Annotated in this window: 55 protein-coding genes (2 of these 55 running past the window's edge); 31 read left to right on the top strand and 24 right to left on the bottom strand. The window is 61.4% G+C overall.

What is annotated here, in order from left to right; translation table 11 throughout:
* Positions 1-1,823, bottom strand: the 5' portion of a protein-coding gene (locus tag AACQ95_RS00795) for a TonB-dependent copper receptor (protein WP_241280220.1). It extends 145 nt beyond the left edge of the window; 1,823 of the gene's 1,968 nt are visible here — the first part of the coding sequence; its start codon is at positions 1,821-1,823; its stop codon lies off the left edge, out of view.
* Here AACQ95_RS00795 and AACQ95_RS00790 point away from each other — a divergent pair.
* A complete protein-coding gene (locus AACQ95_RS00790) occupies positions 1,822-2,076 on the top strand; it encodes a hypothetical protein (RefSeq protein ID WP_241280218.1) in 255 nt (84 codons plus the stop codon). The two genes, AACQ95_RS00795 and AACQ95_RS00790, sit on opposite strands and share 2 nt — an antisense overlap.
* Here the strand turns inward: AACQ95_RS00790 and AACQ95_RS00785 are convergent.
* Positions 2,069-2,326, bottom strand: a complete 258-nt coding sequence (locus tag AACQ95_RS00785) for a DUF2442 domain-containing protein (protein ID WP_043556947.1) — start codon at positions 2,324-2,326, stop codon at positions 2,069-2,071. The genes AACQ95_RS00790 and AACQ95_RS00785 overlap by 8 nt on opposite strands.
* A gap of 259 nt (positions 2,327-2,585) precedes the next feature.
* On the opposite strand from AACQ95_RS00785, the gene AACQ95_RS00780 reads away from it, so the two are divergent.
* Positions 2,586-4,550, top strand: coding sequence for an LTA synthase family protein (locus AACQ95_RS00780; protein ID WP_241280216.1), 1,965 nt, complete (start codon positions 2,586-2,588; stop codon positions 4,548-4,550).
* Positions 4,551-4,614: 64 nt separating this feature from the next.
* Here AACQ95_RS00780 and AACQ95_RS00775 read toward each other — a convergent pair whose 3' ends face one another.
* A complete protein-coding gene (locus AACQ95_RS00775; RefSeq protein WP_042868783.1) occupies positions 4,615-5,085 on the bottom strand; it encodes an Lrp/AsnC family transcriptional regulator in 471 nt (156 codons plus the stop codon).
* 157 nt (positions 5,086-5,242) lie between these two features.
* Between AACQ95_RS00775 and AACQ95_RS00770 the strand changes: the two genes are divergently transcribed.
* Complete coding sequence (locus AACQ95_RS00770; protein WP_241280214.1) at positions 5,243-5,761, top strand: cyclin-dependent kinase inhibitor 3 family protein; 519 nt, start codon at positions 5,243-5,245, stop codon at positions 5,759-5,761.
* A gap of 17 nt (positions 5,762-5,778) precedes the next feature.
* Here AACQ95_RS00770 and metA read toward each other — a convergent pair whose 3' ends face one another.
* Complete coding sequence (metA, locus tag AACQ95_RS00765) at positions 5,779-6,723, bottom strand: homoserine O-acetyltransferase MetA (RefSeq protein ID WP_241280213.1); 945 nt, start codon at positions 6,721-6,723, stop codon at positions 5,779-5,781.
* A gap of 143 nt (positions 6,724-6,866) precedes the next feature.
* On the opposite strand from metA, the gene AACQ95_RS00760 reads away from it, so the two are divergent.
* Positions 6,867-8,105, top strand: a complete 1,239-nt coding sequence (locus tag AACQ95_RS00760) for an HD-GYP domain-containing protein (protein WP_043134997.1) — start codon at positions 6,867-6,869, stop codon at positions 8,103-8,105.
* 58 nt (positions 8,106-8,163) lie between these two features.
* Complete coding sequence (locus AACQ95_RS00755; protein ID WP_241280212.1) at positions 8,164-9,327, top strand: competence/damage-inducible protein A; 1,164 nt, start codon at positions 8,164-8,166, stop codon at positions 9,325-9,327.
* A gap of 12 nt (positions 9,328-9,339) precedes the next feature.
* On the opposite strand, the gene AACQ95_RS00750 is transcribed toward AACQ95_RS00755, so the two are convergent.
* Genes AACQ95_RS00750 through AACQ95_RS00740 form a run of 3 tightly spaced genes read right to left on the bottom strand, consistent with a single transcriptional unit; the run spans position 9,340 to position 12,321 of the window.
* Positions 9,340-10,434, bottom strand: a complete 1,095-nt coding sequence (locus AACQ95_RS00750) for an ABC transporter permease (RefSeq protein WP_042868772.1) — start codon at positions 10,432-10,434, stop codon at positions 9,340-9,342.
* Positions 10,431-11,360 (bottom strand): ABC transporter ATP-binding protein, encoded by a 930-nt coding sequence (locus AACQ95_RS00745; RefSeq protein WP_241280211.1) that lies wholly within the window; start codon positions 11,358-11,360, stop codon positions 10,431-10,433. The genes AACQ95_RS00750 and AACQ95_RS00745 overlap by 4 nt, the downstream gene beginning before the upstream one ends.
* On the bottom strand, positions 11,353-12,321 hold the full coding sequence (locus AACQ95_RS00740; protein WP_241280210.1) for an HlyD family secretion protein: 969 nt from the start codon (positions 12,319-12,321) through the stop codon (positions 11,353-11,355). Before AACQ95_RS00740 ends, AACQ95_RS00745 begins: the two co-directional genes overlap by 8 nt.
* A 292-nt stretch (positions 12,322-12,613) precedes the next feature.
* On the opposite strand from AACQ95_RS00740, the gene AACQ95_RS00735 reads away from it, so the two are divergent.
* The 3 genes from AACQ95_RS00735 (at position 12,614) to AACQ95_RS00725 (ending at position 16,386) form a co-directional block, all read left to right on the top strand.
* Positions 12,614-14,284: a DUF342 domain-containing protein gene (locus AACQ95_RS00735; protein ID WP_337999330.1), complete on the top strand. Its 1,671-nt coding sequence runs from the start codon at positions 12,614-12,616 to the stop codon at positions 14,282-14,284.
* Positions 14,285-14,440: 156 nt separating this feature from the next.
* A complete protein-coding gene (gene yidA, locus AACQ95_RS00730) occupies positions 14,441-15,250 on the top strand; it encodes a sugar-phosphatase (protein ID WP_098980914.1) in 810 nt (269 codons plus the stop codon).
* Between the two features lie 362 nt (positions 15,251-15,612).
* Entirely contained in the window at positions 15,613-16,386 is a 774-nt protein-coding gene (locus AACQ95_RS00725) for a gamma-glutamyl-gamma-aminobutyrate hydrolase family protein (protein WP_241280209.1), read from the top strand.
* On the opposite strand, the gene AACQ95_RS00720 is transcribed toward AACQ95_RS00725, so the two are convergent.
* On the bottom strand, positions 16,387-16,800 hold the full coding sequence (locus AACQ95_RS00720; protein WP_098980916.1) for a hypothetical protein: 414 nt from the start codon (positions 16,798-16,800) through the stop codon (positions 16,387-16,389).
* A 115-nt stretch (positions 16,801-16,915) separates the two neighbouring features.
* On the opposite strand from AACQ95_RS00720, the gene AACQ95_RS00715 reads away from it, so the two are divergent.
* Both AACQ95_RS00715 and AACQ95_RS00710 read left to right on the top strand, forming a co-directional pair.
* Positions 16,916-18,442 (top strand): mechanosensitive ion channel family protein, encoded by a 1,527-nt coding sequence (locus tag AACQ95_RS00715; protein ID WP_241280207.1) that lies wholly within the window; start codon positions 16,916-16,918, stop codon positions 18,440-18,442.
* Positions 18,443-18,483: 41 nt separating this feature from the next.
* The gene (locus tag AACQ95_RS00710; RefSeq protein ID WP_241280206.1) at positions 18,484-18,882 is read left to right on the top strand and encodes an STY0301 family protein; all 399 of its coding nucleotides are present in this window, start codon (positions 18,484-18,486) and stop codon (positions 18,880-18,882) included.
* A gap of 24 nt (positions 18,883-18,906) precedes the next feature.
* Here AACQ95_RS00710 and AACQ95_RS00705 read toward each other — a convergent pair whose 3' ends face one another.
* From AACQ95_RS00705 to lptM, 6 genes are all read right to left on the bottom strand, one after another.
* Positions 18,907-19,617 (bottom strand): HAD-IA family hydrolase, encoded by a 711-nt coding sequence (locus tag AACQ95_RS00705; protein WP_241280204.1) that lies wholly within the window; start codon positions 19,615-19,617, stop codon positions 18,907-18,909.
* 34 nt (positions 19,618-19,651) lie between these two features.
* Positions 19,652-20,608 (bottom strand): tyrosine recombinase XerC, encoded by a 957-nt coding sequence (gene xerC / locus AACQ95_RS00700; RefSeq protein ID WP_098980920.1) that lies wholly within the window; start codon positions 20,606-20,608, stop codon positions 19,652-19,654.
* Entirely contained in the window at positions 20,601-21,281 is a 681-nt protein-coding gene (locus AACQ95_RS00695) for a DUF484 family protein (RefSeq protein ID WP_241280203.1), read from the bottom strand. The genes xerC and AACQ95_RS00695 overlap by 8 nt, the downstream gene beginning before the upstream one ends.
* A gap of 81 nt (positions 21,282-21,362) precedes the next feature.
* Positions 21,363-22,193, bottom strand: a complete 831-nt coding sequence (gene dapF / locus AACQ95_RS00690; protein WP_042868747.1) for a diaminopimelate epimerase — start codon at positions 22,191-22,193, stop codon at positions 21,363-21,365.
* Between the two features lie 124 nt (positions 22,194-22,317).
* Positions 22,318-23,568 carry a diaminopimelate decarboxylase gene (gene lysA, locus AACQ95_RS00685; protein ID WP_241280201.1) on the bottom strand — a complete coding sequence of 417 codons (1,251 nt, stop codon included), beginning with the start codon at positions 23,566-23,568 and terminating at the stop codon, positions 22,318-22,320.
* Between the two features lie 19 nt (positions 23,569-23,587).
* Positions 23,588-23,764 (bottom strand): LPS translocon maturation chaperone LptM, encoded by a 177-nt coding sequence (gene lptM / locus AACQ95_RS00680; protein ID WP_017408874.1) that lies wholly within the window; start codon positions 23,762-23,764, stop codon positions 23,588-23,590.
* 73 nt (positions 23,765-23,837) lie between these two features.
* Between lptM and cyaY the strand changes: the two genes are divergently transcribed.
* Together cyaY and AACQ95_RS00670 are read left to right on the top strand one after the other, a co-directional pair.
* On the top strand, positions 23,838-24,152 hold the full coding sequence (gene cyaY / locus AACQ95_RS00675) for an iron donor protein CyaY (RefSeq protein ID WP_042868743.1): 315 nt from the start codon (positions 23,838-23,840) through the stop codon (positions 24,150-24,152).
* The gene (locus tag AACQ95_RS00670; protein ID WP_241280199.1) at positions 24,149-24,802 is read left to right on the top strand and encodes an alpha/beta hydrolase; all 654 of its coding nucleotides are present in this window, start codon (positions 24,149-24,151) and stop codon (positions 24,800-24,802) included. The genes cyaY and AACQ95_RS00670 overlap by 4 nt, the downstream gene beginning before the upstream one ends.
* Before the next feature lie 114 nt (positions 24,803-24,916).
* On the opposite strand, the gene AACQ95_RS00665 is transcribed toward AACQ95_RS00670, so the two are convergent.
* Positions 24,917-27,448 (bottom strand): class I adenylate cyclase, encoded by a 2,532-nt coding sequence (locus AACQ95_RS00665; RefSeq protein ID WP_043134973.1) that lies wholly within the window; start codon positions 27,446-27,448, stop codon positions 24,917-24,919.
* Positions 27,449-27,771: 323 nt separating this feature from the next.
* On the opposite strand from AACQ95_RS00665, the gene hemC reads away from it, so the two are divergent.
* Genes hemC through AACQ95_RS00645 form a run of 4 tightly spaced genes read left to right on the top strand, consistent with a single transcriptional unit; the run spans position 27,772 to position 31,702 of the window.
* Positions 27,772-28,701 carry a hydroxymethylbilane synthase gene (hemC, locus tag AACQ95_RS00660; RefSeq protein WP_241280197.1) on the top strand — a complete coding sequence of 310 codons (930 nt, stop codon included), beginning with the start codon at positions 27,772-27,774 and terminating at the stop codon, positions 28,699-28,701.
* Positions 28,702-28,747: 46 nt separating this feature from the next.
* Positions 28,748-29,482: a uroporphyrinogen-III synthase gene (locus tag AACQ95_RS00655; protein ID WP_241280258.1), complete on the top strand. Its 735-nt coding sequence runs from the start codon at positions 28,748-28,750 to the stop codon at positions 29,480-29,482.
* A complete protein-coding gene (locus AACQ95_RS00650; protein ID WP_043556963.1) occupies positions 29,479-30,528 on the top strand; it encodes a uroporphyrinogen-III C-methyltransferase in 1,050 nt (349 codons plus the stop codon). Before AACQ95_RS00655 ends, AACQ95_RS00650 begins: the two co-directional genes overlap by 4 nt.
* A gap of 10 nt (positions 30,529-30,538) precedes the next feature.
* Positions 30,539-31,702 (top strand): heme biosynthesis HemY N-terminal domain-containing protein, encoded by a 1,164-nt coding sequence (locus AACQ95_RS00645; protein ID WP_241280195.1) that lies wholly within the window; start codon positions 30,539-30,541, stop codon positions 31,700-31,702.
* A 92-nt stretch (positions 31,703-31,794) separates the two neighbouring features.
* Here the strand turns inward: AACQ95_RS00645 and AACQ95_RS00640 are convergent, their stop codons facing one another.
* Positions 31,795-32,046, bottom strand: a complete 252-nt coding sequence (locus AACQ95_RS00640) for a YkgJ family cysteine cluster protein (RefSeq protein WP_043556964.1) — start codon at positions 32,044-32,046, stop codon at positions 31,795-31,797.
* A gap of 184 nt (positions 32,047-32,230) precedes the next feature.
* Positions 32,231-33,241 carry a class II fructose-bisphosphatase gene (glpX, locus tag AACQ95_RS00635; protein WP_043134967.1) on the bottom strand — a complete coding sequence of 337 codons (1,011 nt, stop codon included), beginning with the start codon at positions 33,239-33,241 and terminating at the stop codon, positions 32,231-32,233.
* A 218-nt stretch (positions 33,242-33,459) separates the two neighbouring features.
* Here glpX and AACQ95_RS00630 point away from each other — a divergent pair, with 218 nt between their 5' ends.
* From AACQ95_RS00630 to AACQ95_RS00600, 7 genes are all read left to right on the top strand, one after another.
* On the top strand, positions 33,460-34,524 hold the full coding sequence (locus tag AACQ95_RS00630) for a porin (RefSeq protein ID WP_043134966.1): 1,065 nt from the start codon (positions 33,460-33,462) through the stop codon (positions 34,522-34,524).
* A gap of 132 nt (positions 34,525-34,656) precedes the next feature.
* Complete coding sequence (locus AACQ95_RS00625) at positions 34,657-35,571, top strand: ABC transporter substrate-binding protein (RefSeq protein ID WP_043134964.1); 915 nt, start codon at positions 34,657-34,659, stop codon at positions 35,569-35,571.
* A 230-nt stretch (positions 35,572-35,801) separates the two neighbouring features.
* Complete coding sequence (locus tag AACQ95_RS00620) at positions 35,802-37,844, top strand: TonB-dependent receptor (protein ID WP_241280193.1); 2,043 nt, start codon at positions 35,802-35,804, stop codon at positions 37,842-37,844.
* 65 nt (positions 37,845-37,909) lie between these two features.
* Positions 37,910-38,530 carry a PepSY-associated TM helix domain-containing protein gene (locus AACQ95_RS00615; protein WP_241280191.1) on the top strand — a complete coding sequence of 207 codons (621 nt, stop codon included), beginning with the start codon at positions 37,910-37,912 and terminating at the stop codon, positions 38,528-38,530.
* A 177-nt stretch (positions 38,531-38,707) separates the two neighbouring features.
* A complete protein-coding gene (locus AACQ95_RS00610; RefSeq protein ID WP_241280189.1) occupies positions 38,708-39,745 on the top strand; it encodes an acyltransferase family protein in 1,038 nt (345 codons plus the stop codon).
* A gap of 146 nt (positions 39,746-39,891) precedes the next feature.
* Positions 39,892-40,464, top strand: a complete 573-nt coding sequence (locus tag AACQ95_RS00605; protein ID WP_043134959.1) for a hypothetical protein — start codon at positions 39,892-39,894, stop codon at positions 40,462-40,464.
* Positions 40,465-40,590: 126 nt separating this feature from the next.
* Positions 40,591-41,025, top strand: a complete 435-nt coding sequence (locus AACQ95_RS00600) for an N-acetyltransferase (protein WP_241280188.1) — start codon at positions 40,591-40,593, stop codon at positions 41,023-41,025.
* Here the strand turns inward: AACQ95_RS00600 and AACQ95_RS00595 are convergent.
* Entirely contained in the window at positions 41,022-41,390 is a 369-nt protein-coding gene (locus AACQ95_RS00595; RefSeq protein ID WP_241280186.1) for a winged helix-turn-helix transcriptional regulator, read from the bottom strand. The genes AACQ95_RS00600 and AACQ95_RS00595 overlap by 4 nt on opposite strands.
* Before the next feature lie 121 nt (positions 41,391-41,511).
* On the opposite strand from AACQ95_RS00595, the gene AACQ95_RS00590 reads away from it, so the two are divergent.
* Positions 41,512-41,817, top strand: coding sequence for a monooxygenase (locus AACQ95_RS00590; protein ID WP_098980932.1), 306 nt, complete (start codon positions 41,512-41,514; stop codon positions 41,815-41,817).
* Between the two features lie 23 nt (positions 41,818-41,840).
* Here AACQ95_RS00590 and AACQ95_RS00585 read toward each other — a convergent pair whose 3' ends face one another.
* Positions 41,841-42,461, bottom strand: a complete 621-nt coding sequence (locus tag AACQ95_RS00585; RefSeq protein WP_241280184.1) for an outer membrane beta-barrel protein — start codon at positions 42,459-42,461, stop codon at positions 41,841-41,843.
* A 247-nt stretch (positions 42,462-42,708) separates the two neighbouring features.
* Between AACQ95_RS00585 and AACQ95_RS00580 the strand changes: the two genes are divergently transcribed.
* Complete coding sequence (locus AACQ95_RS00580) at positions 42,709-43,347, top strand: exopolysaccharide biosynthesis protein (RefSeq protein WP_042868709.1); 639 nt, start codon at positions 42,709-42,711, stop codon at positions 43,345-43,347.
* 66 nt (positions 43,348-43,413) lie between these two features.
* Here the strand turns inward: AACQ95_RS00580 and AACQ95_RS00575 are convergent, their stop codons facing one another.
* Entirely contained in the window at positions 43,414-44,466 is a 1,053-nt protein-coding gene (locus AACQ95_RS00575; protein ID WP_241280183.1) for an amino acid permease, read from the bottom strand.
* Positions 44,467-45,161: 695 nt separating this feature from the next.
* Positions 45,162-46,052, bottom strand: a complete 891-nt coding sequence (locus AACQ95_RS00570; RefSeq protein ID WP_241280181.1) for a sensor domain-containing diguanylate cyclase — start codon at positions 46,050-46,052, stop codon at positions 45,162-45,164.
* A 371-nt stretch (positions 46,053-46,423) separates the two neighbouring features.
* On the opposite strand from AACQ95_RS00570, the gene AACQ95_RS00565 reads away from it, so the two are divergent.
* From AACQ95_RS00565 to AACQ95_RS00555, 3 genes are all read left to right on the top strand, one after another.
* A complete protein-coding gene (locus AACQ95_RS00565; RefSeq protein WP_103471742.1) occupies positions 46,424-46,741 on the top strand; it encodes a DUF6968 family protein in 318 nt (105 codons plus the stop codon).
* 146 nt (positions 46,742-46,887) lie between these two features.
* Positions 46,888-47,301 (top strand): GNAT family N-acetyltransferase, encoded by a 414-nt coding sequence (locus AACQ95_RS00560; RefSeq protein ID WP_241280180.1) that lies wholly within the window; start codon positions 46,888-46,890, stop codon positions 47,299-47,301.
* A complete protein-coding gene (locus AACQ95_RS00555) occupies positions 47,298-47,807 on the top strand; it encodes a hypothetical protein (protein WP_043134946.1) in 510 nt (169 codons plus the stop codon). The genes AACQ95_RS00560 and AACQ95_RS00555 overlap by 4 nt, the downstream gene beginning before the upstream one ends.
* Before the next feature lie 33 nt (positions 47,808-47,840).
* Here AACQ95_RS00555 and AACQ95_RS00550 read toward each other — a convergent pair whose 3' ends face one another.
* On the bottom strand, positions 47,841-48,422 hold the full coding sequence (locus AACQ95_RS00550) for a penicillin-binding protein activator LpoB (protein WP_241280178.1): 582 nt from the start codon (positions 48,420-48,422) through the stop codon (positions 47,841-47,843).
* A 236-nt stretch (positions 48,423-48,658) separates the two neighbouring features.
* On the opposite strand from AACQ95_RS00550, the gene AACQ95_RS00545 reads away from it, so the two are divergent.
* The 3 genes from AACQ95_RS00545 to AACQ95_RS00535 all read left to right on the top strand — a co-directional run bounded on the left by AACQ95_RS00545 (position 48,659) and on the right by AACQ95_RS00535 (position 50,416).
* On the top strand, positions 48,659-49,294 hold the full coding sequence (locus tag AACQ95_RS00545; RefSeq protein WP_241280175.1) for a Vat family streptogramin A O-acetyltransferase: 636 nt from the start codon (positions 48,659-48,661) through the stop codon (positions 49,292-49,294).
* A 109-nt stretch (positions 49,295-49,403) separates the two neighbouring features.
* Complete coding sequence (locus AACQ95_RS00540; protein WP_241280173.1) at positions 49,404-49,841, top strand: GNAT family N-acetyltransferase; 438 nt, start codon at positions 49,404-49,406, stop codon at positions 49,839-49,841.
* Positions 49,842-49,873: 32 nt separating this feature from the next.
* Positions 49,874-50,416, top strand: a complete 543-nt coding sequence (locus tag AACQ95_RS00535) for a GNAT family N-acetyltransferase (RefSeq protein ID WP_241280171.1) — start codon at positions 49,874-49,876, stop codon at positions 50,414-50,416.
* 176 nt (positions 50,417-50,592) lie between these two features.
* Here the strand turns inward: AACQ95_RS00535 and AACQ95_RS00530 are convergent, their stop codons facing one another.
* Both AACQ95_RS00530 and thiH read right to left on the bottom strand, forming a co-directional pair.
* Positions 50,593-54,606 carry an NACHT domain-containing protein gene (locus AACQ95_RS00530; protein WP_241280169.1) on the bottom strand — a complete coding sequence of 1,338 codons (4,014 nt, stop codon included), beginning with the start codon at positions 54,604-54,606 and terminating at the stop codon, positions 50,593-50,595.
* Positions 54,607-55,240: 634 nt separating this feature from the next.
* Positions 55,241-56,003, bottom strand: partial view of a 2-iminoacetate synthase ThiH gene (thiH, locus tag AACQ95_RS00525; RefSeq protein WP_277604455.1) — the 3' portion only. The gene runs 488 nt beyond the window's last position; the window shows 763 of its 1,251 coding nt (coding positions 489-1,251); its start codon lies beyond the right edge, outside the window; the stop codon is at positions 55,241-55,243.

Below are 56,003 nucleotides of genomic sequence, written 5' to 3'. Positions count from 1 at the left end.
TCGAACAGGTTGTCCACCCCGGCCGACAGCTGCCACCCCTCTGCAAACTGCCAGGCACCGCTCAGGTTCAGGGTGAAGAAGCCGGGGGTCTCCCCCTGATCCTGACCGGCGACTGTGCCGGACCCCACGTCCACCCTGTCCTGCGCGGCAACGGCGCGGCCAAGCAGGGTGAGGTTCCACGCCTCGGCCGGCTGCCAGCCCAGCGCCAGCTTGCCATCGAGCGGCGGCATCTGGGCCAGCGGCTGGTTGTCGCTCTGGTTTTCGCCGTAGACCAGTGCCAGGCCGCCATCGAGGCGCCACTGTTCGGCAAACTGCCAGCGCCCTTCCAGCTCACCGCCCCGGGTCCGGGCATCTATGTTGCGCACCTTGTTCGACTTGTTGTTATAGAGCAGGTAGTCCTGGATGTCGGCGCTAAAGAGGGAGAGGGTCAGATCCAGTTCGCGGCTGCGCAGGGCCAGCCCCGCATCCCACTGACGGCTGCGCTCCGGGTTGAGGGTGAAGGGGACGCTGTCCTTGCTGCGCTCCCAGTAGTCTGGTGCCCGCTTGGCCTGGCCCCAGGCCAGGTAGCTCGACCAGGCCGGCGACCACTGGTATTCGTAGCGGCCAAAGCCGCTGTCCAGGGTCAGGGTATCGCTATAGAGGGTTTGATCCCCAGCGCCATAACGGGTGGTCTCGACCCTGTCCTGCCGGTAACCCCCCTTGTAGCCGTGGGCCCCCTGCTGACGGCCCAGCTCGGCAAAGCCCCCCTGCTGCTCGAAGCGCAGGGTGCGCTGGCGCGGCTGGCTGGCGTAATCCACCCCGCTGCGGGCCCTGTGCTGATCCCGGTTGGCATCGAGTCCGGCGGTCAGCAGCCAGTCGGCCGGCAGGGCGATGTCGTTGGCCCAGCGCCCGCCTGTGTTGCGCCGATCCGGGTTGGAGAGCATCTTCATGCCGCTGTTTTGTCGCAGGCTGAAGTTGTCCATGATGTGGTCTATGTCGTTGTCCCACAGGGTCAGCTCGCTGCGCTGCCAGTGGCTGCTGATCTGCTCCTGCCTGAGCTTGAGGCCGAAGGACTCCCGATCGAACATGGGGCCGTCCATGGTGCGATCCGCATAGGCGGCGCGGGCGTTGCTGCGCTCGGCGGTGAGTTCGAGCCAGGTGTGCTCCCCCGGCGTCCAGCCGAGCTGGGCTGTGCCGTTCTCCCGGCGATAGAAGGAGCGCACCCTGTCGCCGTGGCCATCTCGGTAGTCATCGCTGTCGGAGTGGGTGAACTGGCCGCGCAGATACCCCTCGGGGGCACCGACTGTGGCGTCCAGCATCTGGTCGTCGCGCCCGAAGCTGCCATAGAGCGCCGAGGCCTCGGCCTTGACGCCGGGGGCGGTGAACTCGGGTCTGTCCCGTTCGAACAGCACAGTGCCCGCCAGGGTCGCGCCCTGCTCGAGGGATTGCGGCCCCTTCAGCACCCGGATCCGGTCGAAGGATTGGGGAAACACATAGGCGGTGGGTGGATCCATCCGGCCGCCGCAGCCACCGGCCAGCATGCCGCCATCCATCTGCACGTTGAGGCGGGACATCCCCATACCCCGCAGCACGGGGTCGCCCCCCAGTCCGCCCTTGCGCACCATGCTCATGCCGGTGACGTTCTTCAGATAACCGGCGCCGTCGGCGGCAGGCATGGGAGAGCCCGGTTTCTTGGGATCCAGGGTCACTTCCAGGGTGCTGGCGGGGCGGCTGGCGACCACCACCATGGGTTCCAGCTGCTGGACCTGCTCCTGACCGGCGGCGCCGTGGCAGGCGAGACCGCCCACCAGCAGGGCCAGCGGGGTGCGCATATGACAAGCCATGTTTATTCCTTATCTCTTTGTTTATTTTGTTTTTCTTATCTCACCCAACAAACCTTTCAGCTGGGGAAAGGTTTGCCATCCGGCCACAAAAAAGGCCTGCGGCGGGAGGCGGCAAGCCTTGACGGGCAAAGCTGGAAGAGGGGTTGGCAAAATGTTGCGCAGGTTTTACCCAAATTGGGTAGAGAAGGCAAATGAACAAACATTCCAGTTACAGGAATCTGGGGATGGCTCACAAAAACAGGGGGTTAACTGAAAGCCTCCCGCTCGTTGATGGGTCTGATCAGGTGATAGACCTCGTGGGCCGACAGGGTGCAGCCGGCAGGCCACTCCAGCTGGTGGTGACGATTGATGAAGACCCGGGCGCAACGCCGCTCCGAATCCAGCGCCGCAAACAGGGGCTGCGCGCGCCAGGGGGTCAGGTCCAGCGCCCCCGTGGTGCCGTCGGAGAGCACCACGAACAGGCGCCATCCCTGCAAATATTCCACATCGATAAAGACCGGCATCCCTTCGGCTCCGATTGAGAAAATTCGGCGTCATTATAGGGAAGCGGCCTACATGACTTTGCAGGGGGGATCACAGTTTTTCCAGCCGTTTATGCTGTCTTGGATCCCTGCGCGCCCTCACATAAAAATCATAAATCGTGCCAAAACATCCTTTTAAACGGCACCTACACGCAACCTTTCCCCGGACCCGCTGTCATAACCCTGCAATATAAAAACAATGTGCCCGAGGACGGGTGCAAACAGGCTTGTAGGAACAACAATGACCACTATCAGACAATGGCTGGGACCGTTTTGGCCCATCGCCGTTTTTTCATTGATCGCGCTCGTCTCTCTCTCCGTCAGCCGACTCGGCCTCGGCTTCTGGCAACTGGAACGGGTCGACGCCGTCGCCGGCTGGCAGGAGATGCTGCTGCAAGGGCTGAGGGTCGATTTCGCCACCCTCTGCTGGCTGTGGGGCGTACCCGCCATGCTGACCCTGCTGCTGGCGGGGCCCCACCCAATCGGTCGGGCCTGGCTGCAGATCATCCGGGTCTGGCTGACCCTGGGACTCTGGCTGATGCTCTTCCTGGAGATCTCCACCCCCTCCTTCGTGACCGAATACGGGGTCAGGCCCAACCGCCTCTATGTGGAGTACCTCATCTATCCGAAGGAGGTGCTATCCATGCTGTGGGCCGGCCGCAAGGGAGAACTGCTGGCCGCCGTGCTGTTCAGCCTGCTGACCCTGGGCGGTGGCTGGTGGCTGAGCGGGCGCCTGCTGCGCGATCTCACCTTCCCGCGCTGGTACTGGCGGCCCGCCTTCGCCCTGCTCATTCTGGCCATAGGCTTTCTCGGCGCCCGTTCCAGCCTGGGCCATCGCGCCCTGAACCCGGCCATGGTGGCGTTTGCCAGCGATCCCCTGATCAATGCGCTGACCGTCAACTCCTCCTACTCCCTCTTCTTCGCCATCAAGCAGATGGGGGCCGAAGAGGATGCCAGCCAGTTCTACGGCAAGCTGCCCCAGGCGCGCATCCTGGAGCTCATTCGCCAGGAGAGTGGCCGCGAGCCCCACGAATTCAGCTCGGAAACCTTGCCCAGCCAGACCTTCAACGAAGCCAGCTATATCGGCAAGCCGAAGAACCTGGTGATCCTGCTGCAGGAGAGCCTGGGGGCCCAGTTCGTCGGCTCCCTCGGCGGCCTGCCGCTCACCCCCAATCTGGATGCACTCGCGCAGCAGGGCTGGGCCTTCGAGCAGCTCTACGCCACCGGCACCCGCTCGGTGCGCGGCATAGAAGCCGTGCTGACCGGCTTCACCCCCACCCCGGCCCAGGCCGTGGTCAAGCTTGGCAAGAGCCAGACCAACTTCTTCACCATCGCGGATCTGCTCAAACAGCGGGGCTACGACACCAGCTTCATCTATGGCGGCGAGAGTCACTTCGACAACATGCGCAGCTTCTTCCTCGGCAACGGCTTCACCACCATAGTCGAGCAGAAGGACTTCAAGAATCCGGTGTTCAAGGGATCCTGGGGTGCCTCGGACGAGGATCTGATGGCCAAGGCGGACGAGACCTTCAAGGCGCTGCACAAGGAGGGCAAGCCCTTCTTCAGCCTGGTGTTCAGCTCCAGCAACCACGATCCGTTCGAATTCCCGGACAATCGCATCGCCCTCTATGAGCAGCCCAAGCAGACCCGCAACAACGCGGCCAAGTACGCCGACTACGCCATCGGTGAGTTCTTCAAGAAGGCGAAGCAGTCGGACTACTGGAAGGACACCCTGTTCCTGGTCATCGCCGATCACGACAGCCGGGTCGGCGGTGCCAGCCTGGTGCCCATCCCCCGCTTCCACATTCCCGGCGTCATCGTGGGTGACGGCATAGCGCCGAAGCAGGATCCGCGCATCGTCAGCCAGATCGACATGGCGCCGACCCTGCTCTCCCTGATGGGGATAAGCGCCGACTACCCCATGCTGGGCAAGGATCTGACCCGGATGCCCGCCGACTGGCCGGGGCGCGCCATCATGCAGTACGACAAGAACTTCGCCCTGATGCGGGGCAAGGACGTGGTGATACTGCAACCCGAGCGCCCGGCGGAAGGCTTCATCTACGAGGATGCTACCGAAACCCTCACCCCGGCGGCGCAGCCGGATGCCATGAAGGATGCCGCGCTCGGGCTGGCGCTGTGGGGCAGCCTGGCTTATCAGAAAGGGCTCTACCAGACGGCGCCGGATACCCAGACTGCGCTGAACTGAGCCCGCCGCCGCAATAACATAAAACCCGCCGATTGGCGGGTTTTATGTTGGCCGCAACAGGGGATCAGGTGTTGAGGAAACAGGGCAGCGAGCGGCTGAACCTGTGTTCGAACACCAGCGAGGTCTCGAGGTGCACCACCTCCTCCCGGGAGGTGAAGTGATCGAACACGAAGTTGCGCAGGTGCTCGGTATCGGCGACGCAGAGGTGCACCAGGAAATCATCCTTGCCACCCATGTGAAACAAGCTGATCACCTCGGGCAGCGCCAGTATGGCGTCGCGGAAGGCATCGATGATCTGGCGGCTGTGACGCGCCAGTTGCAGCGAGACCATGGCCTGGATATGGCCACCGAGCGCCTGGTGATCCACTTCGCAATGGGCGCCCTTGAGCACCCCGTCCTGTTGCAGCTTGCGCACCCGCTCCAGGCAGGTGGACGGCGCCACGCCGACCAGGGCGGCCAGATCCTTGTTGGTCATGCCTGCATCGCGAAACAGATGGGCCAGGATATCCAAATCCAGTTGATCCAGGTTTCTCATCTTAACTCCTTGAACCGATCAATTTTTTAGACTCTGCCCGTAAACCGGGCCGAACACAACGCAGATTGACATCGGGGCCGCGCCCCCTATGCTTTGGCGCACTCAGAAACCGGCCATGCCGGCTCGCCGCGCCCTTGCTGGCCTCATAAGGACCTTTATGCACCCGTCTCACCCCTTCTGGAGCCAGGAAGTACCCCGCGTCGATGGCCAGCTGCTGCTGACCCCCTGCCCCGGCACCCAGCAGGTGGCGCTGCCACTGGCACTGGATCAGCTCAGGCTGGCGGGAGCCCACGGCGTGCTGACCCTGATGACGGAGGCCGAACTGGCCCGGCTCGCACTGAGCCAGCTTGGCCCGCAGGTCGAGGCGAGCGGCATGCGCTGGTTCCACCTGCCCATCGAAGACGATCAGGCCCCCGATGCCGCCTTCGAACAGGCCTGGCAACAGGCTCTGCCGCAACTGACCGGCCTGCTGCGCGAGGGCAAACATCTGGTCATCCACTGCAAGGGGGGCAGCGGCCGCACCGGTCTGATCGCGGCCGCACTGCTTGTCTCCCTCGGCCAGCCACAGCAGGAGGCCATGGCCGCCATCCGGGCCCACAGGCCCAAGGCCTTCACCCTGACGGTGCATCGCCAGTGGCTCGACGCCCTGACCGCACGACGGGAGCGGGCCGACTGAGCCCGCCACTCTGATCCTTACTTGGGCTGCTGGTAGGTAAACACCTTGCCTATGTCTTCCACCCGATAGCTGGTGAGCTGATAGACGTAGTAGTTGAGCCAGTTGGAGAACAGCAGGTGGCCATGACTGCGCCAGCTGGCGCGCGGGGTCTGGCCGGGATCGTTGGCCGGGTAATAGTTGACCGGGATGACGGGCTCGAGCCCGGCCGCCAGATCCCGCCGGTACTCCCCATCCAGGGTCAGCACATCGTATTCAGGGTGACCGGTGACGAACACCTGGCGGCAATCCTTGGTCGCCGCCAGATAGACCCCGGCTTCCTCCGACTCGGCAAAGATCTGCAGGTCGGTGTGGGTGCGGATAAGATCCCCGTCGAACGCCGCATAACGGGAGTGTGGCGCCACGAACTCGTCGTCGAAGCCGCGCAGCAACGGCTCGTGCTCATCCAGCCTGTGGTGGCGATAGATGCCGGAGAGCTTCTCGCCGTGGGTCTGTTTTTCCATGCCATACAAGGCTTTCAGCGCCGCCTGCACCGCCCAGCAGAGGAACAGGGTCGAGGTCACGTGCTGATGGGACCACTCTATGATCTCGACGATGCGCGGCCAGTAGACCACCTCCTCGAACTCCACCAGCCCGAGCGGCGCCCCCGTGATGATCATGCCGTCGTAGTTGTTGGCCCGCACCTGTTCGAAGTCGTGATAGAAGTTCTCCAGGTGCGCCTGGGGCGTGTTCTTCGACTCCCGATCGTCGATGCGCAGCAGATCCACGTCCACCTGCAACGGCGAGTTGGAGAGCATCCGCATTAGCTGGATCTCGGTTTCAATCTTCTTGGGCATCAGGTTGAGGATCAACACCCGCAACGGGCGTATGTTCTGGGTGACGGCCCTGGATTCCGTCATCACGAAGATGTTCTCCTGCCCCAGCACTTCGGCGGCGGGTAACTGATCCGGGATCTTGATCGGCATGCTTACTCCCTGTACTGCATCGGTAAATATGTCTGGACATCCAGAAGCCTATAATAAAGCGTCTACCCTGTCATCAGATACCTTTTGTATTCACCTCCGCCTTTGACTAGCATACGGCTCATGTGTCTCTCGCAGCCAAGACAATGACAGGTATCAAGATTTCCGTAGACCGACTGCAAGTCGGCAATTTCGTCTCTCTGCCACTGGGTTGGCGCGAACACCCCTTCCTGTTTTCCAGCTTCAAGCTCAAGACTGAAGAGGAGATAGAGCTGATCCGCCGGCTGGGCCTCAAGCTCGTTACTATCATCCCCGACAAGAGCGATGCGCCGCCCAAGCCGCTGAGCCAGATCCAGCCGCAACCGGCCGAGGCGCCGGACACCTCCCAGCGCCAGGCCGAGATGCAGCTGGAAAAAGAGCGCCGCATCGAGCAGTTGCAGCAGTATCGCCGCGACTTGCAGCAGTGCGAGAAGCAGTTCCAGCAGTCGCTGGCGCAGGTGCGCAGCGTGATGAGCAAGATCCAGTCCCGACCCCTCAACGCCATCGGCGAGGCGCAGGAGCTGATCAACGCCATGACGGAGCAGCTGCTCTCGGTGGACGAGATGGTGCTGCACCTGGTCTCCGACAGCGAGGATGGCAACAACCTCTACTTCCACTCCCTCAACGTCAGCGTGCTCAGCATGCTGCTGGCCAAGGAGTGCAACATGTCGGCCGACGAGATCCGCCAGGTCGGCATGGGAGCCCTGTTCCACGACATCGGCAAGCTGAAGATCCCGAGCCAGATACTGCGCAAGACGGAGCCGCTGACCAAGCCGGAGCAGAACCTGATGGCCCAGCACCCACGCTACGGCCTGGATCTGCTCAATCTGGCCAAGGATTTTCCGGCCGGGGCCAAGGGAATCGTGCTGCATCACCACGAATACCTGGATGGCAGCGGGCCCGAGGGGCTCAAGAAGGGGCAGCTCGACCCCCTCACCCAGATGGTGTCGCTGATCAACGAGTACGACAACCTCTGCCACCTGCAGGCCAAGGTGCCCTACTCGGCCCTGAGCGGCCTCTACAAGCAGCGCAAGGCCCAGTTCAACCCGGAATACCTCAGCATGCTGATCCGGCTGATGGGCATATACCCGCCCGGCAGCGTGGTGCAGCTCTCCAACGGTCAGGTGGGGCTGGTGATGTCGGTGAATGCCTCCCGCCTGCTCTACCCCTCTGTGCTGGTGTACGATCCCCGCATCCCGCGCCAGGAGGCGGCCATCATAGATCTGCAACAGGCCGAGCTCTCCATCGCCAAGGTGATCCACCCCAAACGACTGCCCCCGGCTGTGTTCGAGTACCTCAATCCACGTACCCGGATCAGCTACTACTTCGAACACGCCAAGCCCTGATTGTCCCGGCCATGGTTCATGGCCGCCCCAGTTCACATCCCCAGCCCAAGGAGCCCCCATGCGTATCGAGATCATCAGCACCGGAGACGAGATAGTGACGGGTCTGGTGGTGGATACCAATGCCGCCTGGCTCAGCGCCCTGCTGCTGGAACAGGGCTGGCAGGTGCGCCGCCGCGTCACAGTGGGGGACAACCTCGCCGATCTGACAACCGTGCTGCAGGAGAGCGCCAGCCGCGCCGAGGTGGTGCTGGTGTGCGGCGGCCTGGGCCCCACCGCCGACGATCTCACCGCCCAGGCGGCGGCCGAGGCCTTCGATCAGCCACTCACCCTGTTCCCGGACTGGCTCGCCACCATAGCGGCCCGCTACGCCAGCCGGGGCCGGCCCATGCCCGCCAGCAATGCCAAGCAGGCCTGGCTGCCGCAAGATTGCGAGATCCTCGACAACCCGGTCGGCACCGCCTGTGGCTTTGTGGTCACCCACACAGGCCATCAGGGTCAGAGCCAGCTCTTCTTCACCCCGGGCGTGCCGTTCGAATTCAAGCAGATGATGCACGAGCAGATCTTGCCGCGCCTCAAACAGCTGGCGGGCGCGCAGACCGATACCGAGCTGCGCCGCTTCTACAGCTTCGGCATCTCGGAATCTGCCCTCTCCGACATGCTGGATGCGGCCCCCTGGCCGACCGGCATAGAGCTGGGCTACCGCTCCTCCATGCCGCTGATCGAGCTGAAACTCATAGGCCACGGCGCCAGCGCGGCCGACATGGATGCCGCCGAGGCGCGACTGCTCGCGGCGATCCAGCCCTGGCTGGTGGGACGGGGGGATGAGGAGCCGGCGCGGCAGATCCTGGCCCTGCTGGGGGAGAGGCCGCTGACCCTGCTGGAGGGGGAGAGCCGGGGTGCCCTGCTCGCCCTCTGCCACGACCATCCCTGGCTTGAGGCCGGCTTTCGCGGCGACCTCGCCAGCGAGCTGGCGCAGTTGGAGGCAAGGAGTGAGGGGCTGAGCCTGACCATGGGATGGGAGGGGCCGGACGGCGTGCCGCTGCTGCTCTGCGCCGACGGGCAACAGATCGGCCAGACGCTGAAGGCCAGCCACCCGGATCCCGAGAGCCGACGCAAGATCCTCGCCTTCGCCGCCCTCGACATGCTGCGCCGCCAGCTGCAAGGCTTGCCTGTGCTCGGCGACTACCTCACCCTGGCCAGAACGGCGCAGCGCGGCAGCTAGGCATCAAACGCCTCAATCCAGACTCTTCTTGAACCTGTGGGCGGCCAGGGTCAGCACCAGCAGGGTGAAACCGGCCAGCCAGAGCACGTCCGGCAGCAACTCAGACAACTCACCGCCCCGCAGCACTATGCCCCGGATCAGCCGCATGAAGTGGGTGGCCGGCAACACCTCGGCAATCCACTGGGCCGGCACAGGCATCCCCTCGTAGGGGAACATGAAGCCCGACAACAGGATGGAGGGCAGCAGGATGAACACCGTCATCTGCATAGCCTGCAGCTGGGTCTGTGCCAGGGTGGAGATGAGCAGCCCCAGGGTCAGGCTGGCGGCGATGAACAACAGGGTCGCCAGCAGCACCTGACTCAGGGCGCCGTTGACGGGCACATCGAAGATGAGGTGGCCGAGGCCGAGTATGATGGCCACCTGGACCAGCCCCACCCCGATATAGGGCAAAATCTTGCCCAGCATCAGCTCCATCGAGCTGACCGGGGTGGTGATGAGCAGCTCCAGATTGCCGCGCTCGCGCTCGCGCACTATGGCTGCCGAGGTGAACATGATCATGGTCATGGTGAGGATCACCCCGAGCAGACCGGGCACTATGTTGACCGCCGAGCGGCGGGCCGGGTTGAAGTAGAGCACAGTCTCGAAGGTGGGTGGTGCGGATTCAAGCCCAGGTTTCAGATCCGACAGCGGCATGTTGCGCAGCCCTAGCAGGGCTCCGGCTATCATGGTGTCCGAGCCGTCCACCAGCCACTGGCCCGCCGTCTCGCCGGCGCTGAGCCGGCGGCTCAAGTCGGGAGGCAGCACCAGCACGGCCCGCACCTCGCCCCGGGTCAATGCCGCTTCGGCCTGCTGCACTCCCACGTAATGGTGTTCGATGCGCACCACCTGGCTCGCCTTCACCGCCTCAACCAGCAGCCGTCCCGGCACGCTCTGGCTCATCTCCACCAGCCCCACAGGTATGTGGCGCACATCCGTGTTGATGGCGTAGCCGAACAGCAGCAGCTGGATCAGGGGGATCATCACCACCATGCCGAACGTAAGCCTGTCCCGCGCCAGCTGCCTGAGTTCTTTCTGGGTAATGGCCCAGAGCCGTCGCAGACTGTTCATGCCCTTGGCTCCTGCCCGGTGCAACTGACGAACACATCCTCCAGGCTGGGCCTGACCAGCGCCATGGCGGCACCGGCCAGCGCCGGGCAGGCCTGCTGCAACCAGGTCACAGGCTCGGCCAGCTCCTTGTCCACCAGCACCCGCAAGCGCTGGCCGAGCTGGGCGGCGGAGCGCACCGGCGCCAGCGGCAGCAACTGCTGCTTGAGCAGCCGCAGGTCGCTGGCCTGCACCTCGACCACCCGGGTGCTCATGGCATCCATCAGCGCCTGGGGTGAGCCCTGGGCCCGCACCCGCCCCGCCTCCATGATGGCCAGCGCATGACAGCGCTCCGCCTCGTCCATGTAGTGGGTGGTGACCAATATGGTGGTGCCCTCTTCGCTGAGATCGAACAGCTTCTCCCAGAAATCGCGCCGGTTTTGCGGATCCACCGCCGAGGTAGGCTCGTCGAGCAGCAGCAGATCCGGACCGTGGATCACGGCCGCCGCCAGCGCCAACCGCTGCTTCTGGCCGCCGCTCATGGCACCGGCCCGCTGCCGGGCCAGCGCGGTCAGCTCATAGGTCGCCAGCAGTTCGTGCAGCCGGGCGCCGAGCGCGGCACCACCCATGCCATGAATGCGGCCCATGAACTCCAGGTTTTCCCAACTCGTCAGCTCGTCGTAGAGGGAGAACTTCTGGGTCATGTAGCCGATCCGGCGTTTGAGTGCCTCGGCCTGCTTGGGAATGCTGAGCCCCAGCACCTCCACCTCTCCCGCCGAGGGGGTGAGCAGGCCGGTCAGCATGCGCAGTGTGGTGGATTTGCCGCAGCCGTTGGGGCCGAGAAAGCCGTGGATCTGCCCCCTTGGCACGCAGAGATCCAGCCCGTCCACCGCCAGGAAATCACCGAAGCGGCGACTCACCCCCTGCGCCCGAATCGCCAGTTCACTCATGGCCCGCCCTCTCATCGCCAGGCTCCGCCTGCAACGGCAGGCCGCTCGGCAGATCCTGCGCCCCGTTCGGCAGATCTATCTCGGCCAGATAGACCAGCCGGGCTCTGTCCTGTTCGTTGAGGGCATAGTAGGGGGTAAAGGCGGGCTCTTTCGAGATCCAGCGCAGCCGGCCCATGAGCGGCTCGGCCACCCCGTCCACCCGCACCCGTACCGGCTCGCCGAGGCGATAGCTGGCGAGGGAGGGCTCGGGCACATAGACCCGGGCGTAGGGGGCCTGATCCGCCTGAATGGCCGCCAGCACGGCACCGACCGATACCCTTTCACCTAGGTGATAGGGCAGGCTGTCGAGCCGGCCGCTGCGAGTGGCGACGATGGAGAGATCCGCCAGCTCCCGCTCGGCCAGCGCCACTTCGGCCCTGGCGGCCTGCAGGGCCGCATCGGCTTCGTCTATGTCTTCGCTGCGTACGCCCCGGGTCAGCTTGTCGAGCTGCTGGCGGGCCCCGTCCTGTTCGGCCAGGGCGCCGTCACGCAGGGCGCGGGCCTTGTCGAGATCGGCCGGGCTCACCAGCTTCTGACGCACCAGTCGATCGATGCGCTCGAAGTTGCGTTCGCTCTCCCTGACATTGGCCTGCGCCTTGTCGAGGCTGGCCCGGGCGGCGGCTATGTCTTCCGGCCGTTCGCCATTGGTCATGCGGGCGAGGGCCGCGCGCGCTTGCGCCTCTTGGGCCCGGGCACGGGCCAGCACCGCCTGCTGGCGGCGATCGTCGAGCCGGGCCAGCAGAGCCCCCTCAGCCACCTGACTCCCCTGCGCCACCGGCAGGGCGCGAATGATCTCGCTGGCGGTGGCGGTCAGCAGCACCCGATCCCGCTCCAGGGTGCCGAGTGCAATGGTGGACACCTGCGGCTGGCAGGCGATGAGCAGGCCCGTCAGGGCCAGGGGCAGCAGACAATGACGCAACATCGATACTCCTCTCGCGGCGGGCCAGACTTACCGATGCAAACCACCACCGGGTTCAGGGCCGGCACGTCTCTCGCAGACCTGCGGGCTTCTCGTGCCGTCAGCATACCCGCTGTCATCCTTGATTTCCTCGTCCCAGCTCACCCATTTGTGCTTAGTTCGTTGACCAAAAAGGAGAAATGCCCGAATACTGCAGACCGGAACCATCTTGATGACTCGCGTTTTTAACAAAAAGCCGATTAAATGGAAGTAAGAAGCGATCTCGATATGGATGCAGACGAGGGAAGGGAACCGGGTGTTAAGCAAAGAGTGGTTACTGTTATCAACCGATATGGAGTACGCCTGCCTGCGCATAGTGCCCGGGCTGACCAAACCCGTCTCGGAAAGCGATATCCAGACGCTGCTGCTGGCTTCCAACTGTCGCCGCTACCAGCCGCTGACGGAGGGGATCAAGCAGGCCATCAGCTTGCTCAACACCCTGTTGAGCAACCCGGCCGCCCCCCTGCCCGGCAATCCGGTCCCCGTCGCCCAGCGCCACGATGCCCGCGTCACCCTGGTGGTGGAGAAAGACCGGATGAGCGCCGTTGCCCAGATCACCGCCGACTGGGGTGGCAAGTATCTCACCACTGAACAGCTGGAGCAGGCGGTGCAGGCCAGCGAGATCAGCCAGGGAGTACAGGCGCCCCTCATAGCCGCCGCCATTCTGGCCGCCAAGGAGGCGACACCGGGGGCCCTGCTCAAGCTGCCGGTGGCGCTGGGCAAGGCCGCCGTCAACGGCCAGGACACCCGCTTCGAGCGGCTGGTGGAAACCCCGGCCGAGCGGATCCTCAAGCCCCAGGAGCTGGATCATGGCCGGGTCGACATGCGCGACCTCGGCACCCTGCTCACCGTCAAGGCGGGCGCCCAGCTGATGCGCCGCCACCCCGCCACCCAGGGCGTACCCGGCTTTACCGTCACCGGCCAGGAGCTGCCCGCCAAACACGGCAAGGACAGCCCCATGGTCGCCGGCGAGGGCACCTTCGCTTCGCCGGACGATGTGGATCTGCTGCTGGCCGGCCGCCCCGGTCTGCCTCGCCAGGAGAAGAACGGCATGAAGGTGGACGACGTGCTGAGCGTCAAGCAGGTCGACATCCGCCACGGCCACGTCATCTTCGAGGGGGCCCTGATAGTGGCGGGAGATGTCACCCCCGGCATGAAGATAAAGACCAGCGGCGACGTGGTGATCGGCGGCTTCGTCGAGGGGGGCTATATCGAATCGAGCGGCACCATCACGGTGCGCAGCGGCATCATAGGCCGCAAGAGCGAGCAGAGTGACGAGTACCTCTGCCACCTCAATGCCCAGGGCGAGATCCACGCCAGCTATGCCCAGTACGCCAAGCTGGAGGCCGGCGGCGACATCCAGATCCAGAGCCAGCTCAGCCACTGTTACAGCCGCAGCGGGCAAGACATCAAGGTAGGCGACAGCGGCATGCGCAAGGGCCACCTGCTGGGGGGCATCAGCATCGCCAATCGCCTCATCATGGCCCCCATACTGGGGGCTTCGGCCTACAACCAGACCCGGTTGCAGATCCTCGGTGGCTACTTCACCCACAAGGAGCAGGAGCAGGCCCTGCGCCAGCGCAAGCAGGAGTGCCGGGATCAGCTGGACAAGCTGCAGGATCTGCTGCTCAAGCTGTTGCAGCTGCCAGGGGACAAGCGCAATCCCCAGACAGTGCAGAAGATCAAATTGATCCGCACCCAGCATATCGACGAGAGCAAGCTGCTGGATGAACAGCTGGAGGCGGCGCAGGAAGAGCTGCAAAAACTGATGACGGAGATGGACATCATAGCCACCCAGCGCGTCTTCCCCGGGGTCGAGGTGGAGATGGCCCACCACCACTACAGGGTCGACATAGAGCACGGCCCCATCCACTTCGCCATCCACGAAGATCAGCTGCAGCTGACCCCCTACGAACCCCACAAGTGACGGCCTGCGGGCCCTGCGGCTCGCGACTCCCCGGCAAGATCCCCCCTGCTGGCGCTGCCTCTCGCCGCCAACCCGTGATCCTGGCGGCGAATTTCGCTACACTCGGCCTCCCATTGGCCCCATAGGGCGGGCCAGCCAGACTTCAGGTAGTGAGAGATGTACAAGCTGATCGCATTGGATATGGATGGCACCCTGTTGAACTCCCAGGGCCAGATTTCACCCCGCACCCACGCCGCCATTCAGGCCGCCCGCGCCAGGGGCGTGACTGTGGTGCTGGCCTCCGGGCGCCCGCTGGAGGGGATGAGCCGCTACTTGGTCGAGCTCGGCCTCACCGGTCAGGATGACTACGTCATCTGCTACAACGGCGCCCTGGTGCAACAGGTGGCCGATCAGCGCATCATCCGCAGCCAGCTGCTGACCGGCAGCGACGCCAGCGCCATCGCCAGGCTGGCAAACGAGCTGGAGGTGAACGTACACGGCTTCTCTGTCACCCGTGGCCTCATCAGCCCCAGGGTCAGCACCTATACCGAGCACGAATCCCGCCTCATCGGCATGCCCATCAATCTGATCGATTTCGCCACCCTGCCCGCCGACGAGCAGATCATGAAGGTGATGATGATCGACGAGCAGCCCCAGCTCTCCCGCGCCATCGAACGCCTGCCCGCCGAGCTTTATGAGCGCTACACAGTGGTGCGCAGCGCCCCCTACTTCCTCGAGTTCATGCACAAGCAGAGCAACAAGGGGACCGGCGTCGCCGCCCTGGCCGAGCATCTGGGGCTGGACGCCGCCCAGGTGATCGCCGTGGGGGATGCGGGCAACGATCACCACATGATCGAATACGCCGGGCTGGGAGTGGCCATGGGCAATGCCACCGACGAGATCAAGGCGCTGGCCCAGCACACCACGGCGCGCAACGATGAAGACGGGGTCGCCCAGATCATCGAGCGATTCGTGCTGAACGCCTGAGTCGACAAAGGGGCCTGCGGGCCCCTTCTGCTATCCGGTTACCCCGGCCAGATGTTTAATATATCCACCACAGACCATATCCCTCATCTCACCAACACGCCCCGCAGGCCCCTTCAAAAGGGACTCAAGGCAGCTCCTCGCTTAAAACAGTTAACATTTCAGCATCATTTCGTTTGACATATTGAACGGCCTTGGCAGACTGGGATCAGGATCCAGGCTGTCATTGCCCAGGCTGACCGACGATTCTGGTACTGCGGCACGACCCTGATCCCATGACCATGCCTTGAGGCATGCCCTTGCCCTTTCAGCGGCAGCAAGGGCCTTCCCAAGGCGCAGGACCGCAAAGGATAGCAAGGTGAATCATGACAGCTCGCAACCCCCACACCCCGCGTAAACCCGTCGTACTCATGACCATGGGCGCCCAGCCCCGCAATGGTCACCCCTATCAGGTGATGACCCACAAATACATAATGCCGCTGGTAGAGATCAGCGACTGCGTGCCGCTGCTGGTGCCGACCTGCTGCGGCACAGAGGATCTGGCGCAGTATCTGGATCTGGCGGATGGCGTCTATCTGAGCGGCGCCGGATCCAACATAGATCCCGCCCTCTACGGCCAGGAGAACCTGACCCCGGAGAAGCAGCAGGACAGAGACAGGGATCTGTTCGACATCCCGCTGGTGCGCGCCGCCCTCGATCGCGGCCTGCCGATCCTCGGGATCTGCCGCGGCATGCAGGAGATCAACGTGGCCCTTGGCGGCGACATTCATCAGAAGGTCTACAACGAGCCGGGTTATGACGATCACAGGGAAGATTCGGACGATCCGGTCGACGAGCAGTATGGTGAGAGTCATCAGGTCGAGCTGGTGCCAGGCAGCTGGTTTGCCGAGCTGATGGGACAACCGTCGATCCCGGTCAATTCGCTGCATGGACAGGGGATCAAGACGCTGGCCAAAGGGCTTGAGCCGCTGGCCCACGCCGAGGATGGGCTGATCGAGGCGCTCCATGCCCCTGCCCTCGCCTCCTTCCTGCTGGCGGTGCAGTGGCACCCGGAGTGGAAAGCAAGCGAGAATCCCCACTCCATCAAGATTTTCGAGGCCTTCGGCGACGCCTGCCGGGCCCGCGCCAGCAAGGGCTGACTAGTCGCCAAACCCCCGCGCCTTGAGCTTGGGCAAACCACCCCGCTCGGGGCGCAGGGTTCGGCATATCTCCATCCCCTTGAGCCCGCGCTGGATGTGATCCGGCGTGTGGCCGAACACCATGCCGTTGCTGCGATAGAGGGCATCGTCATCCAACTCGAACAGCTCACCGCCGATCAGCAGCTGCTCGCGGCCATTGACCACCTTGCCCCGCTTGAGCGGCAGCGTCATGTCGCTCAGCACCTCGCCGGTGGCGCAGCCCTCGCGCCAGCGGGCCTCGTCGGAGAAGGGGGTAATGGCGATCTCGCGCCAGGAACCATCGCGAAACTCGACTCTATACTTGTCGGCCAGCTGATCGCAGCCCGCCAGCAACCAGACCCCCGCGATACAGACCAGCTTGTTCAACTTGCGCACACTCGCCACTCCCCTGCCACATTGGCGCCCAGCATAAATAAATTGCCCTCACCCCGCACCCATTTAGCGGTTCGAAAGCAACTATGCTGGAAATAACCAATGATAAGGGGCTGTTATGTTTAGCGATCACCTCATTGCGCTACCTACCCTGCTGTGGATTGGTGAGCACCCGTTCTGGAGCCTGCTGACCCTGTCTCTACTCGCTACCCATTTCTGGCGCTCCCCTGGCCGGCGGCGGGAGCTGGTCGCCGAGCTCGGCTTCGTCATGCTGAGCACCGTCACCATACTGTTGATCCAGTTCGAGGGCGGATGGTTTCGCCTGCCCCTGCCCCACCACTGGCTGGTGGAGATCTCCAGTCTGCTGGCCGGCCTGGTGCTGGTGAAAGTCTGGGGGATACTGCTGTTCCAGTTTCTGCTGCCCCTGTGCCAGATCCGCATCCCGCGCATCATAGCCGACATCGTCATCACGGTCGGCTACATCGGCTGGTGCCTGTTCCGGCTCTACGCCTCCGGCATGGCGCTCGGCGAGATAGTCACCACCTCGGCCGTCATCACGGCCGTCATCGCCTTCTCCATGCAGGACACCCTGGGCAATCTGCTGGCTGGAGTCTCCATCCAGCTCGACAACTCCATCGCCATCGGCGACTGGCTGCAGGTCGAGACTACCCAGGGCCGGGTGGTGGAGATCAACTGGCGCGCCACCACCATAGAGACCCGCAACTGGGAAACCGTGGTGATCCCCAACAGCCACCTGCTCAAACAGCGCTTCACCGTGCTGGGACGGCGACAGAACGCCCCCCTGCAGTGGCGGCGCTGGGTCTGGTTCGACATCACCCTGGACACGCTGCCGACCCAGATCATAGCGCTGGTGGAACACTCCCTGCGGGAGACCCGCCTCCGCCACGTCTCCGCCAGCCCGATGCCCGACTGCCTGCTGATGAACGTGGAGAACGGCGTCGCCCGCTACGCGGTGCGCTACTGGCTCACCGATCTGGCGGTGGACGATCCCACCGACTCTGCGGTGCGCACCCTGATCGATGCAGCCCTGCGCCGCAACGACCGCCGCCTCACGCCCCCCATCTTCAACGTCTTCATGACCACGGATCAGGATCACAAGGATCAGCGCCACAAGCGCCATACCGCCGAGCGCACCGCCACCCTGCGCCGCTTGCCGCTGTTCGCCATGCTGCAGGAAGAAGAGCTGCTGCAACTGGCGGATCAGGTCAAGTTCGCTCCTTTCGTCAACGGCGATCGCATGCTGACCCAGGGCGATATCTCGAGCTGGCTGTTCGTGCTGGTGAAGGGGGATGCGGAGATGCTGGTGGAGGTGGAAGGGCGCGAACTGCTGCTCGGTACCCTCAGCGCAGGCGACTTCTTCGGCGAGCTGAGCCTGCTCACCGGCGAGCCCAATCCATTCACGGTGCGGGCGCTCGGCACCGTCGAAACCTATCGTATCAATCAGGCCATGTTCCAGGAGCTAGTCATGCAGCGCGAGTCGCTGGTCGAACCGCTCTACCGGGTACTTAGCGCCAGGCAGCAGGAGCAGCAGGCACTGCTGGCAAGGGAGGCGGAATCCTTGAGGCAGGTCACGCCGCCGCGGGATCTGCTGGATAAACTGAAGGCGCTGTTTGGCGGCCTATGACGTAGCATGGAGGCCCGAGTTTTCGACAAGAGACCGACTCCATGCTGCTGACCGCCCTGGCCCTGAGTGCCACCCTGCAATTTGACTGCCCACCCGGAATCGAGACCCGCCAGCAACTGTTGACCACACCAGATGGCTGGCAGGGTCTGAGCCGGGATCCGGAAGGAAAACCGGGTCAGAACCTGAGCCACCGGCTGGCAAACCTGGCGCTGTTTGATGGTGAGCCGGGTGAGCTGGTTCAGCTCAAACCAGACAATGGCGACAGCGACGAGATCCACTACTGGAGCCTGCTCGGCAGCAGCCTGCGTCCCCTCTATCTGGTCTGCCACTATCAGGATACCGCCCTCACCCTGCAGCAGGCGCTGCCCTTCGGCATCAGCTACTGCCGGGTCAATCAGGGCGACCCTTACGATCTGCGTGGGCTGATCTGCCGCAAATAACGCAGTGAAGGGCAGCCATCGCCGTCAGAGCAGCAAGTCGGCCAGCTCGCCCAGCGCCGTCAGCTCCACATCCGGCAACAGTTGCAACCCCTGCCAGGGCTGCTGGCGATCGTTGAGCCAGGCGGCCCGAAAACCGTGCAGGCGGGCGCCTAGCACATCCGTCTCCGGGTGGTCCCCCACATGCAGGATCTGGCCGGGAGCCAGCTTGAGGGCTCTCTGCGCCTGTACAAACATGTCCGGCGCCGGTTTCATCCTGGCGCCCGCGCCCGCCTTGCAGACCAGGGTGAAGTAATCCACCAGCCCGGCCCGGGTCAGATCCAGATTGCCGTTGGTGATCACCACCAAGGGGTAGCGCCCGGCCAATCGCGCCAGCAAATCGTGAGTCGCGGCGCTCACCGTTATTCTGGAACGCTCGGCGAGAAAGGCGGCGAATACCTGTTCGGCCTCCCGGCTGGCGGTGGCGGCCATCATACCGCCCTGCACCATGGCCTCATGAATGGTGCGCTGACGCGCCAGGCTGACATCCTGGCGCAACTCGGGATGGGCAAGCAGGATGGCACGCTTGAGTTCCAGCCAGCGTGGCTTGTCCAGCATGGCGGTAGCCAGGTATTCGCTGCGCAGATGGGCCAGCATCCACTGCTCGGCCCGTTCAATGGCGGGGCCGTTGTCGTAGAGGGTGTCATCGAGGTCGAACGAGATGGCGGCCACCGGCTGCCAGCGGCGATAAAAATGCATTCATGCTCCTTCACGGCGGGGTAACCAGACCCCGTTATTCATCTTCCGGGGTGGCAGGATCCCGCCTGGCTCTGGGATGGGCGTTGTCGTACACCTTGGCCAGATGCTGGAAATCGAGGTGGGTATAGATCTGGGTGGTGGAAAGATCCGCGTGCCCCAGCAGCTCCTGCACCGCCCGCAGATCGCCGGACGACTCCAGCATGTGGGTGGCGAAGCTGTGGCGCAGCTTGTGGGGATGGATGTGGGCATTGAGCGCCTGCTTGTTGCCCCAGCCATCGAGCCGCTCCTGCACCGAGCGGGCCGACAGCCGCCGCTTGCGCTGCGAGACGAACAGGGCTTCGGCCTCGTCCCCCGCCAGCAGGGGGCGCACCTTGAGCCACTTCTGCAACCACTCCACCGCCATCCGCCCCATGGGCAATACCCGCTCCCGCGCGCCCTTGCCGGTCACCTTGAGCTGACGATCATCGAGCTTGATGTCCGTCAGATTGAGCCCCACCAGCTCGGCGAGCCGCAGGCCGGAAGAGTACATCAGCTCCATGATGGCGCGATCCCGCACCGCCAGCGGATCCTGCTCGTCTGTGATGTTGAGCAGCTGGTACATCTCGTCCACATCCAGGTTCTTGGGCAGGGGTCGCCCCTGCTTGGGGGTCGCTATGCCACGGGCCGGGTTGGCGCTGAGCCGCCCCTGGCGCACCTGCCAGTCGCAAAAACTGCGCAGGGCCGAGAGCTTGGTGGCGAGAGAGCTGGGCACCAGTCCGGCCTTGTGCATCCGGGTCACCAGGCTGCGCACCTGGCTCGCCTCGAGCCGGGTCCAGTCGCTCAGGCCAAGCCTGACCAGCTCGGCTGTCATGATCTCCAGGTGAGAGCGGTAGTTGCTGCGGGTATGAGGGCTGAGCTGGCGCTCGACCCTCAGGTATTCGATGAAGGCCGCCAACTCATCGGCCAGGCTGGCCGGCAGAGGCTCGGCGGCAGGAGACTGTGCCTTAGCCACGAACCAGCTCGGGCAGGCGCAGTTGCAGCAAGCGGCCCAGCTGACCCAGCAGCAGGGTGTCGTTGTGGGGGCTGAAGTGGCTGGGATCCGAGCTGGCGAAGGCCAGCACGCCGAGATCGCCGAGCCGCATCAGGGCAACGGAGTTGACCAGCACATCGTGGCCAAACAGCGCCTGCTTCTCGCTCTGGTTGAGTCGGCCGAAGTAGTAATCCTGCCCCGGCAGGCGCTGGCCCAGCAGCTGCTCGAGCTGTCTGCCCTCCGCCATGAACTTCTGCTCGGGGCCGCTCAACTGGAATTTCTTCGGGCTGAGCCAGAGCCGCAGGCCGGTCAGCCGCAGTCGCTGCATGAAGGCCTTGCCCATCACGGCACTCACCTCGAACAGGGTCTGGCAGCCGTAGAGCTCGCCGTAGAGATCGGCGTAGACCCGGAAGATCCGCTCGTTCTCGCTGGCAATCCCCATCAGCTCGGTGATCTCCTGCTCCAGCTGCTCTATGCGCTCGCGCTGCCGGTCCATCTGGCGTTCGACCAGCGAGACCGAGCCTTTGCGCTCGTGGGGAATGCGGATCCGATCCAGCATGGCCGCGTGGCGCTGGAAAAACTCGGGATAACGGGCCAGGTACTCCAGCACTGTGGCTTCATCCACCAGTGATTCCTGCCGTTTGAGTTCGCTCATAACTTGGTTGGTCCATCCGAAAAAGGGGCACAAGGCCCCGACATTAGCGCTTGGCAGAGCGGAGTCATCTCCGCCCCATGCCTACAACTCTATCTGGCCGTCGAATACATGCTCGGCCGGGCCCGTCATATAGACCGGCTGACCCGGTCCCTTCCAGGCGATGGTCAGCTTGCCACCCGGCAGACTGACGGTGACCCGCTCCTTGAGCTTGCCCTGACTGATGCCGATCACAGCCGCCGCACAGGCGCCGGTGCCGCAGGCAAGCGTCTCGCCCACCCCGCGCTCGAACACCCGCAGCTTGATCTCGGTGGCGTTGACCATCTCCATGAAACCGACGTTGACCCGCTCGGGGAAACGCTCGTGCCGCTCCATGATGGCGCCCAGTGTCTCGACCGGCGCCTCGGCCACCGACGGCACTTCGATGACGCAGTGAGGGTTGCCCATGGAGACGACACCACACATCACAGTATGCTCTTGCGCCCGCAACAGATAGGTTTTTTCCGCCTTCTGGGCCCGAAACGGGATCTTGCCCGGCTCAAACTGGGGGACGCCCATGTTGACCGTGACCTGATTCTCCCCTTCCAGCTGCAGGATGATGCGGCCGCGGGCCGTGCTGACCGCGATGCGATCCCGGTTGATCAGCCCCTTGAGGCGCACGAAACGGGCGAAACAGCGGGCACCGTTGCCGCACTGCTCCACCTCGCTGCCATCGGCATTGAAGATACGGTAGTGAAAGTCGAGTTCAGGGTCATAGGGCGGCTCCACCAGCAACAACTGGTCGAAGCCGATCCCGAAGTGGCGATCCGCCAGCTTCTTGATGACGTCATTGCTGAAAAACACCTTCTGGGTGACGCCATCCACCACCATGAAGTCATTGCCCAGCCCGTGCATCTTGGAAAAATCTATCAACATCGTGCGTTCCTGTACCCTTTAGGCAGTAAATGCTCGCGACACCGGCGATCGGTCAACTGCTCGCGCGTTCAACGCACACAGAGACGCGTCTGGACCATCCCATCGCCATGGTGCCTTCCTGTTTTCAGGGCAGTAGATGCTCACCGCGCCAGAGATCGGCCAACTGCTCGCGCTCTCTGATGAGGAAGGATTGCGTGCCATCCACCAGCACCTCGGCCGCGCGCGGACGGGTGTTGTAGTTGGATGACATGGTAAAGCCGTAGGCACCGGCGGAGCGAACCGCCAGCAGGGAACCCTCGCCTATGGCCAGGGTGCGCTCCTTGCCGAGGAAGTCACCCGTCTCGCACACCGGGCCCACCACGTCGTACAGCGCCGGCTCATGGGCCGTGCGGCTGTCCACCTCTATGATGTTCATCCAGGCGCCGTAGAGGGAAGGGCGCAGCAGATCGTTCATGCCGGCGTCGATCAGCGCGAAGTTGCGGGTCTCGCCAGGCTTGAGGAACTCGACACGGGTCAGCAGCACGCCTGCGTTGGCGACGATGGCACGGCCCGGCTCGAACAGCAGGGTCAGATCCCGGCCCGCCAGCTTCTGCTTGAGCGCCTCGGCATATTCGGTGGGGTGCGGCGGCTGCTCGGCGCCATAGTTGACCCCGAGCCCGCCGCCCACGTCCAGGTGATGGATCTGGATGCCTTCGGCGGCTAGCTCGTCGATGAGCTTCAGCAGCTTGTCGGCCGCCTCCATGAAGGGCGTCAACTCGGTGAGCTGGGAGCCGATGTGGCAATCCACCCCCTTGATCTCTATGTTGGCCATGGCCGCCGCCTTGCGATAGATGGCGGGCGCCTGCTCGATGGGAATGCCGAATTTGTTCTGCTTGAGGCCGGTGGATATGTAGGGATGAGTCCCGGCATCGATGTCGGGGTTGACCCGCACCGAAACCCTGGCCTTCTTGCCCATGCTGCCCGCCACCCGGTTCAGACGCTCCAGTTCGGCTTCCGACTCCAGGTTGAAACAGAGGATCTCTTTATCCAGCGCCAGCCGCATCTCGGCTTCGCTCTTGGCCACGCCGGAGAAGACCACCTTGGCCGGATCGCCGCCCGCCGCTAGTACCCGCGACAGCTCGCCGCCGGAGACTATGTCAAACCCCGAGCCCAGGCGGGCCAGCAGGTTGAGCAGCGCCAGGTTGGAGTTGGCCTTGACCGCATAGCAGATCAGATGGGGAATATCGCCTGCGGCCTGATCGAAGGCATGCCAGTGGCGTTCAAGGGTCGCGCGGGAGTAAACGTACAGCGGAGTGCCGTACTGCTCGGCAAGTTGTTGCAGCGAGGTGTGTTCGGCCTGAAGCTGGCCGTCGGCGTCGTAGTTAAAGTGATCCAAGGGGCGGTTCCTTCCTGAATTATTGCGGCGCGGCCTCTGGGGCGGCTTCGGCGGTCGCAGGCGTCTGTGCTTGCGGTGTACTCTGGGTCTGGGGTTGCTCGGGGGGCGGCATGTAAAGCGGCCCCGTCAGGCCACACGCGGCCAAACCAAGAGACAGAAGAGTGGCAAGCAGACACTTGGTAAGCTGGGTAATCATAATGGTTCGCTGCGAAAAAATTTTTGGCCCTCTATAATCGCACTCACATTGTTAAAAGCAACAGGATAAACCGATGAAGGATCACGAGTATCACGCCCTGACCGACGCCTTTTTCCAATATGTGGAAGACACTGTCGACGCAGGATATCCGGATATTGATTGTGAACGCGCCGGGGGGGTCTTGACCCTGTCGTTCGAGAACAAGACCAAGGTCATCATCAACAAGCAGGAACCCCTGCACCAGATCTGGGTCGCCACCCGCGAGAACGGTTTCCACTTCGAGCTGCAAGGGGAAACCTGGATCGACAACCGCTTCGGCCATGAGCTCAAGGCCCTGCTGACCAAGGCCTGCACCACCCAGGCGGGTGAGGCTGTGGTATTCCCATGATCGACCTACATCCGCAGAACGCTCGCCACGCCGTGATCTGGCTGCACGGGCTGGGGGATTCCGGCGCGGGTCTGGCACCGCTGGTGGATGCGCTGGACTTGCCTGCCGGCCTGCCGGTGCGCCATCTGCTGCCCGATGCCCCCGAGCGCGCCATCACCATCAACATGGGCTACAAGATGCGCGGCTGGTACGACATCAAGAGCTTCGACGATCCGGCGGACCGCGCCGTGGAGTCCCATGTGCGTGAATCCGCCGATCGCATCGCCGCCCTGCTGGATCAGCTGGTGGCCGAAGGCTTTGCTCCCGAGCGCATCCTGCTGGCCGGTTTTTCCCAGGGTGGCGTCATCGCCTCCTTCACCGCCCTGCGCCATCCGGCACGGCTGGCCGGGCTGCTCTGCATGTCCACCTATCTGGCGGCGCCCGACGCCCTGCTGGCGGAGATGAGCGAGGCCGCCCGCAGCCTGCCCATCTGCTACATGCACGGCATCTATGACGACGTGGTGAGCCTCTCCATGGGCTGGGACGCCAAGAACCGGCTGGAAGCGGCAGGGCTGACGCTCGAGTGGCACGAGTACCCCATGCGCCACGAGATCTGTCGCCCCCAGCTTGACGACATCCGCAGCTGGCTGCTGGCCCGCCTCGCGGACTGAGCAGGCTCCGGATAGCCAAACGGCCTGCATCTGCAGGCCGTTTTTATTTGGCAGGTTCGAGGAGCCGCGTCAGCAAGAGGGCCTTATCGGCCACCCCATGCCCGACCCCTGATGCTACCCCGTCGCCGAGCCCAGTTCACGGGCCTGGCCTGCGCCGTCACGCAGCGGTCCCTGACTGCGGTAGGGGATCACCTCCAGCTCACCGTTGACCTGCACTATCTCGTAGTACTGGGGCAGGTTGAAGTTGCTGAACTGGCCCGCATCGCTGAAACGCTCGTGGCTGGAGGTGTAGAAACGGTTCACCCCCTGCACCAGCTCATCCTTGTTGCCGGCGAAATGCTGGTAGATCTCCACCCGGTTCGCCTCATCCAGGATATAGATGTTGGTCCCCGCATCCCGGGTATCGAAGAAGAACTGCACCAGCCCTTCGCTGGCGTAGGAGTCGACGATACCGGGCAGGTGCTGGCTGTGGGTCTTGTCGAGCCGCAGCGGCAGGTGATCCAGCTTGTTGTGGGAGATGTGACGGTAGAAGTCGATGGCGTTTTCCAGCTTCTTGACCGACACCCCGCGCCGCTCGAAGAAGATGCCGTACTTCTCCTTGCCGAGGGCGAGCGTCTTGACCAGCTGCTGCTTGTCACGGGCGAGGCGCAGCTCGATGCACTCGGCCACCAGCTGCTGGAAACGGGTCCGCACCAGGGAGCGGAAGTGCTGGCTGTAGCAGAACACCTCTATCATCTCGGGGGCGGCGGCATCCTGGTGCATCTTGCCGAGTATGGTGGTGAGGGCATCCACCACGGCTTCGTCACCTTGGAAGTGCAGGGTGCGGATCTCGCTCCAGGAGTTGCGATAGACCAGATCCACCGATCCCACCAGACACTCCAGATTGCGGCCGAACGAGAAGACGTCGGCAGCATTGGCGTCGAATTCGATCACCTGACCCACCCAGTGGCTGGTCGGGTCCGTCTCCAGGTTGAGGAAGATGGAGAGCTGACGGATCTCGCACGGACGGCTGAGGGCCAGGTTGGTGGCGCGGGGATACTTGACCGGGAAGGTGCCGGACAGGTCACGACAGAACTGGTGCAGGTTGTCTATGTGCAGATCCGAGCCCTGATTGAACAGGTGCACCCGGGACTGGGGCGTCAGCAGGCCGTTGAAGTAGGCCCAGGAGACCAGCTTGCTGATGTAGCCGTTATATTCGAGCGGTGCCCGGCCTATGATGTCCGCCGGCTCCAACGAATGTTTGTAGAGATACCAGCCGGCACGATTCAGCCTGCCATGGGGCACCTGCACCAGGCTGAGATCCGGTTCGCTCAGATCCGGCGCTATGGTCAGGTTGATGCGCTGCACCTTACCCGGCAGGCTCTCGAACGCGGCGTAGAGCTTGCGCGACAGTATGCCGATGTCTTCCGGGTTGATGGACTCGCTGATGTTGTTGCGCCGGGCAAACTGAATCAGGTTGCGATAGCTCTGCATCAGGGCTTCCAGCAGCTCGGCGTGGGCCACCTTGACGTCCTCGACCTTCCACTCCTGGCGGTGATCCAGATGATGCAGCCGCTCCGGGCTCCAGCCCCAGTAGGCCACCAGCTGGGTCATCTGCTCGCGGCGCCAGGCCGGGGAGTGATCCTCCTTCGGATGGCTCAGGCCGTCACACACTTTCAGATAGAAGCAACGTCGCACCAGATCGAGTCGCTGCATGTCGCCGATGGACTTGAGGTAGTTGGTCACCTTGTCCAGCATCAGGCAGTAGTTGTCGAGCCGGTAGTGCATGCCCTCATTGTGCTGGAACCAGTCGCGGCTGGTGACAGACAGCAGGCGGGTGTTGGGATACTCGTGGGAGTAAGCCTCCATCAGCACCGACTTGAGCACGGCTTTGTAAGGGGAGTCGATGCCCTTATAGAGCTGCCACAAGGCGGAGCCGAAGTACTCCTCGGCGGGAATGCGGTCGAAGCCACCGAGATCGAGCCAGTCGTCCTGGCTAAGCTTGCCGTGGGCAAACAGGCCGTTCACGTATTCGTCGTAGCGATCGTCATACTCGGCAGGCACCAGATACCAGAGCAGGCGCTTGCCGGCGATCAGCATGGCGCTGCGGTAGAACTCGTCGAGCAGCAGCAGGTGCTGGGCGCTGCCGCAGCTCTCCCCCTGCATCTGGGCATCGTTGCGCTGGCGGAACTTGTCCTCGGGGATCAGGAAGAAGTTGAGATCCACCCCGCGCTGCTCGGCCCACTTGGAGAGTTGCTGGCACTTGAGATCCAGCAGCTCGAGCCGCTCCTGCGACAAACCGGCCACGTGGCAGACCCAGATATCGAGATCCGAGTGGCAGCACTGGCCGATGGACGAGGTGCTGCCCATGGAGTAGAGCCCCTGGATCGACTTGTCGTGGGTAGTGAGGCCGTTCTGGCAGTTGGCGTTCTGGCACAGATCCTGGATGAAGGCCTGCTGGGCCTCGTTGGCGGTAAAACTCCAGATGCCGTGGGGCACATCGCCTGCCACATAACCGGGCAACAGGGGATGATTGAAGTGCAGCATGACGGGCAGCAGCTGGAAGACCTGCTGCCCATAGCGACTCATGAGACCTAACGCCCGTTGCGTCTTGAGACGATTGAGTTCGTCGTAGCGCGCCACCAGCGTATCGAGTTTTACCAGCAATGCCCTGCCTATACCGAGGTAAGAAATGACGCACCAAAACGGGGAGACGTCAAAAAAGTGTGATCATGTTAACAATGCAAACAGCGGTGGTAAACAAGCCCGCACTGAATCACCGGATTATTTATGACTGGCAGCTGAACAGTATCAATGGAAAGCAATAAAAATTAGTAGATTCAATGAATTAATAAATTAATTCAACTTAATGAAAATCATTTTCAGCCCCCCTTTTTGAGCTTGGCCCCGCTTTTGCTGGCTGCGCCATGAAAGCCCCTGCAAAGGGTGGTAAGATCGTTTTCCTTCTAAAGATGAAACAACTGATTGATATGGCAGCCCGAACCCTGAAAATTGCCACTCGCAAGAGCCCATTGGCCCTGTGGCAGGCCAACTTCGTCAAAGACCGGCTGGAAGCCCTGTACCCAGAGTTGCAGGTCGAGCTGGTACCCATGAGCACTCAGGGTGACAAGATCCTGGATACCCCTCTCGCCAAGGTGGGCGGCAAGGGGTTGTTCGTCAAGGAGCTGGAGACCGCCATGCTGGAGGGACGCGCCGACATCGCCGTTCACTCCATGAAGGATGTGCCGGTGGAGTTCCCCGAGGGACTGGGTCTGCACACCATCTGCGAGCGCGAAGATCCGCGCGATGCCTTCGTGTCCAACCGTTTCAGCCAGATAGAGGCGCTGCCGCAAGGTGCCGTGGTCGGCACCTCCAGCCTGCGCCGTCAGTGCCAGCTGCGCGCCGCCCGCCCGGATCTGGTGATCCGCGACCTGCGCGGCAACGTCAATACCCGTCTCGCCAAGCTGGATGCCGGTGAATATGACGCCATCATACTCGCCGCCGCCGGCCTGAAACGGCTGGAGATGGCACATCGCATCACCGCCTTCATCGAACCGGAACAGAGCCTGCCCGCCAACGGTCAGGGGGCGGTCGGCATCGAGTGCCGGCTCGACGATGAGGAGCTTCACGCCCTGCTGGCCCCGCTCGAACACGCGGAGACCCGGATCCGGGTGCTGACCGAACGCGCCATGAACCGCGCCCTGCAAGGGGGCTGTCAGGTGCCCATCGGTGCCTATGCCCTGGTACAGGGGGAGGAAGTCTGGTTGCGCGGCCTGGTGGGCAGCCCGGATGGCAGTCAGGTGGTCCGCGACGAGATCCGCGGTCCGCTGGCCGATGGCGAGGCGCTCGGCCACACCCTGGCCCAGCGCCTGCTGGCGGCGGGCGCCGACGTCATACTGGCCGAGGTCTACCGGGCATGAGTGCGGGCCGGGCCGGATCATGGCCACAACCGCCGAGCGCTGCCTGATGATCCCGCTGGTGGTGCGCCCGGCCGCCCAGACCGCCGAGCTGGTGCAGCTGTTGCGCCGGCACGGCCACGCACCGCTCTGCTGTCCGCTGCTGGAAACCGTGGCGGGCAGCGAACTCTCTCGCCTGTCCGAACTGCTGCCCCAGGCAGACATAGTCATAGCCGTCAGCATGCATGCAGTTCATTTTACTCACCATTTTCTGTTGCAAACTGGTCAGACCTGGCCACATATTGACTACTTTGCAGTCGGTCAGGCCAGCGCGGACGCCTTCGCCGATGCAGGCATATCGGCGAGCTGCCCGGACGATCCGCGCAGCGAAGGGCTGCTGGCCCTGCCCGCCCTGCAACAGGTGAGCGGCAGGCGGGTGCTGATCCTGCGCGGCAATGGCGGCCGGGATCTCATCGCCCGGACGCTGGCCTCACGCGGTGCTCTGGTGCACTATTGTGCGGCCTATGAGCGCCACTACCCCGAACTCGACGGGGACGCATTGACTCGCCACTGGCAGGCGGCCGGGCTCGACAGCCTGCTCATCACCAGTGGCGAACTGTTGCAGCGGTTGCTGGAACTGGTGCCAAGCCAGCAGCAACCCTGGCTTTATGACCGCCTGTTGGTGGTGCCCAGCCCCCGCGTGGCCGAGATGGCCGAGGCGGCGGGCTTTACCCGAATCACGATTGCCCAAGGTGCATCCAACCAGGCCCTGACGGCCGCTCTGGAACTGAGGAAGATGGAATGACTGAACAACAAGAAACCCAGGTCAAGCCCCAGCCGACCGCCGTGGTCAACGGCGGCAAGAGCCGTTCCGGCGCCCTGCTGGGCGGCGTGGCCATATTGCTGGCCCTCGGCCTGACCGGCGGTCTCTACCTGCACGGCCACAAGAGTGCTGTGGCCCAGCAGGGGGAACTGGATCAGCTCAAGCTGCAGCTGGCCGAGGCCATGAGCAAACTGGATCAGAGCAACAGCAAGGAGAGTGAGCAGCTGGCCGCCGTCGGCAAGCAGCAGCAACTGCTGCAAGACGAGCTCAAGGGCCTGCAGAACCGGGTGCTGGATCTCAACGACAAGCGCCCCAACGACTGGATGCTGGCCGAATCCGAATACCTGGTGCGCATGGCGGGCCGCAAGCTGTGGCTGGAGCATGACCTCATCTCCGCCATCACCTTGCTCGGCAATGCCGACGAGCGGATCAAGGCGCTCAACGACCCCAGCCTGATGCCCATCCGCAAGGCGCTGGCGGCAGACATAGCCCAGCTCAAGGGGATGCCCAGAGTCGATCGCGAAGGGCTGACCCTGAAACTGGCCGCCCTCTCCGATCAGATAGAGCTGCTACCGCTCTCCACCGTCAGCATGCCGGAAGCGAAAATCGAGCCGGATCAGGCCGTCAGCACCAACCCGGACGAGTGGGAAAGCAACCTGAAGAAGAACTGGGTCAAGTTCACCGAGAACTTCATCACCATACGTCGCCGCGATGGTGCCGTGGAGGCCCTGCTCTCCCCGCAGCAGGAGATCTTCCTGCGCGAGAACCTCAAGACCAAGCTGCTGCAAGCCCAGCTCGCCGTCTACCGCGAGCAGCAGGCCCTGTATGACGACAGCCTGGAGAAGGCACAGCGCTGGCTGACCCAGTATTTCGATACCGACAACAGCGCGACCCACTACATGCAGTCCGAACTGGACAAGCTCAAGGGTGAGCAGATCCAGTTCGACTATCCGGATCGCTTCAAGACCCAAGCCATGCTGGAAGAGGTGCTGACCGAGCGCCTGCAACGCATTCTGGCCAGCAACTGAGGAGGGCACCATGATTCGTCTGATTGTTCTGGTGGCCGTGATGGTGGCGGGGCTGATATTCGGTCCGCAAGCCTCCGGCAACAAGGGGTATGTGCTGATCGCCCTGGGTAACTACACGGTGGAGTCCTCGGTTACCAGCGCCGTGATCCTGGCCGTGCTCTTCTATGGCGCCCTGCTCATCGTCGAGTGGGTGCTGGGCCGGGTGTTCGGCCTGCGTCGCAAGACGCTGGGCTGGTACGGCTCACGTCGACGCCGCAAGGCCAACCAGCAGACCGTGGCCGCCACCCTGGCCATGGCCGAAGGTCACTACAGCCAGGCCGAGAAGCTGATGCTCAAGGGCGCCAGCAACAGCGACACACCGCTGCTCAACTACCTGAGCGCCGCCAAGGCCGCCCAGGCCCGTGGCGATGACGTGCGCCGGGATCAATACCTGCAAAAAGCGCAGGAGGAGAACCCCAAGGCCGAGCTGGCGCTGACCCTGACCCAGACCCAGTTGCAGATAGAGCAGGGCCAGTACGATACGGCGCTGGCCATGCTGGAATCCGTCTATGCCCTCAATCCGCGCCACCCCATGGTGCTGGATCAGCTGCGTCAGGTACACCTGGCGCGCGAGGACTGGGCGGCCCTCATCGACCTCATCCCCGCCCTGCACAAGGTGGGCAAGCTGACCCCCAAACAGGAAGAGGATCTGCTGCATCAGGCCTGGCGTGGCCGGCTCAAAGCCGCCAGCGACGCCCTCGATACCCTGCGCCCTGTCTGGCAGGATCTGCCGCGCAAGCTGCGCCAGGATCCGGATCTGCTGGCCTGCTATGGGGATCGGTTGCGTCAGCTCGGTGCCGACAACGAAGCCGCCGAGCTTTGGCTGGATGCGCTGCGCAAGCAGGTCTCCCCCCAGTTGCTGACCCGCCTGCCCAGACTCAAGCTCGACAACTACCAGCCCATGCTGACCCTGTTGCAGAAGATCCAGGATCAGCCGGGTGTCGACGCCGCACTGGCCCAGACCTATCTGCTGGCCGGCCAGCTGGACGAAGCCCAGCGACTGCTGGAGCAGGCTGTGGCCAAGGCACCGAGTGCCGCCGTCTACCACGCCCTCGGCCAGGTAATGGACAAGCGCCGGCTCACCAACAAGGCCAACGAATACTATCGGCAGGCCCTGCAACTGGCCGATGTCTGATCCTGGTCCCTGCGCCAGAAGCACCAACAAGAGAGGCCGCAATTGCGGCCTCTCTTTTATCTGTTCTGCTCTGATTGTACGCCGCAGCCCGCTTATGCCGTCAGCCGCTCCAGCTCACCTATGAGCCAGATGGCCTCCTCCCTGTGATAGCCGCACACATCCGGCATGGGTCTAAAACCGCTGCACACCAGAGGGCGATCCGGCTGGTCGAAGATCTTGCAGCCCAGCCGCACATCGAGCTGGACGCAGGGCACCCCGGCCGGTTTGCCGGCGGGCATGCCCGGAATGGCACTGCTGATACTGGGGGCAATGCAACAGGCTCCACAACCTTGACGACATTCCATGTAACGCTTTCCTGTGCGTGGCGAACCAGTCTATCAAAGGGCCGCGATTCCCCTTAGCCTTATCCCCCGCGCCCGTGAAATAGTGGCCAGTCAGGGGGCTCTGTCAGCCCGCAGACAACAAAAAGCCCGACGGCGGCAGCGGTCGGGCTTTTTATGTTGCAACAGCAGGTTCAACCCACTCTCATCAGAGAATGATGTCGCGCACCACGCTGTCTTTGCGATCCAGGAAGTGGATCGACTTGATGCGACGAATGGTGCGTGACTTGCCACGGATCAGCAGGGTTTCCGTGGTCGCCATGACGCCATCGCTGGTGATGCCATCCAGCAGATCACCCTTGGTGATGCCGGTGGCCGAGAAGATGACGTTGTCATTCTTGGCCAGGTCTTCCAGCTTGAGCACCTTGCTCAGGTCTATGCCAAGCGCCTCGCAGCGGGCAATTTCCTGCTCGCCCAAGGCACGCACTTCCGGGCTGTCGCCCTTGACCTTGTGACGGGGTATCAGGCGAGCCTGCATGTCACCATCCAGCGCACGGATCACCGCCGCCGAGATCACCCCTTCCGGCGCGCCGCCGATGCCATACAGCATGTCGACTTCGCTGTCCGGCAGACAGGTGAGGATGGAGGCGGCCACGTCGCCATCGGGAATGGCAAACACCCGCACGCCCAGTCCCTGCATCTCCTTGATAGCCTTGTCGTGACGCGGCTTGGCCAGGGTGATCACGGTCAGGCGGGAGAGCGGCTTGCCCAGCGCCTTGGCCACGGCCTTGAGGTTCAGCTCGAGGGCCTGATCCAGGTCGATGGCACCCTTGGCCTTGGGACCCACGATCAGTTTTTCCATGTACATGTCGGGCGCCTTGAGGAAGGAGCCCTTGTCGCCGACTGCCAGCACGGCCAAGGCGTTGGCCTGGCCCATGGCGGTCATGCGGGTACCTTCGATCGGGTCGACCGCGATATCCACGGCGTCGCCCAGACCCGTGCCCACCTTCTCGCCTATGTAGAGCATGGGGGCTTCGTCAATTTCACCTTCGCCGATCACAATCTCACCATCGATCTGGATCTGATTGAGGATATGGCGCATGGCCGCTACGGCCGCCCCATCGGCGATATTCTTGTCACCACGTCCGAGCCACTTGTAGCCAGCCAGTGCAGCCGCTTCCGTCACTCGGGAAAACTCGATTGCCAGTTCACGTCTCATCGCATATCCAACCTTTGGAGCTCGAAAACGGGCGGCATTCTATCACAAGGGCAAACCTTTGCGCGCAAAAGTGGCGGATCGCCACACAAATCACGGCCCTTCACCAAACTGACATCAAATCGCCACCGACACGTCACTTGAGTGTCACCCCGCTGTCATCCCCCTCGCCTAGCATGGCCCCGTCTTTAAAACAAAAGCTTGCAACACAAGGGATTAAGATGAAAAAGCTGACTGTAGTGGCACTGGCTCTCACCGCGGCCTTCCAGGCACAAGCCGTTGAAGTTTATAAAAATGACACCACCACCCTGGATCTGTACGGCCGCATCTATGCCGGCCAGTTCTTCGGTGACAAGAAGGAAGGGGTCGACACCACCCATCCGAACGGCACCCAGGAGTACAGCGACAAGCAGGGCGCCAACCAGTTTGTCCGCTTCGGCGCCAAGGTGGATAGCCAGATCAACAGCCAACTGAAGGCGCTGGCCCAGTACGAAGTGCAGATGTACATCAACGACAGCGAGAAGACCATCAGCGAGAACTCCGACAACCTGCGCACCCGTCTGGCGTTCGCCGGTGTCGGCGCCGACTGGGGCAACATCACCTTCGGTCGCCAGAAGGGGGCCCCCGGCTTCCTGGCCGACTGGACTGACGTCTCCCTCTCCGATGGCTACGGCAACGAAGCCCTCGGCGCCAAGACAGATACCTTCGCCACCAACCGCGCCGGTTCAGTGCTGAAATACTCGGGTCTGTTCAACGGCTTCCAGGTCGACACCAGCTACAAGTTCGATGGCGGTGACACCGAAGAGACCACCAGCAAGGACAGCGATGCCGCCTACGGCGCCGCCGTGGCCTACACCTTCCCGTTCAACCTGGCGCTGGGTACCGCCTACAACGTGGGTATCCGCGACAAGAACGGAGAAGAGGATGCCAAGCTGTGGCTGCTCTCCGCCAAGTACGACAACAAGGCCGTCTATGCCGCCCTGAGCTATGCGGACGGCACCGACTTCCTGGCCACCGGCAAGGATCACACCGGCTGGGAAGGGGCACTCGGTTACAACTTCGAGAACGGCTTCGGCCTGATGGCGCTGTGGAACAAGCAGAAGGTGGAGCAGGACGGCAAGAGCGATTACGACTCCATCGACTACTACACCCTGGGCGCCCAGTACAAGTTCAACAAGAACCTGCGGGTCATCGGCGAGTACCGCATCAACAACCTGGACAGCCAGGAGAGCGGCAAGCTCAACGTCAAGGATGACTTCCAGCTGGCAGCCCGTTACGACTTCTAATCTCGGCTCTCAGTCAGAAAACAGCGCGCCGGCTTATGCCGGCGCGCTTTTTGTTGGCCCGCAAAGGGATGCAGGCCAGCCGCCGTCCGGCTCATGATCTAGGCTCAACAGAACCACGAAGAGGAGATCATCATGCCGTTACGCCTGCTCATCTGCTGCTGCCTGCTGCTCGCCCTTCCCGTTCAGGCGCTGACCATCGCCATGGTGCTGTGGCGCGGCGAAACGGATGCCGAACGGGGCTTTCGTGCCGAATTGATCCGGCTCGGCCATCAACCCACCTTCGTCACCTTCAACGCCAATCAGGATCGCGCCGCCTTCGCGACCCAGCTGCGTCAGCAACTGCTGCCCTCCCTCGCCGACTACGACTACATCTACTGCTTCGGGACCACGGCCACGACCATGGTCAGGAGTCTGATCGGCGATCGCAAGCCACTGATCTTCAACATAGTGTCTGACCCCGTCGGGGCCGGGATCCTGTCGGAAGACAAGGCGGACAACCGGATGGTGGCCGGCACCAGCAACCTGGTGCCCATGGCGCTCCAGCTCGCCAACGCCCGCCAGCACCTGCCCACCGACAAGGGACTGCTGCTACCCTTCAACCCCCGCGAGCAGAACACCCTGCTGACCGGTGAACTGCTGCTGCGCGAAGCCAAACGCTATCAATGGGATCTCACCACCTGGCGCATAGCGCCTGACAAGCGGCGGCTGGCCGGCGAGCTCAAGCGTCTGCAACAGGATGCCCGTCAGCGCATCGTCTTCCTCGCCGCCGACAGCTATCTGCTCTCCATCGCCCCCGAGCTGCTGGCCGCCCTCAACGAGGCGGGCATCCCCACCATCTGCAGCGCCGAGCTGTTTGTCGAGCACGGCTGCACCGTCGGCACCATCAGCAGCTATGAAACCCTGGGCCGGATGACGGCCAACATCATCCACCGCAACCTGCAGGGCACGCCGCTGCAAGACATTCCACTGCAGACGGATCCGGCCCCCCGGCTGGTGCTGGGCAAGCAGCTGGCATCCGCCGACAACCAGGGCACCCAGGGCCGCTGACCACCCGGCCTCCTCCATGGGCCCCAAACCGCCCCTGACACCCAGTGGCACGGCGCTGCCGGCCGTTGCGCTCCATCCGATCCCCTTGCCAATGTTCATCACATCTTTATGTTGCAGAGCTAATGAAAATCAATATCATTAGCATCCTCTCGCAGGAGAGAAACCAATAATTATAAATAAATCAATAAGTTCAGACCATCAGGTCGCTTCCTCAAGAGTCAACACGCAACATGTACACACCCAATCACCCACGCGCCCTGCTGGGCGTCGCTCTGCTGGCCCTGAGTGCCGGCGCCCGTGCCGAAGACGAGACCATGACGGTCGTCGGCAAACGCAGCCAGCATGAAGAGGTCGCCACCGCGACCCGTACCAACACCCCGGCCAAGCTGGTGCCGCAGGCCATCGACACCGTCAAGGCCAGCGAGCTGACCGCCTTCGGCCAGCCCACCCTGAGCGAGGCCCTGACCGGCATCCCGGGCGTCAACGCCAGCGGCGACACCCGCTTCGATGGCGTCAACATCCGCGGCTTCAGCGCCAGCAACGACTTCTATCTGGACGGTTTTCGCGATGACATGCAGTACACCCGCGACCTTGGGAACATAGAGCGGGTCGAGGTGCTCAAGGGCCCGGCCGCCGTGCTCTATGGCCGCGGCAGCACGGGTGGCATCATCAACCGGGTCAGCAAGAAGCCGCTGAAGGGGCAGGAGTCCAGCGTCAGCGCCCTGGTCGGCAGCTTCGACAACCGGCGGCTGGCCGCCGACCTCAACGGCGAGGCGGGTGAACGGGTGCAGCTGCGCCTCAACCTGGCTCAGGAGGACAAGGACAGTTTCCGCGACGGCGTGACCAGCAAGCGCACCCTGCTGGCCCCCTCCGTCAACTGGGAGATCAGCGACAGGCTGAACTGGCTGGTGCAGTACGAGCGCAACGAGCACGACCGCACCCCGGATCGCGGCATCCCCGGCGTCAATGGCCGCCCGGCCGACGTGCCGAAGGAGTACGTCTACAGCGACACTCGCCGCGACTTCATCGACGATGTGGCCCAGTCCACCCGCTCCCGCCTCAGCTGGGACATCAACGATCAGTGGCAGCTGCGCCAGCAGCTGGGCTACACCAGCCTCGACAGCCAGTTCGACAACACCTATGTCACCAGCGTCAAGGGCGACCAGGTGACCCGCTCCCGCTGGCAGCAGGATCTCAAGGCCAACAGCCTGATCAGCAACACCGAGGCCGAAGGCCAGCTGCAGACCGGCCCCGTCGAGCATCGCCTGCTAATCGGCTTCGAGCAGAACTGGCAGGAGCGCACCCCCAAGCTCTACCAGAACGCCACCGCGATCCCGGCCGGCAACCTTTACGATCCTGGCTCACTGCCCACCTATGATGGCGCCATGAAGCTCTCCAGCGACGCCAACCACAAGGTGCGCGGCTACGGTCTCTACCTGCAGGATCAGCTCAGCCTGGGCGACTGGCATCTGCTGGGCGGCCTGCGCCGCGACGACTTCACAGTCACCAGCCGCCGCAACGACCTCAACAAGGAGGAGACCGTCTCTGTCACCAGCCTGAGCCCGCGGCTGGGGCTGGTATGGAATCCGCTCGAGGAACACGCCTTCTACACCTCCTACAGCAAGACCTTCACTCCGGTGGGCGGCGAGCTGATCGGCATCACTCCGGGCGACAAGAACAACAGTCTGGATCCCCAGCACACCCGGCTGTACGAGGGCGGCGTGAAGAGCGACTGGCTGGATGGCCGGCTGGCGACCACCCTCTCCGTCTACCGGCTGGAGATGTACAACAAGCGCAGCAAGGATCCGCTGGATCCCACCAAGGTGATCCTCACCGGCCTGCAACGCACCGAGGGCATAGAGCTGAGCGCCCGCGCCCAGCTGACCGACGAGATCTACCTGCGCGGCGGCATCGCCATCCAGGACGCCGAGCAGGTCAAGGCGGATGCGGATCTGCAGGGCAAGCGGCCGATGAACGTCTCCCGCCAGAACGGCCAGCTGTTCGCCGGCTACCAGAGCGGCAAGCAGGGCTGGTTCGGCGAGACAGGGGTGACTGCGGTGGGCGATCGCTTCGCCGACAACGCCAACACCACCACGCTGCCCGGCTATGCCCGTTTCGATGCCCGCGCCGGCTACCGCTGGCAACAGTGGGAAACCCAGTTGAGCGTGGAGAACCTGACCGACCACGACTACTTCGTCAGCGCCACCAGCGCCTCCCAGATCATGCCGGGCACGCCCCGTCAGCTGAATCTGAGCGCCGCCTACCGCTTCTGATCCCACCCTCTTCCCTGATCTCTCTGGCCAGCCCTCGCTGGCCAGATTTTTATGAAGCGCAACCGATGAAACGCAGAAGACTCCCCCTTCACAACAACAAGTGGGTGCGCCGCATCCACGCCTGGGCCGGCTTTGCCACCCTCACCCTGATGCTGCTCTACGGCCTGACCGGCCTCTGGCTGCAACACAGGGCCGTGCTGCCCATCCCTGGCCCCCACACCGCCAAGTCGAGCGAGGAGATAGGGCTGGACGCGCCGCTGGCCAGCCCGGACGAGCTGAAAACCTTGTTGCAACAACACTACCCGGACAGTTTCGAGGAAGGCCGCGCCATGATCACCCCGGCGCAGACCCTGCCTACCCCGGCGGGCCCCCTCACACTGCCGGCCCGCTGGGAGATGCGCGGCATCACCCTCAGCCAGAGCCTGGCCGCCAGCTATGTGGAGGGCACTCTGCTGGTGCGCACCGAGCGGCAACAGGCCAACTTCGCCGCCAGCCTCAACCGGCTGCATCGCGGCATGGGCACAGGCCTCTCCTGGCAGCTGTTCGGCGATATGGCGGCACTGGCCATGTTGCTGCTGGCTCTCACCAGTTTGCTGATGTGGAACAAGCTGCACGGCCCGGCCGGTCGCGGCATAGCCCTGCTGCTGCTCGGGGCCCTCGCCACTGTGCTGATTGCCCTGCTCTAGCGCGTTTACCGACACCAAAACGAGATCCGGCGCCCACGGGGGGTAACCTTGCCCGCACCCGAGGTAACAAAAGGTAAGCGGGTGCCGATGGGGGTCACACTTGTCGGCGCCATGACTGGATGGGGGCCGCTCGCGGCTGTTAGGGTGCGGCCAGAATTCCTGGCGCCAAGAGGTATCATGCGCATCTCCAGCATAGAGTGCGGGCGAGTAGTGGCCATCATGGCCGTGATGACCATTCACCTCTCCCCCTTCAGCAATCCGTTCGATCCCGCCCTGTGGGACGGCACCCTCTACTTCTGGTTGGGGGGCGTCATCAACCAGCTGTGCCGTTTCGCGGTGCCGCTCTTCTTCCTGTGCGCCGGCTACTTTCTGCAACCCGCCCTCGCCGCAGGCAACCCCATGGCGGTGGCGCTGCGCTACTGCCGCCCCCTGCTGGGGCTCTGGCTGTTATGGAGCCTGCTCTATCTGCTGATCCCCTTCAACCCGCCGGCGGCACTGAGCGACGGCTATCTGCCTGCCATGGCGAGCCAGTGGCAGATGCAGCTGGGGGATCCTCTCAACGCCTGGTGGGTGGGCGGCATGATCCATCTCTGGTTCCTGCCGGCCCTGATGCTGGCGGTCTTGCTGCAGGCACTGTGTCATCGGATTGGGCTGCCCCGACTGGCGCTGGTGCTCGGTGTGCTGCTCTACCTGCTGGCCCTGCTCGGCGGCTCCTATGGCCAGCCGCTGCTGGGGGGGGAGTGGGCCCTGCTGACCCGCAACGGCCCCTTCTTCTCGCTGCTGTTCGTGGCGCTGGGCGCCGAGCTGCGCTTTCGCGCCTGGCAGCCGGATGCCAAGCGCAGCGCCCTGCTGCTGATCGTGGGGATGGCACTCTACACTCTGGAAGCCTGGGGCCTGCTGCACTGGGCCTCGGTGCCCCTCAGTCGCCACGACTTCCTGCTCGGCTCGCTGCTCTGGGGCCTGGGCCTGTTCGGCCTGTTGCTGGCCAACCCGGGCTGGGGCCAAGGCAGCTGGCTGGAACGCCAGGCTCCGAAAGTGCTCGGCCTCTACTGCCTGCACATGATGCTGGTGGTGTGGCTGATGATCTTTGGCCCGCAGGGTAAGTTGCTCTGGTGGGAATTGCTGAAGGTACCGGCCTTGCTCGCCCTCTCCCTGTTCGCTTATCGGCTGCTGGCGGCAACCCCGGCCAGCCGTAGCTTGCTGCGCGCCCGCTGACGAGAGACATCTGAAACGGAGGGAGAGGAGACGGGAGCAATGCCGATCCCTCCCTGCTCGTGGCTGAACGGTTGGTTCAATTTTTATTCATCGCGGATAGATAAACTCCGGGTCTCCTTAAACGCGAACCCAGGAGTCATCATCCCATGACGTTGTTCACCAAAACGCTGTTCACCAAGAAATCCGGCCTTGTCCTCGTTCTGCTCGCCGCCAGCGGCTCCCTCAGCGCCGCCGAGATTGCCAACAACAACATCACCGAAGCCGAGATCAAGGCCGCGCAGGATGCCTGGGGCAAGGCCCTGATCCAGATCAGCGATGACTACCGCAGCGGTGGCATAGCGAAGGCCAAAACGACGGCCACTGCCGTGCTCGACAGCGCCTACGGCTACAACAATGGCCCTGTCCTGTTCAAGCCCACCCTGGCCGGGGGCGAACAGACCTTCCGCCTCAACCAGGAGGGGGCGCTGGCCTACTTCGTCGGCAACAATCAGGCCTACCCCGCCGACACCGGCTTCGCCCTCAAGAACTGGAAAAGTTACAACTACGACAACGCCGCCGTCTACATCAACGGCGACATGGCCCTCACCATGGGCAAGGTTCACCTGATAGACAGGGACAACAAGGAGACCACGGTCGACAAGACCTGGGGCTTCAAGAAGGGGGACGACGGCAAGGTGCGCATAGTGCTGCACCACTCCTCCCTCCCCTACGCCGGTTAAGCGGCAACAGGCGACCCGCGGGTCGCCTTTTTTGTTATGGGGGCGCCACTTTGGCCAACCGCCGGGTGACGGCCAGGCTGGCGCTGTTACCATACCCCTCTTGTGACGAATCCAGACGAGACACCCATGCAGATCCGCTCCTTCACCCCGGCCGACACCGAGGCCGTCCTCGCCATCTGGCTGGAAGCCTCTTTGCAGGCCCACCACTTCATCGACCCGGCTTACTGGCACGCCAACCTGGCGCCGATGCGGGAGACCTACCTGCCCGCCGCCGACTCTTATATGCTCTGGCAAGATGGCTCTGCGCTGGGGTTTTATTCCCTGTATGAAGAGACCCTGGCCGCCATCTTCGTTGCCCCGCAGCAGCAGGGACGCGGCTATGGCAAGGCCCTGCTGGCCCACGCCAAACGGCAGCGGCCGGCCCTGCGACTGCAGGTGTACCGGCAGAACCTGGCCGCTTGCGACTTCTATCTATCTCAAGGCTTTCAGATCGAGAGTGAACAACGGGATCCCCACACCGGCTGCGCCGAGTGGGTGATGGTCTGGTCGGCGCCAGACTAACCCCGTTCGATGGCGGCTGAGTGTGGCTCGCTCGCCGGGCCATCCCCGGCCCGCACCAGCAGGTCGGCGTGGCTCAGCGCGAAGTCGTGAATCTGCTGGAGCAGGGGCAGCAGGGCGACGCCAAGCGGGCTCAGGGCGTACTCCACCCGGGGCGGCACATCGGGATGGAGGGTGCGAATGATGACGCCGTCGCTCTCCAGCTCCTTGAGCTGGGCGGTGAGCACCTTCTGGCTCACCTCGGGCAGGCAGCGGCGCAGGTCGCCAAAACGCAGGGTCTGGCTGCGCAGATGAAACAGGATGGCCGGTTTCCATTTACCGGTCAGCAGCCGCAGCACCTGGTAGGCGGGGCAAGGGAGTGGGGACACGTGATGGCTCGCGAGTGGTTACTTTGCGGTAACTATGCCACGAAAAGGTGCCTTCTTGCAGACAAGATGCCGGCTTCCTATGATGCGGACTCTGTCACTCCATCCGCACGAGAGGTGCATCATGCCCAGTTTGCTGCAAATCCATTTCAATTTCCCCGCCGAGCAGATGGGGCCGGCACTGACAGCCGCCGCCATGCCGCTGGCCGAGTCCATCAGCCGGGAGCCGGGCTTCATCTCCAAGATCTGGACCGAGAACCCGCGCACCGGCGAGGCGGGGGGCATCTATCTGTTCGAGGATGAGGCCAGCGCCCTCGCCTACGCGACAATGCACGAGCAGCGGGTGCTCGCCATGGGCGCCAGCGCGGTGCAGTACAAGCTGTTCGACGTCAACGAGCCCCTTAGCCGGATCACCCGCGGCATTGCCTGACAGGGCACGTCACAGGGCTGGCATCAAAACCTCAGGGTCAGGCCTATATTGGCCTGCCACTGGGTCACCAGCTCGCCGCGCACCTTGAACACGCAGTTATCCGGGTTGCAGAGGAACTGGCTGTTGTCGTTGACCAGGGTGCCGTAGCCGCGCACCTCGGCCCGCAGCGCCAGACGCTCGGTCAGACGCGGCTGTACCCCGAGCGCCAGCGACATTGAGGGAGCCACCTCGCTGTCGTAGGCGGCGAAGCGCGTCGCCCCTATGCCGGCGCCTATGTAGGGAGCCATCAGGTTGTCCGACAGGGTGAGGGCCCCGGCGAAGTGCAGCGTGTCCACCGTCAGCCGCTCCGACTGATCCGGGGAGAGGCGGGTGGATTGGTGGCTGTAGAGCAGCTCTATCATGCCGGGGTCATCCACCTCCTTGCTGATGAACAGGCCCCAGCTGCCGGAGCCCTCCCCCTGCAAGGATTGCAGCTGGGTGGAGACTGGCATGGGCTGCGGGTCATCGTTTGCCTCAAAGTCGATGGACGAGCTGTAACCGAAAAATGGCGTCACCTGCCAGCCAAGCCCAGCCTCGCCGTCGGCGCTCCAGGCCTGCCCCAGCGGCAGCAAGAGCCCCATCATCATGATCCCTGCTCGTTTCATCGCAATCCCTCTGCTTGTGCACCAGTGCCCACCAAGCATATCAGAGCCCCCTGACCCCCATCCTAAACCTGGCCTGTATCAACCCATTTTCGCAGGGAGGATCACACTCTGTTGCCACGACCATCTCCCGCCACCACCCCGCTCATCGCCGCTGCCGTTATTCATCGGGGATTAACCTCTGCCACGTATGCTGGCGCGCAACCGGTTCATGGTGAGCCGGTTCAAGTCACCAGAAGGACATACGGGAATGGTTGCCGCGCAACTCAAAGACCCACAACACAAGCTCTCCGACACCCTGCGGGCGACCGCCCACGCCATCGAGGAGAGCCATATCAGCCTGCGCCAGATGCTGGCCCTGGTGGGTGAGCAGGGCATGCTGCTGTTTTGCGTGCTGCTCACCGTGCCCTTCCTGCTGCCGGTCTCGATCCCGGGCGTCAGCACCCCGTTTGGCCTGCTGATCCTGTTTATCGGCATCGGCATCACCCTCAACCGGGTGCCCTGGCTGCCCGCCATCCTGATGGAGCGCCGCTTCGCCGCCGATCAGCTCAAGCCGACCCTGCACAAGGGCGCCGACCTGCTGGCCCGCATCGATCGCTTCATTCGCCCGCGCCTCCTGCTGCTGACCGGCAGCGGCACCATCAACCGCTGCAACGGCCTGCTGCTCATGCTGGCGGCCCTGCTGCTGATGCTGCCGCTCGGGGCCATTCCCTTCACCAATGCCATGCCCGCCTGGGCCATCTTGCTGCTGGCCATCGGCATGCTGCAGCGGGACGGCCTGTTCGTCGCCAGCGGCTACCTGCTGGTCAGCGCGACCCTGGTCTGGTTCAGCGCGCTGGCCATAGGCCTGCTGATGGCGGGGCAGAGCGTCTCGACCCTGCTGAGCTGACGACGCGGACATGAAAAAGGGGCGACCAAGTGGTCGCCCCTGTTGTTTTGCGCCGTCTCTCGCTCGTCAGAGCAGATCGTAGATGAGGGCCGAGATGGCGAGCAGCCCCACCACCATCACGAACAGTGTGCTGGGGCCGCGATAGCGCGCGAGCGCCGGCAGGCGATAGATGGAGCAGGCCGGCAGCAGGAACAGGATCACAGCGATCAGCGGTCCGCTCACCTTCTCTATGATGTCCAGCACATTGGGGTTCAGATAGGTGATGATCCCGGTCACGACAAACAGGATGACGGACGAGACCCGGGCTATGGTGGTCTCCCTGAGGGAGAGCCCCAACCCCTGACAGGCACCGCTCACCATGCTCACAGTTCCCTCGCTCACCCCCATGGAGGTGCCGAGGAAGGATTTGGACATGGCCAGAATGGCGATGAGCGGACCCACATAGGCGATCAGCGGATTGGAAAACTTGTTCGCCAGCGCCGACAGCACGGAAATATTGTCGGTGCGGGCCAACGCCATTTCCGCCTGACTCAGACTCATCACGCAGCTGATGACAAAAAACAGCACGCTGCCGCAGATCAGCAGGCTGCTGCACTTGATGATGCGCTTGCTGCGCACGTCGGCGCTCACATGGCAGCGCTTCTTCTGGGCGGCGGTAAAGGAGGAGATGATGGGGGCATGGCTGAACGAGAAAACCATCACGGGCACTATCAGCCAGAGGGATTTCCAGAAGGCGGGATCGCGCCACTCCACCGCCTGACTCTCGGTGAAATAGGAGAGGCTCCACTGGGGCAGCAGATAAATGGAGATGCCGAGCAGGAAGGCGACCATGGGCAGCGCCAGCACGCTGATGGCCGACACCACCACCTGTTTGCCGGTCAGCAGGATCAGGTGCAGACCCAGCATCACAGCCAGCACTAGCCAGCCACGGCTCAGCACTGCGCCCCCCAGCTGATGCACCATGAAGCTCTCGATGGCATTGGTGATGGAGATGCTGTAGACCAGAATGATGGGGTAGAAGGCCATCAGATAGACCAGCATCAGCAGCTTGCCCGCCTTGGCACCGAAGTGCTCCTCCACCACATGGGTAATATCCCCTTCCCGATGGGAGCTGGACAATACCAGGCGACTCAGCGCTCGGTGGGAATAATAAGATAGCGGGAATGCCATCAATAATATAAACAGCAAAATAACCGGGGAATTACTGCCCACGGTAATAGGGAGAAAGAGTGTACCAGCACCGACTGCAGTGGCATATAAGCCCATGGTCCATACCGAATCACTTTTCTCCCATTTCAACTTTGAAGCTGGGTTCTTCTTTTCAGCAATAGCAATACTCATTGCGATATACACCTTATTTGTCTGTCATCTTTGTTATTTTATTAGCCCGTGTAATAGGCGGGTGATATGTCTGTGCACATCACCAGATTGTAGAAAAAGCAAACCCGCCAGCGGTCAATAAGACAGCCAATATGAAACGGGAATGTCACGCTACCATCGTTGAAATCGCCATAAAGGTCAAGGTTAATAATTCATGACTGTTTGAATAGAATTGTTTCAAAAGACAATGAGATGTATCATTTTGGTCTCAATATGACCAGTTCATTCCCGGCTGATAACATAAGACAAAACCTCTGCGCGTTGTCCAACAACATGAATAAAATCAGCAATCAGGCCGATAATATTAGCACCATCAAACCGGGAATATCATCGGAATAAGCGAGTCATATTTCGACCCAATTGACATCGGTGTCATTGATGGATTTTACCGATATAAATCAACTTGTTTCATGCAACAAGTACAGTCCCCGTCATCAGGTTGCCGGGCAATGAGCAACCCGGTTGCGCCCCGCCCGCTTGGCCCGATACAACCACTCATCGGCACGCGCCAATGCCAGGTTGATCTCTTCCCCCGGCGTCACCAGAGTCGTGCCCAGACTGACGGTGAAGGCCACTGGATCAGGCGCCAGAGCCTCCACGGCGGCACGGATCCGCTCCGCTATCATGCATAGCTCTGACTCACCCAGCCTTGGCAACAGGATCAGAAATTCTTCGCCACCACTGCGCACAAACAGGTCTTCGCTCCGCAACTGGGCCGCCACGCACTCGCAGAAACGCTGCAACACCCTGTCACCCTGCTGATGGCCGAAGCGATCGTTGATCTGCTTGAAGTGATCTATATCCAGCATGATGAGGCCACTGCACTCGGGGTTCACCCTTTGCTGCTGGCAGTGTTCAAAGAAGAAGCGGCGGTTGTAGAGGCCGGTGAGCTGGTCGGTCTCGCTCTGCAGCTTGAGCCGCTGCTGCAGCTCGTACTGGCGGGTGATGCTGCGGGTCACCCAGGCCACCGCCCGCTTGCCATCGTAACGAGATGGCAGCGGGGCTATCTTGCCCTCGAACCTCTGCTCTCCCTGCGGCCCCACCGAGGAATCGATCCCCACCACCTCCACCGCCGCCAGGCCGTACTCCACCACCTGCACCTGGCCCGAACTCAGGGCCAGGGCAACTTGCTCCATCACCCACTGCGCCATGTCGGCGGGCAGCACATCGGCCAGCCGCTTGCCCGCCAGCGGATTGCCATCCTGATAGGATTGCTGCTCCACGCCGCCTATGTATTCGATGTAGTAACCATCCTCGCTCAGGATGAAGACAGGATCAGGCAGCTGGGCCATCACTTCGTATAGTTGTTTGACCGAGAGAGCCATACCATTTCCTTAATCCGATTGCCGAGAAGCGAGCGCCAGACTTGCCACCTGATCCCGATTATCGTCCCCAGGCTGGCTCTGGGCCAATAACGGATCCTGTCATTGATAGATATTAATCAATACATTCAAGAAAATAAGATGCGCAGTCAGTTTGGGTCGGATGAAAAACAGGCAATAAGCCAGACTCGTCGGCTGCGGCACGCGGATATTCAAGCCACCTCACAGGCCGTGCGTGCGCAGATTGTTTCCCGCCCCCGCTTCCATTAGGCTGGCCTTCCTGAGTCTGTCGTTGCTGTCTGTCCAGACTCACCATTTCATGCTCATCGCCTTGGCGAAACAGGATTGTGGGCAAGCGGAGAAAGGATATCCAGATGAAGAAGAGCATAGTGACCGCCAAGTTCGAGGCCGTGAGCATCGAAGGCGAACAAGTGACCCTGAAAATGGCGATCAAGGCGCCGGAGCCGGACCCCAAATCCGCCAGTGGCGACTGGCGCTGCAAGGTGAAGCTGGAGGGGCTGAGCGACAAGACCTTCATCTATGGCGTCGACGCCCTGCAGGCCCTGAGCCTGGCCCTGAAATTCGTCGAAAACGAGCTGCGTGCCTTCTCCGACGCCGGCTGGCAATTCTACCTCCCCGGTTGCCCCGATCAGCCCGTCGATATCGCCGCCTGCTATTTCCCCGAGATTTGACGAGCCCCCGGTAGCAACGCCTTTATCTACTCATCGAAACGGGTCACAGGGCAATAGCGGATGTCCGGTTCTGTGGTCAGAGGGCTTGACCAAATTGAGTCCAAGCCATTATTTATTGAGGCTATTTTCATGGACCTGGAGCCAATATGCGACTGACCCCACCCCTACCGCCGCAGGATGAGGAGCTCGATGCCCTGCGGATCGGCCTGTCTGGCTACAACACGGCCCAGGCGGGCACGCACCTGCGCGAGCGGATCGCCAGCTTTATCAAGGATGAACAGGGCAAGGTGCTGGGCGGCATCCTCGCCGATATCAAGTGGGGCTGGCTGCACGTGGACTGGCTCTGGATCGACGAGCGCATCCGCAAGGATGGCTGGGGCGCCCGCCTGCTCGGCGCCATGGAGCAATATGCCCGCGACCAGGGCATCACCCACTTTCATCTGGAAACCACCAGCTTCCAGGCGCTGCCCTTCTACCAGAAACAGGGCTACACCGTCTTTGGCGAACTGCCGGATATGCCGCCGGGGCATATCACCTATTTTCTGAAGAAGCAGGCATGAAGTCACTGTCCCCGCTCACCACTGAGGGCAAGTCAAAACCCAAGCTCATCAGCTGGACCGTGGGTGCACTGTGCCTGTTGCTGACAACAGGCCAAGGTGTCATGGCCCTGTCGCTGCACGATCTGGATCCGGCGTTTGAACGATGTGAGGCGAGCAAGGCCCGGCACAAGCCCGCGTTGCCACCCAAAGAGGATCGTTTCTGGTCGTTGGAGAGGGAACAACAGGCGACCGTGCTTATCTATCTGCATGAGAAGAGCATGGAACGCTGCACCGCCGCAGCGGTGGATGACTTGGCGCTCAAGGCGTTCCATCAGGCTGTCGCGGGAGACCGCACCTTGCTAGATACCTTGATCAAGACAAGCGCCACGACACTCACGCCTGCCCAGCAGGCACAACTCCAGCAAGTAGGACAGATAGAGCTGGACAGGCTGGCCGCGATGACTGGCTTTGCACATCCCTTCTCGCTGCTCGATTACCTTAACCAACTTGCACCGGCCAAAAAGTGAAGGGCTGACAAACTTGCCAGCCCTTCGGCATCGTCAGTGGCTGGCGGAGCGGCTGCCGTTCCAGAGCAGCTCGCCACTGCGCAGCTCCATCAGGCTCATGGTGAGCCGATAGCGACTCCCCTCGGACACCAGATCCCCATAGAGCATGTAACCGGCACCTGTCTGGCGGCCGAGCCGCACTAGGGATGCCGGGTTCATGCCCCCCTGCTGATACTCGAGCTGCCCCGTGATGGCGGCGACCTGACCGGGATCGACGAAGCGAAAACCGCTTTTGGACTGGATCCGCTTGCTCATGGCCGCCGCCATGGTGCGGGTATCGAGCTCGTCATTGGTGCCGTCTCGGGGCGGGGTGAGCAGCAGCACGGGATTGCCGCTCTTCACCAGCTCCCGCACCTCGGGGGCCTGCACGAAGGCATCCGCCATGGCCAGCGCCAGCCCGGTCGGGGCCACCGGCTTGGGCAGGGGCGCCCCGGTATCCGGCTTGGTAACAGGTTTGTCCGGCTGGCTCACTGGCTGGTCCGGTTCACTGACCGGGGCCTGAGTGCCACCGTAGGGATTGACCGCACAGCCGCCCAGCAGCAGGGCACCCACCATCAACAAGGAACGCAGCTTCATCTTTTCTCTCCGCCAAAAGTCCGTAGGACGGACTTCACCAAAAGCCCGTGGCGGAGCCCTTGCCCCGCATTGGCTCCATGCTAGAGACAAACCCGTCCCGGGTCGATACGCCAGATGACACGGGACGACAGAGCCTGGCCAACCCGCACCCGGCCGGTGCTGCACCACAAAAAGGTGGCAGACCCTCATCAACTTCCTTTACGGTATTGTGCTGACAGATTCGAAAGGAGAGCACCTTGCACGGACCCGATCCCGCCAACCCCCACCCCATGAAGGGCTTTCCCCAGGTGTGCTTTATCAAGAACACCATCAAGGGGCCCAATATCGAGGTGGGCGATTACAGCTATTACGACGACCCGGAAGACTCGGCAGGCTTTGAGCGCAACGTCCTTTATCACTTCCCCTTCATCGGCGACAAACTGATCATCGGCAAGTTTTGCGCCATCGCCCGCGGGGTCAAGTTCATCATGAACGGCGCCAACCACCAGACCTCCGGCTTCTCTACCTACCCCTTCTTTATCTTCGGCAACGGCTGGGAGAGTGCCGCCCCCGCACCGGGCACGCTTCCTTACAAGGGGGATACCGTCATCGGCAACGATGTCTGGATAGGCTATGACACGCTGATCATGCCGGGCGTCAAGGTCGGCAACGGCGCCATTATCGCCGCCCGCTCCGTGGTCACCAGTGACGTACCCGCCTACGCCGTTGTCGGCGGCAACCCAGCCAGGGTGATCCGCTACCGCTTCGATGACGACACCATAGCCCGCCTCAACACCCTCGCCTGGTGGAACTGGCCGGTAGAGCAGATCAGCCAGAACTTAAAGCTGATTGGCGGCGGGGATATTACGGAATTGGAGAGGATGGGTTTATAGCTGTCCATCTGGAAGCGTCGAGGAGAACCTACCCATCAGATCGCAGCACAGCGGCCAGACCCTTGATATGCGAATTTAATTCAATCAGGCCCTACATGGAGTTACCCGAATGACCGCACCAACACCCGTTTTCACTGTCGTCCACTCAACGCCGCCCGTCGAAACCTATCGCTATCTTCGAACAGCAGCCGGACTTAGCTCGAAGACCATTGAGGCCGCAGAACGTGGCCTGCCCAATACGCTGTTTGCCGTCCAGATATTTTGCGGTCAGACCGCAATCGGCATGGGTCGAGTTATCGGAGATGGCGGGACATTTTATCAAGTCGTTGATATTGCAGTCCTGCCTGAATATCAGGGTCAAGGTGTAGGCAAAAAGATCATGGCGGAGATCGCGGACTATATCGCCCGCGAAGTGCCGGAGTCAGGCTATGTCAGCTTGCTGGCAGATGGGCAGGCTCCGCGACTCTATCAGCAATTCGGTTTCTCGCTCACGGCTCCTGCCAGTGTTGGCATGGAGCTTAAGCGGGTTGCCGTCGAAAAGGCCTAACCATTCATCCAAATGAAAAAGCAGGACTGCCCATGACATTCCAACCGCTTGCCAATGCCAATCTCGTTATTAGCCCCTTCGAATCGGGCGATGCCGACGAGTTTGTCCGCGCGGCGCACGAATCCATCGAAACGGTCGGCAAATGGATGAGCTGGTGCTCCTACTCATTTACTCGGGAGAGCGCACTGGAGTGGTTTGCCACCTGCGATCAGGATCGCGAGGCGGGACGAGCCTACGATATGGGCCTCTTCTGCGCAGCGACCAGCCAGCTCTTGGGTGGCGCCGGCATCAACCAGCTGTCACCCCATCATCGCTACGGCAATATCGGCTATTGGGTGAGACAATCCCGACAAGGCCAAGGCATAGCCCAACAGGCAGTCGCCCTGCTGCGTGATTTTGGCTTTCAGCAGTTGGGCCTATTTCGGCTGGAAATCGTGATGGGAATTGGCAACACAGCCAGCGAAGCGGTTGCCATCGCCTCAGGTGCCACCTTTGAATGCCGAGCAAGAAATCGCATCTTCCTTCATGACCAGCCTATTGATGCATATATTTATTCGCTTACGCCCATAGACTGAATCCTGTTGTAAGACGCCTCCTGCGTGTATCTCTCAGATGAACGGACGTTAGACATGGTATTCCATCTCCTCACCACCTAAGTCCAGCAATCCATTCCCCCCTCGGCCAAAGTAGCGGGAGTCCCTAAACCACCGCTCATCACCATGTCGAACCTCATTTTCCACAGTTAGGCTGACTATGTACGAGACACATCTAATACAAACACGTCTATTAGTCCTAATAAATCGGCGGGAAGTTTATCCTCAATTCTTGATTTCAGCATCTCGGCAGATTCAATACCGTGCTTCTTTCTTCCTGCAACCTCTTCATTCGCACCAAACCAGATAACTAAAAATATGCCTTGCTTTTCAGCATCCGGGTGGATGGAATAACGGTCATAGAGCTGAACTGATGCAGCTGTGTAAAGTTCTCGATGCCACTGCCCCTTGACCTCAGTCACCAAAAGCCGCCTCTGACCACCAATAATCTTGGTGACAGTGAAATCACTACGATTTCGATCCTTTAGCTGATGTTCCGGTGTGACTGTGATGCTTTGGGGCTCAAGCCGTAACTTGATACGTTCAGCAATGATTTCGGTTGAACGAACTTCATCCAGCCTTTCATCTTTTTCGTAAAAGCGCTCTGCTGAATTGAACTCGCCCCCATTTATATCTTGCTGATATCGTTGCAACTCATCAAGAACCAGCTTGCGCAAGCCTTCCACTGTGACGACTTCATTACCATCCAGCAGCTTGATAATTTCTTGTGGCAGCGGAGGAGTAAAATCTCGCAATGCCCTCTTCCTTATTTGGGTGGCATAGATGCTCTGCAAATCCATATGGAAGTCGGAAAAGCGAGGATCAGCGAGTAACAATTTAATGTATGATGCGCCATCATCTGTATTGAATGACCAGAGTAACTCTTTTAAAAATCGATAGGCTTTCTCATCTTGGGGGCTATCACTTCCCCAGCCACTAGGCAAATCTACCTTTGGCCACTGTTCAATAAATGCGTCCAATATGTTATATGATTTACCCGCAGTTAAGGCAGGCCAGCTTGGATTTTCACTCCTGTTTATGCTGCTAGAGAACCTATAGAAGAGTAAAACTGTGTCTCTGTCTCTCTTAAGCCAGTCCCAATACTGCTCGGGTGTATCTTCAATAAAATAAAACGATCTTAATAGCCAGAACGTACGTTTCTGCTCGATCTCATCATTGTCAGTTAAGGAAGGCCATACCGACATTAACTCACCACAGCGACTAGCAATAATCTCATTCAAGTCAGTACGATCTCCATACTGAGCAGCAATGTCAAAAAGTTCACTCAATGTAGAAAGATTTAGTTCTGGATAATTCTGGAGCCACTCAATTGAAAGAGATGCGCGTAGATGGCTGAAATTGTCATCTCTTTTTAATAACCAGAGCTCAGTATTGTTACATGCTTTATTTACAAGTTGGGGTTCTAGATACTGTCGAATAAAGCTCTCTGCTTTTGCCGGGTTGGAAAATATGAGGCGATCCACTTCAGCTTTAAGAAGGTCTCTTTCTTCATTTGATATTGCACTATAACCCATATTTATATTGGTTCGTAACGCGGACAACAATCTAGATTCAACAACCTCCAGATTACCGTTGACACGCATAATTTCAATACAGGCCGCATAGAGAATAACTTCCACTTTAAGGTACTGCGAAGCACACTGCAGTTCTGCAAGCTTATTTAAAGTTGGTATATTTGGCGCAATAAAATCTAGACAATTTACAAGAGCATTATGAACAATATTTTTGTCACCACACTCCAATTCAATCCTGTCTGGCGCCATCAACAAAAGTTCTGAAAAATGAACCAACCACCCCCAATGACGGCCACTTTCAACCAACTCCCTATTTTCTTGTAGATATTTGATATTGGTAGCACGCAGTGCCATCTGCTTATTGTCTCGGCGCCCTATTATTCTTGATCTTCTACGGTGCCATTCATGATGCTCCCGTTGGAACTGTTCCTTAGTTACCTTGTTAGACCTTGCCCATACTTGCATAAACTTAGGCTTTAACAATGCTTGCTCACGCATGTGCCGCCTGAGAGGATTCGGTCCTCGTTCTTCACTCTTACGGTAATATTGGTGCCTTTCAATAAAGTACGCCCACAGAGTTATATTTTCTATTTCAAAAGCAAGGTCTACTATAAACTTACAATCTATCGATTGAAGGTTGAGGCCGGAGTGACTATGCCAGCTGAAATTATATAACTGAGCATGATGAATATCGTCTCTATTTGTTAGTTTTGAAAATGCCAAGGTGATAACACCCTGCCGTAAAAGGTGGTCTGTAGACAGTATACGAACAGAGCTGCTTTCATCGGCCCTCTTACTTCCATGAAAATTAAGCCCCTGAGTCCACCGCCAAACTTTCACTGGGTCAAATGGTGCTTGAGCAATATCAAAATAGTGATCAAGCAGTGAGCCTACGATTTTACTTATACCGTTGCGACAATCACATTCGTAGCATTCTTTGCCACAATGGCAGGTAAGGTCTCTGGTCAATTCATCCAAAAACCACTCGGTAGTTAGCAGATCAATTTCGGTAATGAATTTTTTTATAAAGTAGCGAGCGCCTATAGTACGTTCTAGCACTTGGTGACCAGGATAGAGCGTTGCGCATATACAAAGAAATTCAGATAAATATTTCCTTTCAAAGATTTGATAACCTAGCGTTAGAATGATTTCTGCCGCTATCTCCAGCGAGACCTCACCCGCTTCTGCAATGAAACGGGCCAAGTCTGCGTGATGATCGCGGCCTGTTATCTTGAGCAAGCATCTCGTTGACAGAATGCGTGTATGGGCGCTTTCTTGCGCAGCAAAAGCGAGCTGGCACAACTCTTTTTCTAGAGATTCAATTGCCGCAGATCCCGCCAGCAATTCAAGAATCAAGTCGCGCAAATGCCCTTCATCACCAGTTGCTAGTAGTGGCTTTAGTTCGTCTGCCACCTCCTGCGTAAACAGGCCCGAGATACTGAACCTGCGCCAGTAATCACCCCGCCTGAAGTAGGGATCTTGAGCTGCAAATTCTCTCAACTGCTCCACCAGCATTCGTTTTGAGCTAGGAAGCAATTGGGAAGGATCACCGTTGGCCAGCACAGCATAAGGGTCTATCCTGATGGCCTCTTCCTGTATAGCGCGGTTACCCAGTGCCGCCATCCAGCCCAATAGCCCCCGTAATTCATCTCGCACCGTATTGTTGGGCGCGATGACGGCGAAACAGTTCGTAAGCATCAGTGGCTTGGTTGGATCAGCAATCCGTTGAGTCAGATAGTGCGCCGCGCAATATTCGGCAACGATCTTATGCACCGGACGATGTTGATCCACTCTGTCTCCCGGTTTAAAGAGCCGGGTTGCCAAAAGATCGTTTCTGGAAGCGATAGGGTGAAGCAATGACGTCAGCGTCGGGTAGATCCTATCTGCCGTAGCATCTTGGGTACTAACCCCCTCAGCACCAGACAACAGTAGCTTGGCGAATACTTCCGATGCCAAATCAATCTTTTGCTGTGATGTCAGAGAGTAGGCAGCGCTCCTGACACTAGAGTTAGCCTCTTTGGCCAGACGCTCGACTGCCGTGCTGAAAATGGAGCGCTTGTCGATAAAATGTCTATCGCTCTCAATATAGGCGCCCGCAAACAGTTGCAGGAACAGTGGATTGGGCAGTAATGGCTCAAGTTCAAATCGAATCACTTCAGAGCGGAAGGCGACGAAGTTCTCTTCTGGGTAGTGATGCAGGAAAATAGCTTGCTGATCGTCCCCTTCAAATTCACATAGCCTGACGACCAGAGGCTGAGTACCAAGAAACTCTTGAAATGACTGGGTGTCTGCATTGCTCCATTCACTGGAACGGCTTGAAATGATGACTCGCGTCGCTTTTGCCTTACAGGCATTAGCCAGAAGCGAGTGAACTCCTGACCGATCTATCTTGGCCAGCTCATCAAATGCATCGATCACTAGTGGGCTATTTTCTTCCTCTGCCCCCATATGCCGGAATCGGGTTGCGGTTACGGCTTTTGTCCCCAACTGCCGCGCAAGACTTTCCATCAGCTCGGTTTTTCCCCCACCAGGCTCCGCCAAGACGACAACAAACTTCGAAGCAGCCAATAGCTCTGCTTCTGTGTATATCTGGCTATCACCAGAAAGCTTGCGCGGGAGGTAAAACGTCGACGTCATAGGTACAAGAAACCTGTGTATTGGAATCGCTGGAGAGTCTTTCTTCGCTAGTTTGAAAGCCTCATCCAAAGTCAGTTATTTCCGATACTACGCCATATATCAGATAGTTGGGGCTATTTCCCCGTTGATATTGAGAGGTGTGACATGAACGAGCATTACAACGCACACCGTACTAACTGGCCAAGAGCGGGCGCGGTATTGGTTCCCCCTCTCATTCGCTGAGGCGAGCCCGCTTGTCCAGGCCGCGAGACAGGATGTCGAGCGAGCGGCGCCGGGCCATGGATGGCCCGTCGCCGCGTGCCGTCGGACAAGCGGGTGAGCCGAAGGAACCCGACGAAGTCGGGCGAATAAGCGGGGATGGCCTTTCTTTTGGTGACTTTTCTTTGGCCACGCAAAGAAAAGTTACTCGCCCAAGCCCGAAGGGCGGGCGAAACCCCTTCGAGGCCAACGGCCTCGCGTCCTGCACGGCAAGGCCGTGCCGTGTTCCCCCCCCAAAAAAAATTGCAAAGCGGACGATTACGCCTGACGGCTAATCGACCCTACGATTGCACGGCACAGCCGTGCCTGCTTGCCACAGGCACAGCGTCGGGCTGGACGCCCGGATGCCACCGGCAAAAGGGGGACATGGCCGCCCCTATCGGCCCAGGAAGGGTTCCCAATCTTTAAACACCGGCTGCAACCCAGCCTGCCTGACGGCAGCGGCTACCTCACCCAGCGGGCGAGCGTCGTGGATGGCGAACTGCTCCAGCTCCTCCTTGTCCCCTTCCGCATAGCCACCCGGCTGGGTGCGTGATTCCGCCGACATCTGGGTGATGCCGAGGCGCAGGGCGCCGTTGCGAAACGCAGGGGATTCCCGGGTGGAGAGCGACAACTCCAGAGTCGGCGAGAAGAGGCGCCAGGCGCAGATCAGTTGCACCAGCTGCCTGTCCGACATCACCACCTCGGGCTGCAGGCCGCCGGTGCAGGGACGCAGGCGCGGGAAGGAGAGCGAATAGCGGCTCTGCCAGTGGTGGCGTTCAAGCCAGCTCAGGTGCTCGGCCACGAAATAGCTGTCGGCGCGCCAGTCCTTTGACAGGCCGATCAGCGCCCCCAGCCCTATCTTGTCGATGCCGGCCCGGCCCAGCCGCTCCGGGGTGGCGAGCCGCCACTCGATATCCTGCTTGTTGCCGCGCAGGTGATGGCGGGCGTAACTGGGGGCGTGATAGGTCTCCTGATAGACCATGACGGCATCCAGCCCCAAGGTCTTGAGCTCGGCGTAATCCGCTTGCGACAGTGGCTGCACCTCCATCGCCAACGCGCTGAAATGGCGGCGGATCTGCGGCAGCTGCTCACGAAAATAGGCCATGCCCACCTTGCTCTCGTGCTCGCCGGTCACCAGCAGCACGCTGTCGAAGCCG

This window comes from Aeromonas sp. MR19 (assembly GCF_963899305.1).
GTDB classification, from domain to species: domain Bacteria; phylum Pseudomonadota; class Gammaproteobacteria; order Enterobacterales; family Aeromonadaceae; genus Aeromonas; species Aeromonas bestiarum.
Note: the sequence above shows the minus strand (reverse complement) of the source record. Positions and strands in the feature narration are given on the sequence as shown.

Bases quoted from the DNA above. Each gene is read 5' to 3' on its own strand.
- AACQ95_RS00790 (WP_241280218.1), top strand. From the start codon at position 1,822: ATGTTTATTCCTTATCTCTTTGTTTATTTTGTTTTTCTTATCTCACCC.
- AACQ95_RS00785 (WP_043556947.1), bottom strand. From the start codon at position 2,326: ATGCCGGTCTTTATCGATGTGGAATATTTGCAGGGATGGCGCCTGTTC.
- AACQ95_RS00780 (WP_241280216.1), top strand. From the start codon at position 2,586: ATGACCACTATCAGACAATGGCTGGGACCGTTTTGGCCCATCGCCGTT.
- AACQ95_RS00775 (WP_042868783.1), bottom strand. From the start codon at position 5,085: ATGAGAAACCTGGATCAACTGGATTTGGATATCCTGGCCCATCTGTTT.
- AACQ95_RS00770 (WP_241280214.1), top strand. From the start codon at position 5,243: ATGCACCCGTCTCACCCCTTCTGGAGCCAGGAAGTACCCCGCGTCGAT.
- metA (WP_241280213.1), bottom strand. From the start codon at position 6,723: ATGCCGATCAAGATCCCGGATCAGTTACCCGCCGCCGAAGTGCTGGGG.
- AACQ95_RS00760 (WP_043134997.1), top strand. From the start codon at position 6,867: ATGACAGGTATCAAGATTTCCGTAGACCGACTGCAAGTCGGCAATTTC.
- AACQ95_RS00755 (WP_241280212.1), top strand. From the start codon at position 8,164: ATGCGTATCGAGATCATCAGCACCGGAGACGAGATAGTGACGGGTCTG.
- AACQ95_RS00750 (WP_042868772.1), bottom strand. From the start codon at position 10,434: ATGAACAGTCTGCGACGGCTCTGGGCCATTACCCAGAAAGAACTCAGG.
- AACQ95_RS00745 (WP_241280211.1), bottom strand. From the start codon at position 11,360: ATGAGTGAACTGGCGATTCGGGCGCAGGGGGTGAGTCGCCGCTTCGGT.
- AACQ95_RS00740 (WP_241280210.1), bottom strand. From the start codon at position 12,321: ATGTTGCGTCATTGTCTGCTGCCCCTGGCCCTGACGGGCCTGCTCATC.
- yidA (WP_098980914.1), top strand. From the start codon at position 14,441: ATGTACAAGCTGATCGCATTGGATATGGATGGCACCCTGTTGAACTCC.
- AACQ95_RS00725 (WP_241280209.1), top strand. From the start codon at position 15,613: ATGACAGCTCGCAACCCCCACACCCCGCGTAAACCCGTCGTACTCATG.
- AACQ95_RS00715 (WP_241280207.1), top strand. From the start codon at position 16,916: ATGTTTAGCGATCACCTCATTGCGCTACCTACCCTGCTGTGGATTGGT.
- AACQ95_RS00710 (WP_241280206.1), top strand. From the start codon at position 18,484: ATGCTGCTGACCGCCCTGGCCCTGAGTGCCACCCTGCAATTTGACTGC.
- AACQ95_RS00705 (WP_241280204.1), bottom strand. From the start codon at position 19,617: ATGCATTTTTATCGCCGCTGGCAGCCGGTGGCCGCCATCTCGTTCGAC.
- AACQ95_RS00695 (WP_241280203.1), bottom strand. From the start codon at position 21,281: ATGAGCGAACTCAAACGGCAGGAATCACTGGTGGATGAAGCCACAGTG.
- dapF (WP_042868747.1), bottom strand. From the start codon at position 22,193: ATGTTGATAGATTTTTCCAAGATGCACGGGCTGGGCAATGACTTCATG.
- lptM (WP_017408874.1), bottom strand. From the start codon at position 23,764: ATGATTACCCAGCTTACCAAGTGTCTGCTTGCCACTCTTCTGTCTCTT.
- cyaY (WP_042868743.1), top strand. From the start codon at position 23,838: ATGAAGGATCACGAGTATCACGCCCTGACCGACGCCTTTTTCCAATAT.
- AACQ95_RS00670 (WP_241280199.1), top strand. From the start codon at position 24,149: ATGATCGACCTACATCCGCAGAACGCTCGCCACGCCGTGATCTGGCTG.
- hemC (WP_241280197.1), top strand. From the start codon at position 27,772: ATGGCAGCCCGAACCCTGAAAATTGCCACTCGCAAGAGCCCATTGGCC.
- AACQ95_RS00655 (WP_241280258.1), top strand. From the start codon at position 28,748: ATGATCCCGCTGGTGGTGCGCCCGGCCGCCCAGACCGCCGAGCTGGTG.
- AACQ95_RS00650 (WP_043556963.1), top strand. From the start codon at position 29,479: ATGACTGAACAACAAGAAACCCAGGTCAAGCCCCAGCCGACCGCCGTG.
- AACQ95_RS00645 (WP_241280195.1), top strand. From the start codon at position 30,539: ATGATTCGTCTGATTGTTCTGGTGGCCGTGATGGTGGCGGGGCTGATA.
- AACQ95_RS00640 (WP_043556964.1), bottom strand. From the start codon at position 32,046: ATGGAATGTCGTCAAGGTTGTGGAGCCTGTTGCATTGCCCCCAGTATC.
- glpX (WP_043134967.1), bottom strand. From the start codon at position 33,241: ATGAGACGTGAACTGGCAATCGAGTTTTCCCGAGTGACGGAAGCGGCT.
- AACQ95_RS00630 (WP_043134966.1), top strand. From the start codon at position 33,460: ATGAAAAAGCTGACTGTAGTGGCACTGGCTCTCACCGCGGCCTTCCAG.
- AACQ95_RS00625 (WP_043134964.1), top strand. From the start codon at position 34,657: ATGCCGTTACGCCTGCTCATCTGCTGCTGCCTGCTGCTCGCCCTTCCC.
- AACQ95_RS00620 (WP_241280193.1), top strand. From the start codon at position 35,802: ATGTACACACCCAATCACCCACGCGCCCTGCTGGGCGTCGCTCTGCTG.
- AACQ95_RS00615 (WP_241280191.1), top strand. From the start codon at position 37,910: ATGAAACGCAGAAGACTCCCCCTTCACAACAACAAGTGGGTGCGCCGC.
- AACQ95_RS00610 (WP_241280189.1), top strand. From the start codon at position 38,708: ATGCGCATCTCCAGCATAGAGTGCGGGCGAGTAGTGGCCATCATGGCC.
- AACQ95_RS00605 (WP_043134959.1), top strand. From the start codon at position 39,892: ATGACGTTGTTCACCAAAACGCTGTTCACCAAGAAATCCGGCCTTGTC.
- AACQ95_RS00600 (WP_241280188.1), top strand. From the start codon at position 40,591: ATGCAGATCCGCTCCTTCACCCCGGCCGACACCGAGGCCGTCCTCGCC.
- AACQ95_RS00590 (WP_098980932.1), top strand. From the start codon at position 41,512: ATGCCCAGTTTGCTGCAAATCCATTTCAATTTCCCCGCCGAGCAGATG.
- AACQ95_RS00585 (WP_241280184.1), bottom strand. From the start codon at position 42,461: ATGAAACGAGCAGGGATCATGATGATGGGGCTCTTGCTGCCGCTGGGG.
- AACQ95_RS00580 (WP_042868709.1), top strand. From the start codon at position 42,709: ATGGTTGCCGCGCAACTCAAAGACCCACAACACAAGCTCTCCGACACC.
- AACQ95_RS00570 (WP_241280181.1), bottom strand. From the start codon at position 46,052: ATGGCTCTCTCGGTCAAACAACTATACGAAGTGATGGCCCAGCTGCCT.
- AACQ95_RS00565 (WP_103471742.1), top strand. From the start codon at position 46,424: ATGAAGAAGAGCATAGTGACCGCCAAGTTCGAGGCCGTGAGCATCGAA.
- AACQ95_RS00560 (WP_241280180.1), top strand. From the start codon at position 46,888: ATGCGACTGACCCCACCCCTACCGCCGCAGGATGAGGAGCTCGATGCC.
- AACQ95_RS00555 (WP_043134946.1), top strand. From the start codon at position 47,298: ATGAAGTCACTGTCCCCGCTCACCACTGAGGGCAAGTCAAAACCCAAG.
- AACQ95_RS00550 (WP_241280178.1), bottom strand. From the start codon at position 48,422: ATGAAGCTGCGTTCCTTGTTGATGGTGGGTGCCCTGCTGCTGGGCGGC.
- AACQ95_RS00540 (WP_241280173.1), top strand. From the start codon at position 49,404: ATGACCGCACCAACACCCGTTTTCACTGTCGTCCACTCAACGCCGCCC.
- AACQ95_RS00535 (WP_241280171.1), top strand. From the start codon at position 49,874: ATGACATTCCAACCGCTTGCCAATGCCAATCTCGTTATTAGCCCCTTC.
- AACQ95_RS00530 (WP_241280169.1), bottom strand. From the start codon at position 54,606: ATGACGTCGACGTTTTACCTCCCGCGCAAGCTTTCTGGTGATAGCCAG.